Here is a 56,790-nt window from a genome sequence, read left to right as displayed (position 1 = left end):
CCGACGGTCGAGCGTTCCGGGCGGCCAGCCGGACGGCGTCAGCTGAGGGCGTGCTCCGAGAGGAACCGCCCGGCTCGTCGGTACTGCACGGCCAGTTGCACGAGCCCGAGCACCACCGTGAACGACGCGACGAGCTCGATCAGCTTGATGGGCAGACTGTCCGTGCTCACCGCTGTCGAGGCGGCGAACAGCATCACGGCGCCGAAGATCGGCAGGATCCCGAGCGTGGCTCGACGGTTCTGCGCGGCGACTGCGACGACGATGTCCGCGTGCTCGTCGTCGATCGGCTCCTTGCCGGCGATCTGACGCCGCACCGACCGCTGCTCCGCGCGGGAGAGCGGGCTGCTCACCGATCGCCAGCGAGTGACGTAGTGACCGGAGCGGAAGGCCCACACGAAACCGACGATGCCGACGACCAGCCCGAGCAGCAACAGCAGGAGCTGGACGAGCAGCTGCACGCCACCGTCGCCACTCGCGTGGTCGCTCCCGGTGCCCGGGGCCAGCACCAGCGCCAGGACCACCCCGACGGCCCACGAGGCCAGGACGAGTGCCCCCACCCACACGAACACGCGCGTCCGGCGGCGGCGGAGCCCGTCGTCGCTCTGGCCGTCGGCGAGCCGGGCGGCGGCTGCCCAACGCTCGGCTCCGGCCGGGTCGGTTACGGGGCTGGTCATCGTTCTGGTCCTGACGTCGAGAGTCTCTCGACTCTACGGGTCGCGGTCTATGCGGGTCGCGCGTGCGACTCCGGAAGCGACTGCCGTCGGATCCGCACGAGGGGATCGCCACCGAGCCGCATCGTTGTGATACTTGGACATGCTCGAGTTGGTGAGACCGCAGGCGGCGTTGTACGAGGCGTGGGCTGAAGCGCATGCCGAGTGGGGGCCGGGCGCGCACGAGGACGGGTTCGGGATCACCACCCACGACGACGTCGGTGACGAGGACGGGTTCCGCGCCTGGGTCGGCCGACTGCACGCCAGACCCGGTGCGCTCTGGTGGATCGTCGAGGACGGACGCGTCCTGGGCGGGATCGCACTCCGGGCACCGGGAGACGCCGCCGGAGTGCAGCGGTTCGGCCACGTCGGGTACGGGATCCGTCCGTCGGCGAGGGGCCGAGGCGTGGCGACCTGGGCGCTGGGCCAGGTGCTCGCGCACGCCTCGCGCGTCGGGATCGACCCGGTGATCGCCGTCTGCCGCGATGACAACGACGGCTCCGTCGGGGTGTTGGAGCACTACGACGCCGTCCTGTTGTCGACCGAGCGCCGCGGGGGCGTGCGGCTGCGGCGGTACGCGATCGCCAGGTCGCACCGGAGGCCCGGGTAGCGAGGGGCGGGCGGTGATCCCCGAGGAACACGTGTCGCCGACTCACGCGAACCCGCGCTCAGTGGATGCCCGGTCGATCCGGTCCTGGTGCCGCTGTCGACGTCCCCGTGACCAGCGGGACGGACCTGCGCCGGGCCTCCAGGTCGGCCTTCCGGATGCGCGCCGGACACGCGGGCGCGCTGGGAGACCGCACCGTCGGCGACGTCGCCGTCAGCGGTCGTCGTCCGTCGGTCTCGGACCGCTCGTCGTGCGCCGCACCACGAGTGACACCGGCACTCGGTGCACGCGCGGCTCCGGGTCTCGCCCCTGCACGCGTTCACCGAGCCACCGTGCCGCCTGGGCCCCGATCGCGAACGTCCCGTTGTCGACCGTGGTGAGCGAGATGTGCCGGATGCTGCCGAGGTAGGTGTCGTCGTACCCGACGAGTGACACGTCGTCCGGGACGACGAGGCCGAGGTCGTCGGCGGCGGACAACGCGCCGATGGCGACGAGGTCGTTGTAGGCCACGAGCGCGGTCGGACGGTCGGCCGTGCCCAGGACTCGTCGGGCCGCCGCGTACCCGCTCTCCTCGCTCATGCCGGCCGGCACCACGACGGCGTCGGCACCGTGGCGGGTCATGGTCGCGCGGAAACCCTGCTCGCGGAGCTCTCCGACGCGCCCCGGGCCGACGAGGTGACCGATCCGGGTGTGTCCGAGCGCGAGGAGGTGCTCGGTCGCGATCGATGCGCCGGCATGGTCGTCGTTCACGACCACGTCGGCGTGCAGGTCGTCAGGCTCGTACGTCCCGGCGAGGACCACCGGGACCTCCTGGACCGCCCGACGGAGGGCGGCGTCGTCCTCTGTGGTGCCGACCACGACGATGCCGTCCACCTGTTGTCGCAGGAGCATGTCCACGGGCGAACCGCCCACGCGCCGTGTGGTCGCCGAGTCGACCAGGATGGGTGCCAGTCCGACGGTGTCGAGTGTCGCGGTGAGGCCGGCGAGCAGGTCGACGAACCAGGGGTTCCGCAGGTCGTTCAGGAGCACTCCGACCGTGCCCGTCCGCTGCTCGCCGAGGCTCCTGGCTGCGCGGTTCGGTCGGTAGCCGAGTTCGTCGACTGCTCGTTGGACGGCCGCCCGACGGGCGTCGCTGACTCCTGGGTCGCCGCGGAGCGCGAGCGAGACCAGCGACTTCGAGACCCCGGCGCGCTCGGCGACGTCCCGGATGGTCGGAGCGTGGTGAGGTCTCGACATGAGAGCAGGCTAGTCCTATTCTGGACCGGTCCAGACTGTTCCAGTGCTGTCCAACGAAGCGAGCGCAGATGCCCCCGAAGATCTCCATGAACGTCACGACGACGTTCCACGGCAACGTCGTCCAGGACGTCCGCCTCGCGAAGGAGGCTGGCTACGGCGGCATCGAGCTGCAGAGCCCGAAGCTCTACCGGTACCTCGACGCCGGGTACGACGTCCAGACACTGCCGCCGCTGCTCGAGGGTCTCGAAGTGACAGGGCTCGGTGCCGTGCTCGACATCGAGCGTCAAGGTGCCGGTCGCGACGACTTCGTCGCGGAGGTCGAGCGCATGTGCGGTGTGGCCACCGCCGTCGGTGCGCCCATCGTGCAGCTGTGCACCGGGCCGGTCGATTCCGCGGTCGTCCGTGACCACCGCGCTGGCCGACTGGCCGATGACGACACCCGGTACCGGGCGACGCTCGGACTCGACGAGGACGCAGCGGTCCGCATCACCGGTGCGAACGTCCGTCTGGCGGCGGACATCGCCGCGGATCACGGGCTCGAGGTCTACCTGGAGCCCCTCGCCTGGGCGCACCTCAACCGATGCCGGCACGCGCTGGACATCATCGAGGAGGCCGGGCGCGACAACGTGGGGATCGCACTCGACACCTGGCACTTCTGGACGACCGGGGACACGCTGGCCGAGGTCCGAGCGCTGCCCGCGTCGGTCATCAAGGCCGTCCACCTGTCGGACGGGTTCGACCTGGACCGCGAGCGGACGGTTCCCGACCAGGCCGTCCACCGGAACGTCGTCATCGGGGGCGGTGCGATCCCGCTGCAGCAGTGGGTCGACGCGATCAAGGCGACCGGGTACGACGGATGGTGGGTCACCGAGATGTTCTCCGACCGGGCGAACGAACAGGATCCCGCCGTCGTCGCACGCACCATGCACGACCTGACCGCGATCCTGGTGGGCTGATCATGACGCAACGCTTCGCACTCGTCGGTGCCGGGTTCATCGGTGCCGTGCATGCCGCGTCCCTCGCAGCGCACCCCGACGTCGACTTCGTGGGGATCCACGACGTCGACCGTGACCGCGCTGCATCGCTGGCGGCACGGCACGGCACGTGGGCGCTCACCCAGGACGAGGCGTTCGACGCGGCGCAGGTCGACGCGGTCTTCGTCGCTTCCTCCACCGACACGCACGCGCAGCACCTGCGCGCTGCCGCCGACGCCGGGATCGCCGTGCTCTGCGAGAAACCCATCGCTGCCGGGTACGCCGACGCGGTCGCGGTGGTGGAGCACGTGCGTGCCAGCGGCGTGCCGGCGATGCTCGACTTCAACCGGCGGTGGGATCGCGACCACGCCGAGTTGCAACGCATCGTCGCCGCGGGGGAGATCGGTGCGGTCGAACTCGTCCAGCTCAGCTCCCGCGGCCCGTCCCTGCCGCCACTCGACTACCTGCGGGTCTCCGGCGGCCAGCTCCGCGACCAGACCGTGCACTTCTTCGACCTCGTGCGGTGGATCACCGGCGAGGACCCGGTGACGGTCGCGGTGGCGGGTTCGGCGCTCGTCGACCCGGCCATCCGCGAGTTCGGCGACGTGGACACGTCGGTCACGACCCTCACGATGCCCTCCGGCGCGCTCGTGCAGATCGACAGCGTGCGGCGCACCGGCTACGGCTACGACGAGCGCATCGAGGTCATGGGGTCGTCCGGACTCGTCGAGTCGCGGCGGAACCACCGCGGGAACGTCGCTCGCTACACCGACGGGCAGATCGTCGCGGACGGACTCCACGACGGCTGGTTCGAGCGCGTGCAGCCCACCTACGCCGCGACGCTCGCCGCCTTCGTCGCGTCGCTCGAGTCCGGATCCGAGCCGCCGGTCTCCCTGGAGGACGGGCTCAGGGCCCAGGCCATCGCCGAGGCAGCCACTCGTGCCCTGTCGTCGGCACGGACGGAGCACATCGACTACTGACCCCGGTCGGCCGAGTCGGACTCGCGCCGGTAGGATCGATGACCATGGTCGAACTGGACTTCACCGAGCAGCTCTCCGCCCTTCGCGAGACCTTCGGCAACATCCGCTCGGTGGTCGACGTCGACCGCCTGCAGCGTGAGATCGCCGACCTCAGCGAGCAGGCCGGGGCCCAGGACCTCTGGGACGACGTCGACCACGCGCAGCAGGTGACGAGCGCGCTCTCGCACCGCCAGTCGGAGCTGAAGAAGATCACCGACACCGAGCAGCGCATCGACGACCTCGAGGTGCTGGTCGAGATGGCGAACGAGGGCGACGACCAGGAGTCCGCCGACGAAGCCCTCGCCGAGCTCAAGGCGATCCAGAAGATGATCGGCGACTTCGAGGTGCAGACGCTCCTCGACGGCGAGTACGACGACCGTCCGGCGGTCATCACGATCCGCGCCGGTGCGGGCGGTGTCGACGCGGCGGACTTCGCCGAGATGCTCCTCCGCATGTACCTCCGGTACGCCGAGCAGCACAACTTCAAGACCGCCGTGATGGACACCTCGTACGCCGAGGAAGCGGGCATCAAGTCCGCGACGTTCGAGATCGACGCCCCGCACGCGTTCGGCACGCTCTCGGTCGAGGCCGGCACCCACCGCCTGGTGCGGATGTCGCCGTTCGGTGCCGCGGGCAAGCGCCAGACGTCCTTCGCCGCGGTCGAGGTCATCCCGCTCATGCCGGAGACCGCCGTCATCGACATCCCCGAGAACGACATCCGCGTCGACGTGTTCCGCTCGTCGGGTCCCGGCGGACAGTCCGTCAACACGACCGACTCGGCGGTGCGGCTGACGCACATCCCGACCGGCACCGTCGTCTCGATGCAGAACGAGAAGTCGCAGATCCAGAACCGTGCGGCCGCCATGCGCGTGCTGCAGTCGCGCCTGCTCCTCCTGAAGAAGGAAGAGGAGAACGCGAAGAAGAAGGAACTCGCCGGCAACATCACGGCGAGCTGGGGCGACCAGATCCGCTCCTACGTCCTGGCGCCGTACCAGATGGTCAAGGACCTCCGGACGGAGCACGAGGTGAACAACCCCTCAGCCGTGTTCGACGGCGATCTGGACGGCTTCATCAACGCGGGCATCCGCTGGCGCAAGCAATCCGCCGCCGAGTAGGGGTTCGTGAGCCGCGCGCCTCGCTTGCTTTCCAAGCGCGGCGACCTACCCTGATCCGGTCATGATCAAATTCGACCAGGTCACCAAGGTCTACTCGGGCAACCCGAGTCCGGCGCTCGACAACCTCACCCTCGAGATCCTCAAGGGCGAGTTCGTGTTCCTCGTGGGCGCGTCCGGTTCCGGCAAGTCCAGCTTCCTGCGCCTCGTGCTCAAGGAGGAGAAGCCCACCAGCGGGCAGATCCACGTGCTCGGGCAGCGCCTCGGGTCCCTGGCATCGCGGAAGGTCCCGTACTTCCGCCGCAACCTCGGCGTGGTCTTCCAGGACTTCCGTCTGCTGCCGAACAAGAACGTGTTCGACAACGTGGCGTTCTCGCTGCAGGTCATCGGCAAGAGCAAGGGCTTCATCAGTGAGGCCGTGACCGACGTGCTGAAGCTCGTCGGGCTCGCCGGCAAGGCCACCCGCATGCCGCACGAACTCTCCGGTGGTGAGCAGCAGCGCGTGGCCATCGCCCGCGCCGTCGTGAACAAGCCGGCGATCCTGCTGGCCGACGAGCCCACCGGAAACCTGGACCCCACCACGTCCGCCGGCATCATGGCGCTCCTCGAACGCATCAACCAGGGAGGCACCACCGTGCTGATGGCGACGCACGACGCCAGCATCGTGAACCAGATGCAGCGGCGGGTCATCGAGCTCTCGAACGGCACCGTCCTGCGCGACGAGCAGTCCGGCGGCTACCAGACCCAGGCCGTCCCGATCCAGCGAGGCACCGTGTCCAACACCACCGGCATCCAGACGATCCCGGGGCTCATCCGATGAGGCTCGGGCTCGTCATGTCCGAGGTCGGCTCGGGCCTGCGACGCAACGCGTCGATGGTCGTCTCCGTCGTCCTCGTGACCTTCATCTCCCTGACCTTCGTCGGCACGGCGATCCTGCTCCAGATGCAGATCAACCAGATGAAGGGGTACTGGTACGACCGGGCGCAGGTCGCCGTCTACCTGTGCACCGACACCGACACCACGGGCAACTGCACCGGCGCGAAGGCCACCGCGGACCAGCGCGAGCAGGTCCAGGCGCAGCTCGACTCGTCGACGCTCAAGCCGTACATCGAGAAGACCTACTACGAGAACCAGGACCAGGCCTTCACCCGGTTCAAGGAGCAGTTCAAGGACTCGGCCGCGACGGAGTTCGTCAAGCCGGAGTACCTGAACGAGACCTTCTGGGTGAACCTGAAGAACCCGTCGCAGGCCGACGTCCTGGTCGAGAGCCTGTCGAAGGTCGCCGGCGTGCAGAGCGTCGTCGACCAACGCGGGTACCTGCAGCCGATCTTCAACCTGCTCAACGCCTCGTCCTACACGGCGATCGGCATCGCGGCGCTCATGCTCGTGGCGGCGGTGCTGCTCATCGCGACGACGATCCGCCTGTCGGCGTTCAGTCGACGGCGAGAGCTCGGCATCATGCGGCTCGTGGGTGCGTCGAACCGGTTCATCCAGACACCGTTCGTGCTCGAGGGGGTGATCGCCGCCGCCATCGGAGCCGTCCTGGCCGGAGGCGCGATCACCGCCGTGGTCTGGTTCTTCGTCCGGAACTTCCTGGCGGAGCGCTTCACCGGAACGGCGTTCATCGGCATGGGCGATGCGGCCATCGTGGTCCCCGCGGTGATCGTGATCGGGGTGCTCCTCGCCGCGGCGTCGGCGTCGATCGCCATCCGCCGGTACCTGAAGGTCTGACGCAGCACCGCATCCGCGAGCGGGCGGCGCGCCGGGAAGGTGCGCCGCCTGCTTCGTGTTGAGTAGTCTGTAGGGCTGCGCGGAACCACCCACGCAGCGCACTGCACCGGTCACCATCGAGAGGAGTCGTCATGGCGAAGGAACGCGGGGAGAAGATCGTCGCAACGAATCGTCGCGCCCGGCACGACTACCTCATCGAGGACACGTACGAAGCGGGCATGGTCCTGTCCGGCACCGAGGTGAAGTCCCTGCGGATGGGTCGGGCGTCCCTGGTCGACGGGTACGCCTACATCGACGGTGGCGAAGCCTGGATCGACGCCGTGCACATCCCGGAGTACACCGAGGGCACGTGGAACAACCACTCGCCCCGACGGAAGCGCAAGCTGCTCCTGCACAAGCAACAGATCGTGAAGATCTCGCACAAGACGGCCCAGGGCGGGTACACCCTCGTGCCCCTGCAGATCTACTTCCACGACGGTCGGGCCAAGATCGAGATCGCCGTCGCGAAGGGCAAGCGCGAGTTCGACAAGCGCCAGGCGCTGCGCGAGAAGACCGACAAGCGTGAGGCCGAGCGGGCCATGCGCACCCGGAACCGCGTCGGCGAGTAGCGCTGACGCACCTCCTCGGCTAGACTGAGGGACTGCTCCGACAGGGGCATTGGCAACTCAACAGCGTGACAGCGGCTCGCACGTCCTGCCCGCATGGGGATGATCGGTTTCGACATTGCCTGTGTGCCGACGGGAAGCGGGCCGAGGACCCACGGTTATCTCGTAAACGATCCGTGGAAAACAACAAGTGCCAATTCCAAGCGCACTGACTTCGCTCTCGCTGCGTAAGCAGCCCAGCACATGAAGTCCGTCGGCCAGGTGACCGTCTTCTAACCTGATCCCGACGTCATCCAGAGGACTTGCTGCACGGTTGCGCCTCAGGGCCGTGCGGGACTTGCACTGAGACTGGGCCCGTCGTCCTAGAAGCCGGTAGCAAAGGACGGGGCCGAGCAGAACGAACTATCCGGATACGCCCGTAGAAGACGTCGAATTGCAGCGATGGACGGGGGTTCGATTCCCCCCATCTCCACCATTCGCCGGACGACGAACCGCTGTCACGCTGCGCCACCTGAACGCCCCGGCACCGTCCCCTGGACAGTGCCGGGGCGTTCGCTGTTCCGCCACGTCCGAGGACTACGCTCCGGAGCAGGCGCGCAGAACACGCTCGCGTCGAACCCGAACGAGAGGTCAGCACGTGGTGCAGGAGATCGCGATCCGTGTCCGTCTGCGGGAGCAGGAACGAGTGGTGCTCAGCGAGTACGAGCGGATCGTGGGCTCCGTCGCCACGGTCGCCGCCCTCGCCGCCTGGCTGCCGAACCCCGACACCCGCCTGGTCGTGCGCGGCCGCGGCGCGGAGCCGGTACGCCTCGAGACCGTCACCTACGGCTCGGTGGTCGAGATGCTCGTCGTGCTCGATCAGCGCTCCGCCGGGGTCCAACGTGCCGCCGCAGCCATCGCCGCGCTCATCGAGTCGGTCCGCCACGAGCACGTCGCCAACGATGTCTCCGGGATCGCCGGGGAACTCGATCGGCTCGACCGCGCCGCACCGCGCGGACGCTCCGCCGTGGAACGTGCCCTGCGCACGTTCCTCGAGGGTGCACGGTCGGACGTCCTCGCGCGCAAGGCGACCACCCGGGTGCGGACCGCGCAGGCCCTGCTCCGGCTCGCCGAGGCGGACGCGGTGCTGACGGTCGAACGGGTCGCCGACGCCCTGGCGCCGGTTCTCGAGGAGCACGCGGTCGACGTCGAGCTGGACACCGGGTCGGCCGTGGTCGTCGAGCCGATCGACGGGGTGGAGTCGCCGGAGACCGGTGCGTCCGGCGACGCCGACGCCGACGATGACGCCTCGCAGGCGGAGCCGGAGGCCGTGTCGGCCGTCCTGCCGCTGCCGACGGGCGCGAGCAGGGCGAAGTCGAAGAAGGACGACGAGAAGAAGAAGAAGTCGAAGAAGGACGACGACAAGAGGAAGTCCAAGAAGGACGACGACAAGAAGAAGAAGTCCAAGAAGGACGACGACAAGAAGAAGAAGTCCAAGAAGGACGACGACAAGAAGAAGAAGAAGTCCGAGAAGTAGCAGGAGCGGCACAGCCGATCTCCGACCGGGGGTCCGTACCCTGGTGCGGTGCCCCCGGTCCCACCCTCGTCGTCCTGGCACGGGCTCGGCCAGTTCCTCAGCCGTAGGGCGAGCGCGCTCGCAGCGGCTGCCGTGGCGCTCGTCACCGCCGTCGGGACGCTGCGGTACCACCAGTTCCACGCCGGTGAGCCGAACCACGTCGTCGCGGTGACCCTCGGGGTCGCCCTGATCGCAGCGGGCTCGGCCGGTGCTGTCGTGCTCCTGGGCCGTCCGGTCCCCGTCGCGGTGCCCCTCGGGCTGGCGCTGCTCGCGGTCGTGCTCGTCGTGGTCGCCCCGAGCGCCGCGTGGAGCGTCGTCCCGCTCGTGGTCCTGCTGCAGACGACCGCGCGGGTCGTGCCGGCCACGCTCGCCAGCGCTGCGGTGATCGTCGTCGCAGCGGTCTCGGTGCCCCGCTTGACCGGGAGCGACGACCCCGGGCTGCTCGTGGGGTGTCTGCTGGCCGGCTCGGTGTTCCTCACCGCGATCGTGGTGTCGCGGGTGGCACTGCACGAGCGGTCGCGAACCGTCCGGCAGCTCGTCGCCACCCGCGCGCGACTCGTTGCCTCTCCGAGCGGCGGGCCGGTGCAATCGAAGCACGCCAGCACGTCGCCGCTGAGCTGCACGACACGGTGGTGCAGTCGGTGGCGGGCGCGCTGTTCCTGACCGAAGCGGCGGAACGGTCCGGGGACGACGCCCTCGCGCAGCAGGCACGCCGTGCACTGCGCAGCGCGGTGGTGGACACCCGCGCGCTGGTTGACGGCCTCGGAGCAGATCACCCGGACGTCGGCGAGTCAGCGAACGGCGCGGCGGACGGGTCGACGGACTCGTTGACGGCCGCCCTCTCCACGGCCGCCGAGCGCGTGGGCGCCCGCTGGTCGGTGGTCGGGGAGCCGCAGACGGTGACGCCGATACGTGCAATGGCCCTGCTGCGGAGCGCGCAGGGGGCGCTCGGCAACGCCGAACGGCACGCCGGCGCTGCGTCGATCTCACTGGAGTTCCGGAACCAGGACGACTCGGTCGCAGTCGTCGTCCGCGACGACGGCCGTGGCTTCGACCCGAGCCGGCCGGTCACGCCCGGGCCGACCGGGGGACACGGCCTGACGATGATGCGCCGGCGACTCGAGGCCGTCGGGGGCACGCTCGACATCCGCTCCGGCCCGGACGGTACGGTGCTGCGGGCGACCGTCCCGTTGGAGGAACCATGACCCGCGTCCTGCTCGTCGACGACCACCCGGTGCTCCGGTCCGGTGTCGCCGCGATCCTCGGGACCTTCCCCGACATCGACGTCGTCGCCTCGACCGGGGATCCGGAAGCCGTGAGCGCCCTGGTCGCCGAGGCGGCTCCGGACGTCGTCGTGCTCGACCTGGGCCTGGGGACGCGGAACGGTGTCGACCTGATCCCCGGACTGGTGCGGACCACTCGCGTGCTCGTGTTCACGGCCACGGCGACCGACGTGTCGATCATGCGGGCGCTCGATGCCGGGGCGATGGGGTACCTGCTCAAGGACGCGACCGCCGAGGAACTCGCCGCCGCGGTCCGGGCCGCGGCCACCGGGACCGCCGTGTACACGCGGGCCGTGGCGGAACGCATGCTCGACCGTGGTCGCCGACCGGACGAGACCCTGACCCCTCGTGAGCTCGACGTGCTCGAACTGCTCGCCGACGGCTCGACGAACCGGCTGATCGCGGGGCGGCTCTTCATGAGCGAGTCGACGGTGAAGACGCACCTGGTGCGGGTGTTCGCGAAGCTCGGTGTCGACGGCCGAGCCGGGGCGGTGGCCGAGGCCACCCGACGGGGCATCATCGCCCTCGACGGCTTGGCGCACCCCGCGCGGTCGCCGGACGGCCCGACGCCGTGACGACGTGACGACGGCGGGGCGACCGATGGTCGTCCCGCCGTCGCCGTGACGGACTCAGCGTCGTCGGAGCACGCCCCGACGTCGCCGGGTCACTTCGTGATCGCGTCGAGCCCGGCCTGCGCGTACTCCTGGTCCGTGGCACCCGACGGGGTGCCTCCGACACCGATGCCGCCGATTGAGGCCTCGCCCGCCTTGACCGGCACGGCCCCGGCGAGGAACAGCGTGCCGGGCAGATCCTTCAGCCCGGCGCTGTCGCCCGTGGCGCGCTTCGCGAGTTCGGACGTCGGCGACCCGAAGGCCGCGGCGGTGTACGCCTTCTGCCGCGAGGCACTGATCGTGTGGGACGCGGCGTTCTCGCCGCGCACGAAGGCCTGCAGCTGACCGTTGCGGTCGACGACCGAGACGCTGACGAAGCCCGCGCCGTCCGCTTCTGCAGCGGCGAGGGCGGCCGAGGCCGCCCGCATGGCTTCGGCGGAGCTCAGCCGCTTGGACTCGACGACGGCATCGCCGGTGACGGCGACGGTGCGGGCGTCCGTGGCGGTGCGGACGTCGGCGGTGGCGCTGTTCGACGAGGTGACGGCTGCACCGGCCGTGATGCCGGTGACGGCGAGGGCTGCGGCGGCAGTGGCGACGAGGGTGCGGGGGAGACGCATGGGGGAGGACCTTCCGTTCGGTGTGGTGGGTCCAGCCTCACGCCGACGGGCGGTGCCACACATCGACCGTCCGGACCGCGGATCCGGACCGAACGGTCGACGGGGCGCCCGTGCCGCCGGACAGCGACGCAGACGCAGCCGCTTCCGCTAGAAGTCGAACAGGTTCGCCCGGATGCCTCCGGCGCCGTACTCCCGTCGCAGGAGTCCACGGCGCCGGAGCACGGGCACCAGGTCGCCGAACATCCGGTGGATCTGCGCCGGGTGCAGGTCGCCCGAGAAGATGATCCCGTCGTTGTCGGCGTCGCTGCCGAGCTCCTCGATGAAGTCCGCGAACTCGTCGGCGGTCCCCACGAACCCCGAGCGTGACGCGATCCGCCCCTGCCGTGCCTTGCGGGCGAGCAGCTCCCGCAGCGGTGCGTCCGGGGTGTCCCCGAGCAGCCCGCGGATCGTACCGGCCGAGACGTGCTCACCGAAGGTCCCCTCGGGCACCGGGGCGTCCAGGTCGAGCGCGAGCAGGTCGGTCTCGGAGTCGCTCGACCACGCGATCGCCGCCGCACGCAGGGCGTCGTCGGTGGGGTGCTCGGACGCCGCGACGATGCGGTCGGCCTCCTCCGGTGAGGACACGATGACGGGCTTGAGCACGAACAGGATCCGCAGGTCCGCGGTGGACCGCCCTGCCGCCTCGGCTGCCGCGATCACCCGGGCGCGGTAGTCCGTCACCGCGGCGGCGGACAGCGGCGCGAGCGCGAGCTGCACGTCCGAGTGGGTCCCGGCGAACGCGAGCCCTCGGCCCGAGCCACCGGGGGAGACCACCACGGGGTCCGACGCCAGCGGCAGGGCATTCAGCGGACCGTCGGCGGTGAAGTGGGTGCCCTCGTGGTGGAACGCGTCGAGGGCGTCGCCGTCCGCGAAGTGCCACGAGTCCGGTGCGCCGACGTACGCGTCGCCCCACGAGTGCCAGAGCCGACGGAGCAGGGTGATCCACTCCTCGGCGCGGTCGTACGCCTGGTCGTGCGGCAGCGGCGGCAGGCCGGCGTGGCGTGCGCTGCCGACGTCGGTGACGACGTTGATGCCCAGTCGGTCCGAGGACAGGTGCGCCAGGGTGGCGAACTGCCGTGCCGCCAGGTACGGCGGGGTGATGCCCGCGTTGACGGTCGGGGCGATGCCGATGTGCGACGTCGCTGCGAACAGGTACGGGGCGAGCAGCAGCGGGTCGTGCTTCGGGCCGCCGTACGCCTGCCGGATGCGCAGGTCGAGGGTCGCGGGGGAGCCGAGCGAGACGGCGTCCTCGGCGATGACCAGGTCCATGCCGGCCTGCTCGAGCGTCCGGACGGACTGCTGGTACAGGTCCGGCTTCGTCCAGTCGTGGCCCCAGTCCCAGTCGGACCGGCCCCAGGCCTGCGGGCCGAAGCCGCGGGAGAAGAAGTACCCGAAGTGCTGCAGCTCGGCCATTCAGCGCTCCTGCCGGTCGAGTGCCGGCCCACCGGCGGCCGTGCGCCGCGCGTCCGACGCTCCACGTGCCTCCAGGCCGCCGGCGGTGTCTGCGGACCGCACCGCGGCGAACCCGCGTTCCAGGTCGCGGAGCAGGTCCGCGACGTCCTCGATGCCGACCGACAGGCGGATCAGGCCGTCGCTGATGCCCTGCTCGGCGCGCTCCTCCGGCGTGCGGCCGGCGTGCGTGGTGGTGGCCGGGTGCAGGATCAGCGAGCGGACGTCGCCCAGGTGGGTCATCCGGCTGAACAGCTGCACGGCGTCGATGAACGCCCGCGCGGCGGCTTCGCCACCGGCGAGCGTGAAGGCGAAGACGGACCCGGCTCCGCGGGGCAGGTAGCGCTGGGCGAGGTCGTGGAACGGGCTGGAGGCCAGGCCTGCGTGGTCGACGCTCGTCACCTCCGGCTGCTGGTCCAGCCAGGACGCGACGGCCAGCGCGTTCGCGCAGTGGCGTTCCACCCGCAGCGACAGCGTCTCGATGCCCTGGCGGAGCAGGAACGCGTTGAACGGGGACGGCGCCGGACCGATGCGTGCGGCGACGACGTCGCGGGCGAACACGGCGAACGCCCGGTTGCCGTACCGCTCGGCGTAGCTCTCGCCGCCGAGGGACCGCTCGGGGCTGGTCAGGTGCGTCCAGCGCTCGGGGGCGGCGGTCCAGTCGAACCGGCCGCCGTCCACGACCACGCCGCCGAGTCCGGCTCCGTGGCCGGACAGGAACTTCGACGCCGAGTGCACGACGATGTCCGCGCCGTGCTCGACCGGGCGCACCAGGTACGGCGTGGCGAGGGTGTTGTCGACGATCAGCGGGACGCCGGCGCGGTGTGCGGTCTCGGCGACGCCGGTGATGTCGAGGACGTCGTTCTTCGGGTTCGGGATGGTCTCGGCGAAGAACGCCTTCGTGTTCGGTCGGACCGCAGCGGCCCAGGCATCGAGGTCGCGGGCGTCGGTGACGAAGTCGACCTCGATGCCGAGCCGGCCGAGGTTCTGCAGCAGCAGGCCGCGCGTGCCCTCGTAGATGCTCCGTGCGCTGACGACGTGGTCGCCGGCCTGCAGCAGGCCGAGGAACGCCACGGTCGCCGCCGCCTGACCGCTGCCGACCAGGATCGCCTGGACACCGCGTTCGAGCAGCGCCACGCGACGCTCGACGTCGGCGTTCGTGGGGTTGCCGAGGCGCGTGTAGGTGTAGCCGTCGTCGGTGTCGGCGAAGCGGTCACGGGCCTGGTCGAAGTCGTCGAACAGGAACCCGGAGGACATGTGGATCGCGGGGACCCGGGCGCCGTGCCCGGCATCGGGCACGAAGCCGCCGTGTACCTGCTCGGTCGCGAAGCCGTGGTCGTCGGTCGCCATGGGACACCTCCGGGGGTCGTCTGGCGGTAGCCTCGCAGCCCCTCGGCGCGGACAGGCGATTGCGGCCCCCGGTTACGCGAGCGCAGCCTCAGACGAGCGCGCGGACCCCGGTGACGACGGTGTCCCAGACCTGGAGCAGTGGCTCGCGCGCCAGCCACACCGCGACGGCGTTCACGGCGACGAACAGCACGAACCACAGGGACGCCGGCACCCGCATCTCGGCCGCGGCGATGTGGAAGTCGGTCTGCACCCGGGCGCCGGTGACGAGCCAGCGGCCGACCTGCACCACCGAGCGCAGGCCGTCGACGACGAAGAAGGCCCCGACGGCGGCGATCACCAGGACGGTCGCCTCGGACGGGCGGACGGCCACCCACAGGGCGAGCGCGTCGAAGCCGAGGACGACGAGGAGGCCGAACCAGTTCCGGACGAACGCCAACGCGACGAGCCCGATGACCGCGAGCACCACCACGGGCAGCCAGCGGGAGCCGTGCAGCACCCCGGTCACCAGGAGCACCCCCGCCCACAGGGGTGCGCTGTACCCGGCGTACAGGTTCAGGATCCGGACGAGCCACCGGATGCCGCCGGGCACCCGGCCGAGCTGGACCCAGGCCTCGCCGGACCCGTCCGGGTGCAGCTCGATCCGCTGGATCCGCCCGCCGAACGGCACGACGACGATCGCGTGCCCGACCTCGTGGGCGATGGTCGCGGCGATGCGGGCCACCCGGCCGACGAACGGCACGAACGGCAGGACGGCGCCGACGAGGAGCGCGACGAAGACGAGGGGCGGGGCTGCGGTGGTCAAGTGACCAGCATCGCAGCCCCGCCCAGGAAGACCCTGCGGGACCGGCGTCAGGGGAGCCCGGGCGTCGTCAGCACCACCGTGACCAGGACCACGGTGCCGGTGATCGCCAGGGCGGTGAGGAAGGCGAGGAACACCGTCAGGCGGTTCACGCGTCGGCGCCCGGCTATTCGACCGTCACCGACTTCGCCAGGTTCCGGGGCTTGTCGACATCGCACCCGAGCTGCAGGGCCAGTTCCCGCGCGAGCATCTGCAGCGGCACGACGGCCTCGAGCGGACCCCACGGCGCGGTCATCGCACCCCAGGCCAGGTCGCCGGTGCCACGGCGTCCGAGCGCGGGGATGTCCGCCGACTCGCCGCCGATCGTGATGACGAAGCCACCGCGGGCCCGGACCTCGGCGATCGCCGACTGGATCTTCGGCTCACCGTGGTCGATGACGACCACCGGGGTGCCGTCGTCCACCAGGGCGAGCGGCCCGTGCTTGAGTTCGCCGGCGGGGTACGCCTCGGCCCAGCGGTAGCTGAGCTCCTTGAGCTTCAGGGCCCCCTCGGCGGCGTACGGCAGCCCGGCACCGCGGCCGAGGAACAGGAAGCCCGTGGCCTCCTTGACGCTCGACACCAGCAGCGGCATCCGCTCGGCGGACACCCGCGCGGCGTGTTCGATCCGTGCGGGCAGGTCGAGCAGCTCGTCGACGAGCACCTGGGCGCGCGACGGTTCGATGCGGCCGGACGCCACCATCGCGGAGATCATCGCCGCGACGCCGACGACGACCTGCGCCGTGAACGTCTTCGTGGCCGCGACCCCGATCTCCGGGCCGGCGTGGCAGTCCAGCACGGCGTCGGCCCGTCGGGCGAGCGAGGAGTGCATGTTGTTGGTCAGCGCGAGCACCGGGTGGCGGTCCTCGAACCGGTCCAGGGCGCGGAGTACGTCGGCCGTCTCACCGGACTGGCTGATCGCGACGACCAGGGTGCCCGGACCGAGCACGGCCTGGTCGGCCTCGCTCGCGACGACGATGTCGGTCGGCACACCACCGATCCCGCGCAGGGCGGTCGCGATCACCTGGCCCGCGTTCAGCGAGGTGCCGCAGGCGACGATCGCCAGCCGGTGGAAGCCTGCCAGGCCGAGGCCCACCCACATGCTGCCGTCGGCGGTGCGGCGGGTCACCCGGTCCAGGATCGTCGCGACGACGTCGGCCTGCTCGCCGATCTCCTTCGCCATGTGGTCGGTGTGGTCGCCGAGGTCGAGCGCGGCGGCGGCGAACGGGGACGGCGTCGGGAACGGCACGGGAACCGTGATGCCGTCGGACGACCAGGTCCAGGCCTCACCGAGCTCGACGACGTCGCCGTCGCGCAGCGCCACGAACGTCTCGCACCACTCGGCGATCGCGCCGATGTCGCTCGCCACGAAGTCGCCGCGGCCGGAGCGGGCGACGACGAGCGGCGAACGGTCCGCCGCCACGACCATGCGGCCGTCCCGGGCGTCCAGGACCACGATCGCCCACGAGCCCTCGAGCTGCGCCGTCGCGATCTGCACCGCGAGCATCAGGTCCGGGTCGACCGCCAACGCCCGCTCGACCAGGTGCGCGATGACCTCGGAGTCGACGTCGGACCGGAAGCGGTGGCCCTGCGCCTCGAGCGTCTGGCGCAGCCGGTCCGCGTTCTCGACGATGCCGTTGTGCACGATCGAGATCCGGCCGGTGCAGTCGGCGTGCGGGTGCGCGTTCGCCTCGCGCACGGCACCGTGCGTGGCCCAGCGGGTGTGGCCGATGCCGACGCCGGTGAGCGCGTCACCGGAGCGTGCAGCGACGAGCGTGCGCAGGTCGCCGACGCGGGAGACCGAGCGGATCGTCTCGGTGCGGCCGACGGCCGTCCGGACGGCGATGCCGGCGGAGTCGTACCCGCGGTACTCGAGTCGTTCGAGTCCGTCGAGCAGGTAGGGGGTCGCGTCGTCAGACACGCGGGCCGCGATGATGCCGCACATCGGCTGTCCCTTCGGGGGAACGAGGGTGGGTGGAACGGGGAGGTGGGACTGGTGCGGCACCGACCGCCGTCGGGTCTGCCGCGCGTCCGGGGCCTCCCGGCCCGGGAACCGACGCCCGTCCTCGGATCAGGCGAGGACGGACGTCGGTGTCGTTGGGCCGAGGGGTTCGGGTACCGGACGGGGTACCGCGGGCTGGCCCCCGGGGGAGGGGCACGGCGGTCGGTGCAGGAGAAGCCTCACCCGCCGCCGACCACACGGCAACACCCGTCGGACGCTCTTGCGGTTCCCCGCGTGCGGGGGCACACCGCGCTGCGGTCGCGTGCGGACTCCCGCAACCGCCGTCGCACCACGCGAGCGACGACGGACGGGAGGCCCGGTACCAGCTGGTACCGGGCCTCCCGCGCGGTCTTCGCTCTGAGCGACGCGCCAGCGGCGCGCGGACCCAGCGCCGGGCGAGCCTGCGAGCCCGGTTGGATGTGCGTCTCCTACGTGAGGAGCGCGACCAGGTGCGATCGCGACCGCGCGCCGACCTTGCGGTAGATCTGCGTGAGCCGCAGCTCCACCGTGCGCTGCGACATGAACAGCGACGAGGCGATCTCGCGGTTGCGGTACCCCTCGGTGACCTTCTGCACCACCGCACGCTCCTCGGCGGTCAGTGACGTGAGCACCGCCGACGCGTCGGGGGCGCTGCGCGGCGTCCCCGGGAACGCCGGCGAGAGCACGGGTCCGGACCGGATCGACGACGAGCCCGTGCCGAACTGCGGCATCGCCGCAGCCGGCGCCGGCGTCACCAGCGGTCGACGCAGGCCCGCCGCCTCGTACGCCGCTGCGGCCGCCGCACCGAGGCGCGGACGCTCCGCCGGGTTGCCGACCGCGGCCAGCGCCGCGAACGTGCGAGCGCGCTCGTACTGCGAGTCGTGCGGCTGGAACAGCTCCAGCGCACGGCGACGAGCCGTCTCGCGGGTGGTGTCGTCGGCGACGAGCGCGAGGCTCCGCGCCAGCACGAGGGCACCCCAGCGCCCGGGACGGGCATGGTGGTCAGCCGCCAGGCGGGCCGTGATCGTCCGCGCGTCGTCGGTCCGTCCGAGACGCACGTACGCCTCGACCAGGTCGCCGAGGTGCCGGAGCACCGCGGGGTTCCGGAGCGACCGACCGATGGCGTCGGCGGCCTCGAGCGCGGTGGCTGCCTCGTCGAGGCGGCCGTCGAGCAGCAGGACCTTGCCGCGGAGCGCGTGCAGCTTCGCCGTCGCACCCCAGAGCCGACTCGTCGATCGGTGCTCGAGGCACCGGTCCACGACGTCGAGCGCCTCGGCGGAACGGCCCTCGGCGAAGTGCCGCCACGCGACGGCGATCGCCCGGGAGGGCTCACGCAACCGCTCGGCGACGGACGAACCGGACTCCCACACGTCGATCGCGCGGAGCGCCTGCCGGAAGTTGCCGGAGCGCACCTCGTTCTCGGACGTCAGGTAGCGGGCCGCCTCGGTCCACACCGCCGCGGTCTCCTGCCCCCGGGCGAGCACGAGTGCGAACACCCGTCGCGCGCTCCGGTAGCGCTCGCCGATGCTCAGCGCGTGGGCGAGGAGCAGCAGAGCCGGGTCCGACATCGCCACGAGCTCCGAGGTCGCGAGCCCGTCGTGCAGCTCGGTGTCGGGCGGCAGCACGCCGTCCACGGCGGCGATGAGCTCCCGCGCGGTCGTCGCGATCTCGAGGGTGTGCGCGGACGCCGAACCCTCGAGCGGTTCGATCCGGTGCAGCAGGTCCTTGGCCTGGTCGAGCTCCCACGCCTCGGCACGGAAGCACGCCACCATGGCCATCAGCCCGGCGACCGCGTCCACCTCGGCCGGGTCGGTCGCGTCGACGGGGACGAGCAGCTCGTCCGCGTGCACGGCGTCACCGCTGAGGTACTCGGCCGAGTACTGCAGCCGGAGCCGGCGGACCTCGTTCGGCGTCGTCCGGAACGGACGGAGCGCCGCGAGGTACCGCGCAGCGAAGCCGAGCAGGCGCTTGCCGAGCATGGCCTCCGCGACCCCGAGGAGCGCGACGTGCTCGTCCTCGGTCCCGCCACCGATGTGCAGGGCACGCTCGGTCAGCGCGATCGCGGCGTGCACGTTGCCGTCCACGACGTACGACCGTGCGGCCTGGAGCAGTGCGACCACGTCGGGGACGCCGTCGACGAAGCTCCGGTGCCACGCGGCCGACCGCGGGTCGGTCTCCGCGCTCGCCGTGGCCAGCTCGGCGTGTGCCGCACGACGGTCACGGGCGGGCATCCGCCAGTAGAGCGCGGAACGGACCAGCGGGTGCCGGACGGTGACGCTCTGCCCGCGGACGGTCGCGAGACCGGCCCCGACCAGGTCGTCCAGCTCGTCGCGGTCCCACGCCGTGGTCTTCGCGACGGGCACCAGGGCGAGCTTCGCGAGGACGTCCAGATCGCGTCCCCCGGCGGGCCCGAGTGCGAGCGCCGCGATGGCCTCGGTCGTCGGAGTGGGTCGGAGCGGGAGCACGATCGGCTCCGCGCCGGTGAGCTGCTCCCGGGTGAGCACCGCGAGCTGTTCACGGAGCGCGCCGGGGTTGCCACCGGTCTCCTCGGCGAGGACGGCGAGGACACCGTCGTTCGCCTCGGCCGGTGCCATGGCCCGGGCGAGGACCAGGGCCTCGTCCGACGGCAGCGGTTCGATGCGCAGGATCGGCAGGGCCGCGAGCGGACCGTCCGACGGCACCGAGCGGACCGTCGCCACGACGCGCAGGGCGGTGCCCGCGAGTCGTCCGGCGAGGAACGCGATGAGTTCCTGGCTCTCCGTGTCCATCCGGTCGAGGTCGTCGATGAGGACGAGCGTCGGCGGGAGGGTCAGTGCGTGCACGGCGTCGAGGAAGTCGTGCGCCGCCGCCAGTCCGGCCGTCACGGCCGCTGCGGTCCCGCCGGCCTGCAGCAGGTGGGCGATGTGTGCGGTCGCTCGGGGGTCGTCGAGCGCGGTGAACAGGGAGGTCACCCCGGCCAGTGGCCAGCGGGATTCACTCCCGTTGACACCGACCCGGACGACGGGGAGGGAAACGCGGTTCGAGACCGCGTCGAGGACGCTGCTGCGTCCGGAACCAGGGTCGCCGACCACGACCATCGCGGACTCCCGTGGGAGCACTGCGAGGGTCGCGATCCGGTCGACCTCGAGACGTCGACCGGTGAGTGCCATGACTCACCGGCCTCCGGATCCGGAGGCGGATGCTGCGAGGAGGGCGTCGGCGAACACGGGGGGCGCTGCGACGGGGCGCACGGAGGCGGACCGGACTGCTGCACGGCGGGTGACCGTGGCGGAGTGCGGACGAGCGGCGGCGACTGAGCGCGCGCCGGAACTGTCGTGGATTGGATGCGGTCGACGAGTGTGGGTGCACTCGGTTCCGCTCGGGAACGATGATGTCATCGTCTGTATCACCCCTCGGGTTAGGGTCTTCGGACGAACACGACCGGTCTGTTCCGCCGTCCGGATCTAGGGAATCCGAGAGCATCACGTGACCTGCCGTCTGGAGCACGATAACTCAGGTACCGGCTCGCCGAGCGGACTCCGGTGAGCAGATGTCCAGAACGGTGCCCCCAGTACGGGGGGCCACGAGGGGGGCGTGGCAACCGCCCTCTGCACCCCGATCCGGGTCCGCCGGACGGAACCGGGGTACAGGTCTGTCCGGACCTCGTTCGTCGTCGCAGGTGTAGCACGGACGGGATGTCCAACGCCGAACCGACCGACGCCCGCCTCGATGACCGCACCCGGTGGCGGGCCTTCGCCGTCTGCGTGGCGGTCGCGGCCCTGACGATCCTCGACCTGTCCAAGGTGAACGTCGGGCTGCCCTCGATCGAGCAGTCCCTCGGGGCCACCAGCTCGTCGCTCCAGCTCATCGTGGCGGGGTACGCGCTGGCGTTCGGCCTCGCCCTCGTGCCCGCCGGTCGGCTCGGCGACCTGAAGAGCCGGCGCGTCATGTTCATCGTGGGCCTCAGCGCGTTCACCGGATCGAGCCTGCTGTGCGCCGTCGCCCCGAACATCGAGGTGCTGATCGTCACCCGGATCCTGCAGGGCTTCGCCGCCGGGATCCAGATGCCCCAGGTCATCGGACTGGTGCAGCAGCTGTTCCGCGGACCGGAGCGGGGCCGCGCGTTCGGGCTGTTCGGGGCGATGATCGGCATCTCCACCGCGCTCGGGCCGACCATCGGCGGTGGCCTCATCGCGATCGGCGGCGAGGAGTCCGGCTGGCGGCTGCTGTTCTGGATGAACGTGCCCCTCGGGATCGCCGCACTGCTCTTCGCCGTCCGCCTGCTGCCGAAGGGTGCCCAGGGGAAGGCGCAGGACCGCGAACTGGACGTCGTCGGCATCCTGCTGCTCGGTGCCGCCATCATCACCCTGATGCTGCCGTTCGTGCTGACCAGTGGCGGCGGTGGTTCCGCGAGCCGCTGGTTCTGGCTCGTCGGCTTCGCGGTGTTCCTCGTGCTGTTCGTGCTCTGGGAGCAGCGGTTCAAGCGGCAGGGCAAGTCGCCCGTGGTGCACTTCGAGCTGTTCCGGCTGTCGTCGTACCGCAACGGGTTGTCGATCGTGGCCGTCTACTTCGCGGCCCTGCCGGCGTCGTTCCTCATGGTCACGCTGTACCTGCAGGAGGGCCTCGGGCTGTCGCCGTTGTTCGCCGGCATGGTGAGCATCCCCTTCGCCGCGACGAGTGCCGTGGGCTCCTACATCGGCGGACGGATCGTGGACCGGGTCGGGCGGGCGCTGGTGGTCGCCGGGCTCGGGATGGTCGTCGTCGGCTTCCTGCTGCTCATGGTCGCCGCCGTCGCCACCCCGCCGGAGGTCACCCCGTGGGCGATGGCCGGCGCGTTCCTGGTGGGCGGACTCGGTGGCGGGTTCGTGGTGTCGCCGAACCAGACCCTGACCCTGGCCGAGATCCCCGTCGAGCAGTCCGGGGTGGCGGGGTCGATGCAACAGCTCGGCCAGCGCGTCGGCACGGCGATCGGCACCGCGGTCGCGACCAGCATCTTCTACGGCATCGTGCGGAGCGAGGCGGCGGGGTCGGGATCCGGCGGGTCGGGCGGGCGTCTCGACGCGTACCACGACGCGTTCCGCAGCGGCACGACGTTCACGGTGTCGCTGATGGCACTGGCGCTCGTGCTGGCCGGTGCGGACCTGGTGGCGCGTCGGCGGGCGGCGCGGCGGTCCGACGGGGAGTCCGAGCGCCCTGGCTCGGCTGCGGGGTCCGCCGAGCAGAGCGAGGCGTCGGGGTCCGCCGAGCGGGGTGGTCGGCGCGCCGACCGGTCCTAGGAGTCGCGGCGGATGACCTCGACCACGGCATCGTGCACCAGGCCGTTCGAGGCGAGGGCGCTGCCGTGCCACGCCCCGGGGTCGCCGTCGAGCGAGGTGAAGCGGCCGCCGGCCTCTTCGACGATGGGGACGAGGGCCGCGATGTCCCACGGCTTCAGGTCCGGTTCGCCGGCGACGTCGAGGACGCCCTCGGCCACCATCATGTACGACCACATGTCGCCGTAGGCCCGGGTGCGCCAGACCCGGCGCGACAGGTCGACGAGCGGCTCGAGGCGGTCGTCGTCGTCCCACTGCTGGATGCTGTTGTAGCTCAGGCTCGCGTCGGCGAGCTCGGACACCCCGGAGACCCGGAGTGGTCCGTCCAGCGAGAACGCTCCGGAGCCCTCGGCCGCCCACCAGCGCTTGCCGAGGGCGGGCGCACTGACGACGCCGAGCACCGGGCGGCCGTCGACCGCGAGCGCGATGAGGGTCGCCCACACCGGGACGCCGCGCAGGTAGTTGGCGGTGCCGTCGATCGGGTCGACCACCCACTGGCGGTGCCCTTCGCTGACGGCCTCGGCCCCGGTGTCCGCCGTCGTCTCCTCGCCGAGGAACGCGTCGTCCGGTCGCTCGGCGGCGAGCCGCTCGCGCAGGGCCCGTTCGACGGCCTGGTCGGCGTCGGTGACGTGCGTGCTGTCGGCCTTCTTCGTCACGTGCAGGTCGGCGGCACGGAAGCGCTCGAGGCTGATCGCGTCGGCGGTGTCGGCGAGGGAGCGGGCGAAGTCCAGGTCGGCGCTGAGGTCCACGTCGCCCAACCTACCGTCGCTACGCGGCGACGACCTCTTCTTCCTCGAGCCGGGTGACCTCGCGCTCGCGGGCGATGCGGGTCCGGCGGGCGACGAGTCCGTGCACGACGACGCAGAGCAGGAGCGCGGCGGCCAGCCAGAGGGCGAGCACGAGCGACGACCGGCCGAGGGAGGCGTCCGGGAAGTACTGCAGGTCCTGTGCGGCCTGCAGCCATGCGGCACCGCTCCAGAAGGTGTGCAGGGCGGCGAAGAACCCGGGCTGGAACGCCGGCTGGAAGATCCCGCCGGACGAGGTGAAGTTCAGCATCACGAACAGCATCGTGAGGATCGGGGTGGTCCACCGGCCGAGCACGGGGTGCAGCCCGACGCCGAGCGCGACGATGATCGCGTCGTAGAGCCAGGCGAACAGGAACACCTGCCAGTGGTGGGTGGTGATGACGCCGTAGATCGGTCCGGCGACGATCACGCCGATGCCGGCGACGACCCCTGCGGTGGCGAGCCCGATGACCGCGGTCCACACGGCGCGGAGCTTCGTCGCGACCGAGGCCACGGCGATCGCGGACGCGTACCCGCCGACGCTCAGGGCCACGAGCAGGAAGAACAGCCCCTGGCCGGTGGTGTCCTGGTCGCCCGTGGGTACGACGTCGACGACCCGGAACGGCACGTGCTGGTCGTAGGCGATCGGCAGGAACACCTTCTGCGCGGCGCTCGCGGTCGTCTCCGACGCGGCGGTCGAGACGTAGAGCGTGGCACCCGTCGCCGTCGGCGCGTACACGGCGGCGAGGTCGCGGTCGCGCACCTGCTGCTCGGCCGCCTTCGTCGAGGCGACGACGTGGGCCACGAGGGCCCCGTCGGACTGGTCGGTCACTGTCTGGGCGAACACCTGGGTGGCCGCACCCTGGCCGACGATGCCGACGGGCAGTTCCTGCGGCGCCGGGGCGTGGAAGGCACCGAGGTAGGCCAGGCCCATGCCGGCGGCCAGGAACAGCGGCACGAGGATGTGCGAGGCGAACGTCAGCAGCACACGACCGAGGCCGGCGGGGCGCAGGACGCTGTCGGACCGCTGCGGCTTCGGGGCTCGTGGGGACTTGTGGGTGGGGGAGTGGTGCGCGTGCGACGTCGTCGTCGTGCTCGGGGACGGGGCGTCGACAGCGGGGGTCGGCGCAAAGTTGTACTTTGCAACTTCAGACACGACCGCAACTGTACAACCCCGGTGCGCGCTTGTCGACGCCGGCCCGGTGTCGAGGCGTCGTCCGGCGCGAGGTTGCACACTCAGTGCGAGGCGCGCGAGCCCGCACGGAGTGCACAACCTCGCACCGTTCGTGTGCTCCTCGCACGGTGCGAGGTCTGCACGGTGCGAGGGGTGCGGAGACCGCGCGCCGGTGCGAGAGGGCGTTGGAACCGGGGAACCGGAGTGGTCACGACTCACCGCGCGCCGGCGCTCGTGTGGTCACGAACTGTCGGGTACCGCGTCGCCAGTCGACAGTTCGTGACCGCTCGACGCACACACGGCGGGGTGTCGTGACCAGCCGCCGACCAGCCGCCGACCAGCGCCGACCAGCGCCGGCCAGCGCCAGCCGCACCGCCGCGCGCTACTCGGAACCGGGGTCGGACGCACCCATCCCGGTCAGCAGCGCCCGGAACGAGTCGAGCCGCTCGACGCCGGTGGGCCCCAGCTCCCCGTCCTGCACCCGGTCGACGATCTCCCAGTCGTGCGCCTGCGCCAGCGGGATGCCGTCCCGCGCGGGCAGAACCGGCACGGCGTGCGACGCGAACGCCCGGAACACGTTCGCGGGGTCGACGTGCCCCAGGCCGAACGACCGCACACCCGGCGTGTCGATGATCCACCCGCCGTCGCGGACCCGCAGCGCGATCGACGACGACGACGTGTGCCGCCCGCGACCGGTCACGGAGTTCACGACGCCGATCGCGCGCGTCGACCCGGTCAGGGCGTTCACCAGGGTCGACTTGCCCACACCGGAGTGCCCGACGGTCACGGTCACCTTGTCGTCGAGCAGCTCGTGCAGCGCCTCGAACGGGACGTCGTCCGATCGGCTCGTCACGATCCGAAGGTCGAGGCACGCGAAGTGCGCCAGGAACGCAGCGGGGTCGGCGAGGTCGGTCTTCGTGATGCAGAGGATCGGGTCGAGACCGGCGTCGAACGCGGCCACCAGGTACCGGTCGATCAGGCGGGTGCGCGGCTCGGGGTCGGCGGCGGCCACCACGATGAGCATCTGGTCGGCGTTCGCCACGATGACGCGCTCGACCTCGTCGGAGTCGTCGGCACTCCGTCGCAGCAGTGTGGTGCGCTCGGCGACCTTCACGATGCGTGCCAGCGAGCCCGGGTCGCCGGAGACGTCCCCGACGAGCGACACGTGGTCGCCCGTGACGACGGACTTCTTGCCGAGCTCTCGGGCCTTCGTCGCGGTGATGACGTGGTCGTCGATCAGCACGCCGAACCGCCCGCGGTCGACGTTGGTCACCCAGCCGACCGGGGCGTCGTCGTACGTCGGACGGGTCTTCGTGCGCGGTCGGTTGCCCTTCGGGTTGGGGCGCACCCGCACGCTCGACTCGTCGTACTGCCCGTACGGCTCGTCCGCGTCGGAGTCGTCACCGTCGGTGTCGTCCCACCAGCTCATGCGTCAGTCCCCACTCACCGGTGCAGCGGCTCCCGAGGACGCCACGAGCGCCGCCCACAGCTCCGGGAACTGCGGCAGCGTCTTCGCGGTCGACCCGATGTCGTCGACGGCGACGCCGTCGACGACGAGGCCCACGATCGCCCCCGCGGTCGCCATCCGGTGGTCGTCGTACGCGCCCCAGGCGCTGCCGTGGAGCGGCGCCGGCTCGATCCGCAGGCCGTCGTCGAGTTCGTGCACCGCGCCTCCAGACCGGTTGAGGTCCGCCGCCAGCGCGGCCAGGCGGTCCGTCTCGTGCCCCCGCAGGTGACCGATGCCGGTGATCTCGCTCGGGCCGTCCGCCAGCGCGGCCAGCGCGACGAGCGCCGGGGCGAGTTCGCCGCCGCGGCTCAGGTCGAGTTCGAGACCCGGCAAGGAGGCCCCACCCCGGATCCCGACGCCGCCGTCGACGACCAGGTCGTCACCGTCACGAGCCACGCTCGCCCCCCACAGCGGCAGGAGGGTCTCGAGGTCGGCACCGACCTGCGTCGTCTCGGCGGGCCAGGTGCGGATGCGCACCGTGCCGCCGGCGACGAGCGCGGCGACGGCGAACGGCGCCGCGTTCGACAGGTCGGGCTCGATCGTGACGTCACGCGCGCCGATCGGGCCCGGGTGCACGACCCACTCGCCGACCGATGGCTCGTCGACGCGGACGCCGCGGGCACGGAGCGCCGCGACGGTCATCTCGATGTGCGGCATGCTCGGCAGGCGTTCGCCCACGTGGGTGAGGTGCAGGCCCTCGTCGAAGCGGGGTGCTGACAGCAGCAGCCCGGAGACGAACTGCGAGGACGCCGAGGCGTCGACCGTCAGGGCCCCACCGCGGACCGAGCCGGTGCCGGTGAACGAGAACGGCATCGAACCGCCGCCGTCGTCCGTGACGTCCACACCGAGGTCCACCAGTCCCTGCACGATGGCGTGCATGGGCCGCTTGCGGGCGTAGGGGTCGCCGTCGACCGTGACGGGCCCGACGGCCAGGGCGGCGAGCGGCGGCAGGAAGCGCATCACGGTGCCGGCCAGCCCGCAGTCCAGGCGGACGTCGCCGTGCATCGGGGCGGGCGTGATCCGGAGGTCCGGGCCGTAGGGGTTCGGAGCGGTGCCGGCCGCCGGCTCGAGCTCCTCGATGCCGACGCCGAGCGCACGGAGGCCCGCGATCATCAGCGCCGAGTCACGGGAGTGCAGCGGGAGCCGGATCGTCGAGGGGCCGTCCGCGAGGGCCGCGAGCACGAGCTCCCGGTTCGTCAGCGACTTCGACCCGGGCAGCGCGACGTCGCCGCGCAGCGGACCCCCTGCGACCGGGGCGATCCAGGGGTCGGCGGGCTGGGCCCCGCTGTGGGAATGCGTCGTGTCTGCCATCGGTTCACCAGGGTACTGAACGCACCGGGAGGATCAGTGGCGACAGCAACACTCGCACGAGAGCGGACCGGCACGGCAACCGTGCTGACCGCGGTGCCGACGACGCTCGGCGCGCTCGGCCTAGACTTGGCGGCGATGACGACCGACGAACCGCAGGCAGCTCCGCACCACCTGGTCGACGAGACCGAGGTGCAGCTCGACGCCGTCGAAGAGGAGCACGAAGCCCTCGACGACGCCGCAGACGAGCCGGTGGACGCGAAGACCGTCTCCGAGGGGGAGCTGCGGTCCCTGTTCGAGGACCAGGCGCTGCCCTTCATGGACCAGCTCTACGGTGCGGCCATGCGGATGACCCGCAACCCGGCCGACGCGTCGGACCTGGTGCAGGAGACGTTCGTCAAGGCCTTCGCCGCGTTCCGCCAGTTCAAGCAGGGCACGAACCTGAAGGCCTGGCTGTACCGGATCCTCACGAACACGTTCATCAACACGTACCGCAAGAACCAGCGGAACCCGTACCAGGGCACCATCGACGAGCTCGAGGACTGGCAGCTCGGCGGCGCGGAGAGCGTCACCCAGTCGATCTCCGCCCGGTCCGCCGAGGCCGACGCGATCGACCACCTGCCGTCCTCGGCCGTGAAGGACGCACTGCAGGCCATCCCGGAGGACTTCCGGATGGCCGTGTACTTCGCCGATGTCGAAGGCTTCTCGTACCAGGAGATCGCCGACATCATGAAGACCCCAGTGGGGACGGTCATGAGCCGCCTCCACCGTGGCCGCCGGCTCCTCCGTGGGCTCCTGGCGGACCACGCCCGTGAGACCGGCATCGTCCCGGACGCAGCGTCGACGGCGACGATGCGTGGACGGGGACGAGGCGCGGCACAGACGACGAAGGCAACCGCGGCCACGGGTCGCACCGGACGGAAGGACGCACGATGAGCGGCTGCGACTGCTCGAAGGCGAAGGCCGAGCTCGAGGAGTTCCTGCACGACGAGCTCCGCCACGAGGACGCCGCGGACATCCGCGAGCACATGGACGGGTGCGAGGACTGCCAGACCGAGCACCGCGTCGGCGTCGTGCTCATGGAGACCGTCCGTCGCGCCTGCAAGGAGACCGCTCCCGACCAGCTGCGCAGCGAGATCCTCGCGCGCATCCGGGTGGAGCAGGCGACGCACTGACGGCACGGTTTCGTCGAACGGCCGGGCGTCAGCGTCCTGCCTGGAACGACCGTGTGATCGCGGCAGCGTCGAGGACGCGCTCGTGCACCCGGACCGTGTCCACGTCGCCGGTGTAGACGTAGTCGCCGGCGTTCGGCCAACCGGCCAGTGTCTGGCGTGCTGCCCGCCAGTGACCCGAGTACTGCCGCAGGGTGACGGCGTCGGACCGGGTGCCCTGCAGCTCGCCGTCGACCCAGAGCGCCATCGAGCGCGCCTGGAAGGTGGCGACCGCGTGGTGCCAGGCTCCGTCGGTGACCGTGGAGGCCGACCCGAGCGTGAACTTGAACTGCGACCCGGAGCCCTCGACGCCGAAGCGCAGGACTCCGTCGGCGCCGATGTAGAGGTGCCGGTCACGGTACTGGGACGCCGCCGAGCGGTCCGAGCCGAAGCCGAACACCCGCCCACCGTCGGTGTCCTTGGTGCGGAACCAGACCTCGATCGTGAAGGCGTTCGGTGCGTCGACCGCGGTGTCGGTGACCGCCCACCCCTCGGCCCCGTCCTCGGTCCAGAACGTCGCGTAGGGGTTCGTCGCGCAGTCCGCGTCGACCCGGGCGGCAGCGGCGGGCGTGAAGGCCCCGTCGGCGCCGGACCCGCTCGAGTCGACGACCCGTGGGCCGCTCTTCTCGGCGAAGTCCCACGCCAGTGACGTACCGGGTACGGGCTGGTGGAAGCACCCGAAGCCGCCGGTGCCGAGCGCCGAGGCGGTCCCCGTCGAGCCGCTGAACCCGGCGCCCGCGCCCGCTCCGGCGAGCAGGGTGAGGGTGATGGCCGCTGCCGTGAACGCCGCGACGGGCACGGTGGACGACGACACGGCGGTGATGGTGACCGTGCCGGGCTCCGCGACGACGGGCGAGTGGAGGTCCCGGCGCGGCGTGCCGCAGGTCCGGCAGGGGCGACCGGCGGTGATGTCCCGGTCGGCCCGCCCGGCGAGGACGAGCACGGCGGCGACGACGCCGGCCAGCAGCAGGGACGTCCAGTCGCCCCCGCGGATCCAGACGCCCGGCAGCCCGATCCACGGGAACCGCAGCACCCCGACACCGAGGACCGCCGCGGGTTCGACGGCCGTGCGGTCGGCCGTCGGGTTCGCGTCCCCGCGCAGACGCAGTGCACCGTCCGGTTCGATGCGCTCGAGCCGGTGCAGCCGGAGACGATCCCGGTGGTCCGGGTCCTCGACGAGCAGCACCCGTCCGGCTTCGAGGTCGTCCGGATCGACGGGCATCGCGGCGACGACGTCCCCGGTCCGGATGCCGGGGGCCATCGAGTCGGAGACGACCGTCGTGACGTGCCACCCGAACGCCGCGGGGAGCGACGCCCACAGTGCGAGCAGCAGCACCGACCAGCGGACCGTCCGCGCCGCGACCGCGAGGAGCAGCCGGGGCAGGTCGCCGACGCAGCGGACGTGACGGCGGGTGGCGACGTTCGGCATCGGCTGCTCCTCGGGTCGGGCGGGTCGGGCGGGACGGGCGGGTCGGGTGGGACGGATCGGGACGGGGATCAGTCGGTCTGCGCTTCCCACACGAACGAGGTGCCGGCCTCGGACGACTGCACGGTGTTCGGGGCACCCTCGCTCAGGTCGTAGCTGACGCGGTAGGTCGTGCTCGCCGTACCCGTCGCCGGCTTCCACGCGTCGACGCCGGTGCCGAAGGACTCGGACTCCATGAGGCCGGCGAGCGTGCCGTCGTGCACGGTCGTCGTCGTGGTGAACGTGCTGCAGTCGTCGGGGGTGCCGAGGCTGCCGCGCTCGACCGTCAGGCCGACGTGCTCGGCGAGCGCGTCGTCGTCGGCCGCGTCGGCGGTGAAGAGCTTCACGGTCGAGGCGTTGGTGGTGTTCGCCGTCACGGTGATGCAGTTCGATCCGGCGGACCCGGGCACCAGGTCGTCGACGTCGAACATCGCGACGCCCTGGTCGTCGTCGGTGAGGGAGACGGCACCGGTGCGCCAGCTGTTCGCGGCGTTGTCGGTGCTGCTCGAGAAGGCGGCGTACGAGGCCGTGGCGATGAGTGCGCCACTGGCGACGACGGCGAGCGGGAAGGCGATCCAGGCGGCGGTGCGGCCGTGGCGGGAGGTGATGTGCATGGCTGTCCTGTCGGTCGGTTCACCCGGCGGGTGATATGACAGCAGCGTATATGAATATCAGTTGTTATGGAAGCCCGTCGCAACACGACCGACGGCCCGGGTAGGTTGGCCGACATGACCCTCTCCGTCGAGTCGACCACCACCTGGTCCGACACGGACGTCGCCGACGTCGCCGCCCTCGTCCGCCTGCTCGGTCACGACGTCGACGACGCGTCGATGCGCGCCCGCCTCGACCGGCTCACTCCCGAAGCCGGGCACCGCACCTGGGTGGTCCGGGGGGACGACGGACGGGTCGTCGCCGTCGCCGGCGCGCAGGTCACGTGGGCGTACGCCAGCGACGAGCCGACGGCGCAGCTGCTGCTGCTGGTCGTCGACGACACGGCCAGGAGGCTCGGCACCGGTTCGGCGCTCATCGGCACGTTCGAAGCATGGGCGGTCGAGCAGGGCGCGCGTCGCCTCAGTGCCGTCAGTGCGGCCGCGACGGACAGCGCGCACCGCTTCTACCAGAAGCGCGGGTATCACGACGCCGGGGTGCGGTACACGAAGATCGCGTAGCGCCGCCGCTTCCCGGCGAACATCGAAGCGCCCCGTGCCGGAGTCCCTCGGACTCCCGCACGGGGCGCTTCCTCGTGGCTAGGCCGACGCGCTCAACGCGGTGCTGATGACCTCGGCGGCCTCTTGTGCGGAGCGCTTCGAGGAACCCGTGGCCGGTGCGGCACTCGCCGAGCGGGCCGCCACGGACAACGGGCGGCCGCCCAGGTGCGGCGACAGGTTCATGCAGACGAACGGCCAGGCGCCCTGGTTCTCCGGCTCTTCCTGCGCCCACACGACGTCGGCGTCCGGGTAGCCCGCCAGCACCTCGAGCAGGCGGTCGAGGGGGAGCGGGGCGAGCTGCTCGAGCCGGACGAGTGCGACGTCGGTGATGCCGCGCTTGTCGACCTCGGCACGCAGGTCGTGGTGCACCTTGCCGGAGTGCAGCACGACGCGGCGCACGGCACCCTTGTCGGTGATCCGCGCGTCGTCGAGCACGGGCTCGAACGTTCCGGTCGTGAAGTCCTCGACCGCGCTCGTCGCCTGACGGAGCCGGAGCATCGCCTTCGGGGAGAACACGACGAGCGGCTTCTGCGGCCGGGCCCACGCCTGACGGCGGAGCAGGTGGAAGTACGACGCCGGGGTCGACGGGCGCGCGACGATCATGTTGTCCTCGGCGCACAGCTGCAGGTAGCGCTCGATGCGTGCCGACGAGTGGTCCGGCCCCTGGCCCTCGTACCCGTGCGGCAGCAGGAGGACGAGGCCGGAGCGCTGACCCCACTTCTGCTCGGCGGACGAGATGAACTCGTCGATGACGATCTGGGCGCCGTTCGCGAAGTCGCCGAACTGTGCCTCCCAGAGCACGAGGGACTCGGGGCGCTCCACCGAGTAGCCGTACTCGAACGCCATCGCCGCGTACTCGCTCAGCAGCGAGTCGTACACGTAGAACCGGGCCTGGTCCTCGGTGAGGTTCGACAGCGGCAGCCATTCCTGGCCGTTCACCCGGTCGTGGAACACCGACTGGCGCTGGACGAACGTGCCGCGTCGGGCGTCCTGCCCGGCGAGGCGGACGGGCTTGCCCTCGACCAGGATCGACCCGATCGCCATGAGCTCGGCCATCGCCCAGTCGATGCCACCGTTGCGCGTCATCTCGGTGCGCTTGGTCAGCAGCTGCTGCAGCTTCGGGTGGATGGAGAACCCGGCGGGCGGGTTGCTGTGTGCGTCACCGATCGCCCGGACGAGCTCTTCGGACACGGCGGTCTCGTGCACCTCGACCTCGGAGTCGTCGCGCTGCGCGGCCGGGCGTTCGAGCCCCTGCACCGCGCCGTCGTCGTCGACCTCGATCACCGGGATGGTGCCGGTCTGCGCCTCGTGCGTCTCGGCGAAGGCGCGTTCCAGGCGGTCCTGGAAGTCGCGGTGCGCCTCGTCGTACTCCTCTTGCGTGATGTCACCGCGGCCGACGAGGGCCTCGGTGTACAGCGTGCGGACGGAGCGCTTCGCCTCGATGAGGTTGTACATCAGGGGCTGCGTCATCGAGGGGTCGTCGCCCTCGTTGTGCCCACGACGGCGGTAGCAGATCAGGTCGATCACGACGTCGCGGTGGAACTCCTCGCGGTACGCGAAGGCGAGTTCGGCGACGCGGGCGACGGCCTCGGGGTCGTCACCGTTCACGTGGAAGATCGGTGCCTGGATCGTCTTCGCGACGTCGGTGGAGTACACCGAGCTGCGCGCAGACTCGGGCGGGGTGGTGAACCCGACCTGGTTGTTGATGACGAGGTGGACCGTGCCGCCGGTGCGGTAGCCACGGAGCTGCGACATCTGCAGCGTCTCGACGACCACACCCTGACCGGCCATCGCCGCGTCGCCGTGCACGAGCACGGGGAGCACACCGAAGCTGCCGGGGGCCTCGCGGTCCTGCTTGGCGCGGACGATGCCCTCGAGCACGCCGTCGACGGCTTCGAGGTGGGACGGGTTCGCGGCGATCGTCACCGGGATGCTCGAGCCGTCGGACGTGCGGAACACGCCCTCGGTGCCGACGTGGTACTTCACGTCGCCGGAGCCCTGACCGGACACCGTGCCCGGCAGCGAGGACCCCTCGAACTCACGGAAGATCTGCCCGTAGGTCTTGCCGGCGATGTTCGTCAGCACGTTCAGGCGGCCACGGTGGGCCATGCCGATCGCGACCTCGGCCAGTCCGGCTCCGGCGGCGTGCTGGATCAGGGTGTCGAGGAAGGCGATGGTGGACTCGCCGCCCTCGAGCGAGAAGCGCTTCTGGCCGACGTACTTGGTCTGCAGGAAGGTCTCGAACGCCTCGGCCTCGTTGAGCTTGCCGAGGACCCGGAGCTGCTCTTCCTTCGAGGGCTTCGAGTACGGCACCTCGATGCGCTCCTGCACCCAGCGACGCTGTTCCGGGTCCTGGATGTGCATGTACTCGATGCCGACCGTGCGGCAGTAAGCGTCGCGCAGGATCCCGAGGACGTCGCGCAGTGGTGCCGAGGTGGTGCCGGCGAGCCCACCGGTGACGAACTCGCGGTCGAGGTCCCAGAAGGTCAGCCCGTGGCTCTCGATCTCGAGGTCGGGGTGCGTGCGCTGGCGGTACTCGAGCGGGTCGATGTCGGCCATCAGGTGTCCACGGACGCGGTAGCTGTTGATGAGCTCCTGCACGCGCGCGGTCTTGTTCACCCGGTGTGCCAGGTCGACGTTGATGTCGTTCGCCCACTGGATCGGCTTGTAGGGGATCCGGAGCGCCGCGAAGATGCCGTCGTAGAAGCCGTGCTCGCCGATGAGGCGCTCGTGCACGTGCTTGAGGTACTCGCCCGAACCGGCGCCCTGGATGACGCGGTGGTCGTAGGTGCTCGTCAGGGTGATGGTCTTGCCGATGCCGAGCTCGATCAGGGTCTTCGACGCCGAACCCTGGAACTGCGCCGGGTACTCGAGGGCGCCGGCGCCGATGATCGAGCCCTGCCCCTTCGTCAGACGCGGGACCGAGTGCACGGTGCCGATGCCGCCCGGGTTGGTGAGCGAGATCGTCGTGCCCTGGAAGTCCGCCGGGGTGAGCTTGTTGTCGCGGGCACGCTTGACGAGGTCTTCGTAGGCGGAGAGGAACTGCCCGAACGTCAGGGTCTCCGCACGCTTGATGCTCGGCACCAGGAGCGAGCGGGTGCCGTCCTTCTTCGGGACGTCGATCGCGATGCCGAGGTTCACGTGCGCCGGGGCGACGACGAACGGCTTGCCGTCGCGCTCCTCGTAGAAGACGTTCTGGCTCGGGAAGTCCTTGATCGCCTGCACCATCGCCCACCCGATCAGGTGCGTGAAGGAGATCTTGCCGCCGCGGGCGCGTCGCAGGTGGTTGTTGATGACGATCCGGTTGTCGATCATCAGCTTCGCCGGGATGGTCCGGACGCTCGTGGCGGTCGGGACCGTCAGCGAGGCGTCCATGTTCGACGCCAGCGTCTTCGCCATGCCCCGGAGCGGGGTCGCCACGTCCTCGTGGGTCTCCTCGTGGTCGTCGGCGGCGTCGTTCGCCTCGGCCGGGATCGGCTGCGGTGCCGGCTGGCGCGAGGTGGTCTTCGCCTGGATCGGGCCCGACTTCGCCTCGCCCGGGGTGTCCCCGGTGGCCGGCTGCTGCGTCGAGGACTGCTGCTGGGTCGGCGCCTGCTGTGCCGGTGCCTGCGGTGCGGGGGCCCCCGCCGGAGCCGGAGCGTCAGCGACCTGCGTGCGGTGGTAGCTCTCGAGGACCGGCCACCAGGACTTGTCGACCGACTCCTTGTCCGCGACGAACTGCTCGTAGAGCTCGTCGACGAGCCACTCGTTCGCCCCGAATTCGCCCGCGGTCTCGTCCGTTCCGGTCAGATGGCTCGACACAGCCGATCGCCCACTCTCCGTCGATAGATGCTCGTGTGTGTCGTGCGGAGCAACCCTGCGCCGCACAGGTGCCAAGCCTAGCCGCTCCGACATGTCCGTTCCGTGTCAGCCGCGGCGCGAGTCGGCAGCCCCCGAGCACCCGGTCGGGGCCCTGACGGGAGCCGTACAGTGGAGCGCATGAGGTTCTACGAGACGCGGCCGACGCACGACCTGACCTACTCCGACGTCTTCCTCGTCCCGAGCCGTTCCGGCGTGACGAGCCGCTTCGACGTCGACCTCGCGGCGAACGACGGTAGCGGTGCCACGATCCCGATCGTCAGCGCCAACATGAACTCCGTCACCGGCCCCCGGCTCGCCGCCACCCTGGCCCGCCGCGGTGGTCTGGGAGTGCTGCCGCAGGACATGCACCTGCAGGACCTCGACGCCGCGATCCGCTGGGTGAAGGACCAGCCGGTCGACTTCGACACCGCCTACGACATGGGCGCGCAGACCACCGTCGCCGAGGCCCTCGAGCAGCTCCTGCCGGTGGCCGGCCGTGGTGTGGTCATCCGCGACGCCGACGGGGAGTACCTGGGCTGCGTGCCCGCGACCCGCCTCGGCACCGCCGGCCCCGACGCCGTCCTCGGCGACCTGCTGCACGGCGCCTCGACCGCGATCGACGCCGAGGACGCCGGTACGCCCCGCCACGTGTACGACGTGCTCGCGGCCGCCGAGGTCGACTTCGCGCCGGTGGTGCGGCACGGCCGGGTCGTCGGCACCACGAGCCAGACGAGCGCGATCCGCTCCGACATCTACACGCCCGCCGTCGACGGTTCCGGCCGGCTCCGGGTCGCCGCCGCGCTCGGCATCAACGGCGACGTCGCAGCCAAGGCGAAGGCGCTGGCCGCCGCGGGCGTGGACGTCCTGGTCCTCGACACCGCGCACGGACACCAGGACGGCATGCTCCACGCACTCCGCACGGTCGCGTCCCTGCAGCTCGGCATCCCGCTCGTCGCCGGCAACGTCGTCACCGCCGACGCCGTCGCGCACCTGGTCGGGGCGGGAGCGGACATCATCAAGGTCGGCGTCGGCCCTGGTGCCATGTGCACCACCCGCATGATGACGGCCGTCGGTCGTCCACAGTTCTCCGCCGTGCTCGAGACCGCGGCGGCGGCCCGCTCGCTCGGCGCGCACGTCTGGGCGGACGGCGGGGTGCGCTACCCGCGCGACGTCGCCCTCGCGCTGGCAGCGGGGGCGTCCGCCGTGATGATCGGCTCGTGGTTCGCCGGCACGCTCGAGGCCCCCGGCGTCCTGCGTCGCGACGCCGCGGGCAAGGCGTACAAGGAGAGCTGGGGCATGGCCTCGGCCAAGGCCGTGCGCGAGCGGTTCGAGCGGCTCGACCCGTACGAGCGGGCCCGCAAGGCGCTCTTCGCCGAGGGGATCTCGTCGTCGACGATCTACCTCGACCCGGAGCGCCCGAGCGTCGAGGACCTGCTCGACATGATCACCACCGGCGTCCGCAGCTCCGCCACCTACGCGGGCGCGTCGTCCCTCGCCGAGTTCTCCGAGCGAGCGCTGGTCGGCATCCAGTCCGCCGCCGGGTACGAGGAGGGCAAGCCCCTGCCCGTCAGCTGGTAGCGCGGACGGGGCGCGCGTCGCCCTGGTCGCGACCACGAACGGACGGGAGGCCCGTGGCGGTGTCGCCACGGGCCTCCCGTCCGTCTGCCGGTGCGTCTACCGGCGTCGGGTCGCGTCCTCGACCTCGCCCACCAGTTCTTCGAGGATGTCCTCGAGGAACAGCACGCCGATCGTGCGGCCGTCCGCGTCGAAGGCGCGGGCCACGTGGCGCCCGGCGGCCCGCATGGTCGCGAGCGCGTCCTCGAGGTCCATCTCGGTGTAGAGCGAGATGAGCTGGCGGATGCGCTTCGGCGGCACCGGGTCGTCGAACTCGTCCGGCCGCAGGTCGATGACGTCCTTCACGTGCACGTAGCCCGTGGGGGAGCCGTCCTCGCCGACGAGCACGTAGCGGGAGAACCCGCGCTGCGCCACGGCGTGCTCGACGTCGGCCGGGGTGGCGTCGTCGGGCAGGGTGACGAGCTCGGCCATCGGCACGGCGACGTCGCGGACCTTCTTCTCGGTGAACTCGAACGCCAGGGCGAGCTTGCCGTCGTCGGTCAGGGTGCCCTCGCGGCGGGACTGCTCCACGATGGTCTGCACCTCTTCCACCGTGAAGGCGCTCACCGCTTCGTCCTTGGGCTCGACGCGGAACAGCCGCAGCACGGCGTTCGCGACCTCGTTCAGGCCGACGATGACCCAGTGCAGGCCGTGACCGATGTACCAGAGCGTCGGCACCAGCAACAGCGCGGCGCGGTCCGGCATCGAGAACGAGATGTTCTTCGGCACCATCTCGCCGAACACCACGTGCAGGAACGACACGAGCAGCAGCGTGAACACGAAGGCCACGGTGCCGATCACCTCGGCGCTCCAGCCGGTCAGGTGCAGCGGGACCTCGAGCAGGTGGTGGATCGCCGGCTCGGACACGTTCAGGATGAGCAGCGAGCAGACCGTGATGCCGAGCTGGGTCGTCGCGAGCATGCGGGTGGCGTGCTCCATCGCCCACAGCGTCATCTGCGCGGCCTTCGAGCCCTCTTCGGCGCGGGGCTCGATCTGCGAGCGGCGTGCCGAGATGACCGCGAACTCCGCCGCGACGAAGTACGCGTTGCCCATCAACAGGACGACGAGCCAGAAGATGCCCCACCAATCGGAGCTCATCGGGTGCTGCCCTTCGTCGTGGTGGTCGGGGTGCTCTTGGTGGACGGGATGATGATCGCGGTCGCCGCCGTGTCGGTCGACGGGCGCGTCGGGGTCCAGCGGATGCGGTCGATCCGACGGCCGTCCAGCCGCTCGACCCGGAACACCCCGCCGTCCAGGGGCACCTCGTCGCCGACGACGGGCAGACGGCCCAGCGTCGACATGACGAACCCGCCGACGGTCTCGTACGGGCCCTCCTCGGGCACCTTCACGCCTGCACGGTCCTCGAGCTCGTCGGGACGCAGCAGACCGGGGAAGGTCAGCCAGTCACGGGAGCGGACCACGTCGATGCGGGCGCGGTCGTGCTCGTCGGAGACCTCGCCGACGATCTCCTCGATCAGGTCCTCGAGCGTGACGACCCCGGCGGTGCCGCCGTACTCGTCGACGACGATGACCATCTGGTAGCCGCGGCCGCGGACCTCGGCGAGCAGGGTGTCGCCGGGCATGGTCTCCGGCACGCGTTCGGCGTCGGTCATGAGGGCCCCGACGGGGACCTCCGGACGCTTCTCGCGCGGCACGGCGACGGCCTGCTTGACGTGCACGATGCCGACGACGTCGTCCGCATCCTCCTCGATGACGGGGAAGCGGCTGAAGCCGGTCTTGCGGGCGAGGGCGATGACGTCCTCGGCGGACTCGGACACGCGGATGGTGGACAGCCTCGGGCGCGGGGTCATCACGTCGCTGGCGCTCAGCTCGGAGAACGAGATGGTGCGCTCGAGGAGCGTCGCGGTGTCCTGTTCGAGCGAGCCCTCGGAGGCCGAGCGGCGCAGCAGCGAGGTGAGTTCCTCGGCGCTGCGGGCACCGGAGAGTTCCTCCTGCGGCTCGATGCCCAGCGACCGGAGCACGGCGTTCGCGGTGCCGTTCAGCAGCGCGACGGCGGGCTTGAAGACCGTCGTGAACGCGATCTGCAGCGGGACCACGAGCCTGGCGGTCTGCAGGGGCAGCGCGAGCGCGAAGTTCTTCGGCACCAGTTCGCCGAGGATCATCGACAGCAGGGTCGCGATGACGAGCGCCACGATCGAGCCGACGGTCTCGACGATGCCCTCTGGCAGGTTCATCGCCAGGAACGGCGCCTCGAGCAGCTTCGCGATCGAGGGTTCGAGCAGGTAACCGGTCAGCAGCGTGGTCAGCGTGATGCCGAGCTGTGCGCTGGACAGGTGCGTCGAGGTGACCTTCAGCGCGCCGATGACCGGTGCTAGGCCGGCTTCACCGCGGTCGCGCCGCGCTTCGACGTCGGCGCGGTCGAGGTTGACCAGCGCGAACTCGGACGCGACGAAGACACCCGTGCCGAGGGTCAGCAGGATGCCGCCGATCAGCATGACGATGTCGATCGGACTCATGATTCACCCCCGTTCGCGCACAGGGATGACGTGCAGCTCACCGAGTGAGCGGCGGATGAGTGAGGCGAAGAACTATTCGGGGGATCGTCCACAGTGCTGCCAATCGTACTGCCTGCGCGGTCGCTGAACCGTGAATCCGTACAGAACCGACCGCGCCTAGGCCGTGATCCGCGCGCGGTGGTACTGCTGCGGCTCGTAGTCGACCGGCACGCGGAGTTCGACGGCGGCACGGAGCGCGAACGACGGGTCGCGGAGCATCTCGCGACCGATCATCACGACGTCGGCCAGGCCGGTCGCGACGATCTGCTCGGCCTGGAACGCCTCGGAGATCATGCCAACGGCGATCGTCGGGATGCCGGCGTCGCGCTTGATCGCCGCCGCGTGCGGCACCTGGTAGCCGGGGCCGACCGGGATCGGCGCGCTCGCGACGTTGCCGCCGGTGGACACGTCGGCCAGGTCGGCACCGTGCTCAGCGGCCCAGCGGGCGACCACGGTGGTCTCGTCGAGCGTGAGCCCGCCGTCGACCCAGTCGGTGGCCGAGAAGCGGACGACGATCGGGAAGCCCTCGCCGACCTCGGCGCGCACGGCGTCGACGACCTCGAGCAGCGCGCGGGCACGGTTCTCGAGCGAGCCGCCGTACTGGTCGGTGCGCTGGTTGCTCAGCGGCGAGAGGAACTGGTGCAGCAGGTAGCCGTGGGCCGCGTGGATCTCGACCAGGTCGAACCCGGCCTCCACCGCGCGGCGGGCGGACTGCGCGAAGGCGAGGGCGACGACGCGGATGTCCTCGACCGCGAGCTCGCGCGGGACGTCGTAGCCGTCGAAGGCCACGGCCGACGGAGCGACCGTGGTCCAGCCGCCCTGGTCGGCGGGGACGGTGCCGTGTGTGGTGTCCCAGGGGCGGTAGGTCGACGCCTTGCGGCCGGCGTGTGCCAGCTGGATGCCCGCCGCGGCGCCCTGCTCGTGCAGGAAGTCGACGATCGGCTTGAACGCGTCGCGCTGCTGGTCGTTCCACAGCCCGAGGTCCTGCGGGGTGATCCGTCCCTCGGGCACGACACCCGTCGCCTCGACCACGACCGCGCCGGCGCCGCCCTTGGCGAACCCGCCCAGGTGCACGAGGTGCCACGGCGTCGGGACGCCGTCCTGCTGGTCCACCGAGTACTGGCACATCGGGGAGACCCAGATGCGGTTGCGGACGGTCAGGTCACGGACGGTGATCGGGTCGAACAGGGCGTGCGTCACGCGGGCTCCTCAGAGGACGGGTGCCGGCGCCTCGGCCAGTTCCGTCAGGAACGACCGCAGCGACGCCGGCGACGTGTAGTGGTGGCCGACCGCCCCGATTGCTTCCGCACCGGTGGCGTTCTCGGCCCTGTTGTCCACGAACACCATCTGACCCGGGTCGATTCCCAAGCGCGCACAGGTGTCGCGGTAGATGGATGCCGCGGGCTTCAGGACGTGCTCCTCTGCGCTCACCACGACGGTCTCGAACAGCGAGCCCATCGGGGAGCGGCGGTACGGGTCGCCGAAGTCGAAGCCCGCGTTCGAGAGCAGGGCCAAACGGGTGCCGGCGTCGTGCAGCTCCTCGACGATCTCGAGGGTCTCCGGCTCGACCTCGAACCACCCGGTGAAGTCGATCGCCCAGAACCGGTGGATCTCCGAGATGCTCCAGGTCCGTCCGGTCCGTTCCGCGATCGCACGCCAGTACGCCACGACGGACAGGTCGCCGCGGTCCAGGTCGTGCCGGAGCTCCTGGTACACCGGGAACAGCTCGTCCGCGGGGACCCCGGTGGCGGCCACGAGGGCGTCCCGAGAAGCGTGCGGCGTCCGGCTGATCACCTCGCCGTAGTCGAAGACCACCACGCGACCAGGCAGGAACAGGCTCATGTGCTCCACCGTAACGTGGGGCCGGTGAACGACTTCGTGCCCGTCCGACCGTCCGATGCCGCCGCGTGGGTCACCGCGCCGACGGGGGAGTCCACCAAGTACCGCCGCGGGGTGCTCGGCGTCGCGACCGGCTCCGACCAGTACCCCGGCGCCGCGGTGCTCGGGGTCGACGCCGCCGTGCACACCGGCGTCGGCATGGTCCGGTACGTCGGACCGTCACGCGCCACCGACCACGTGCTCACCCGGCGCCCCGAGGTCGTGTCCGGCGTCGGCCGTGTGCAGGCCTGGCTCGTCGGCTCCGGTGTCTCGGCGCCGTCGCTCGGTGACCTGGACGAGACGACGGCGTCGGGCTTCTCGCACGCCTCCGACGACGGCGTCCCGGTCGTCGTCGACGCCGGGGCGATCCCGCTCGTCGACCTCGGGCCGCTCGCCGTGCTCACCCCGCACGCCGGTGAGCTCGCTTCGTTCCTGGGGGTCGATCGCGCCGATATCGAGCAGGACCCGGCCGCCGCGGCGCTCCGTGCGGCCGAGCGGACCGGCAGCGTCGTGCTGCTCAAGGGGGAGCGGACCCACGTGGTCACGCCGGACGGGTCGGTGCGGCTCGTGGCTGCGTCCGCGACGCCGTGGCTCGCGGCGGCCGGTGCCGGGGACGTGCTGGGCGGCGTGCTCGGAGCGCTCGTCGCCGCGCGGCAGGGCTCCGTCGAGACGGCCGGGTCGTCGCTCACCCCGTCGGACCTCGCCCACCTGGCCGTGTCGGCCGCCGTGGTGCACGGACTCGCGGCGCGGCGGGCGTCCGGCGGCGGACCGTTCCCGATGACGACGCTCATCGCCGAGCTGCCGGGGGTCGTGCGGGACCTGGTCGTCGACGGGGACGCGCGCGGCTAGTCGTCGATGTGGAACGACAGCGTCGAGGTCGTACGACATCGGCTTCGTCGTTCGTTGCGGGCGCGGGGTGACGACAGTGTCGGTGTCGTACGACATCGGTGGTGTCGCTTGTTGTCGACGCGAGCGTGGGACGGACGGGAGGCCCGTGGCGGCGTCGCCACGGGCCTCCCGTCCGATTGCGGTCACGTCACGGGCGTGACGCGCGTCGCGGACGTCAGCTCGCGGGGGTCGCGTGCACCAGGAACTCGACGGAACCGGCGTCGTCGACCTTGACGAACCCCAGGCTCGGGGCCTGCACGCCGTAGTCCGAGAAGGTGATCGGGACCGAACCGGAGATGTCCACGCCGTCGCCGTTCAGGCCGACCTGCAGCTTCGCGGTGACGTCCTTCGTGACGCCGTGCAGGGTGAGCTTCCCCGGAGCCGTCACGGTCGTCGTGTCGGAGCCGCTCGGGACCGCGTCGGCGATCGGCGTGGTGAGTTCGAAGGTGGCCTCGGGGAAGGCCGCGGCGTCCATCGCGGAGTCGCGGAAGTAGGCATCGCGCTGGTCGGAGTCGGTGGTGATGTCGGCGACCTGCACCGTGATCTTCGCGGCGGTGATGCTCGTGCCGTCGACGGTCGCGGTGCCGGCGACGCTGTCGGTGCGGCCGGTGACGGTGACGTCGGAGCCGTTCAAGACCTCGTGGACGCGGTACCCGGCCTCGGAATCGCCGCCGACCGTCCACTCGCCGGACAGGTCCGTGCCGTCGAGGGTGGAGGCCTCGCGGGTGGCGGCGACGGACGGCGCGGCCGAGGCCTTCGCGTTCTCGGTGCTCGTGTAGACGTTCGTGAAGACCACCGCGCCGACGACGCCGAGGACGACCACGGCGGCGATGACGGAGATCCAGATGACGGCCTTGCGGCGCTTGCGCGGGGTGTCGGAGGTCACGAGCTGAACGGTGACACGTCATGCTCGGGAGAGCCTGAGATCGTGGCAGCGATCGCCCCCGGTCCGGCCGCTACGCTCGTCCGGTGCAGAGGACCTCGACCCGGTGGCTCGAACTCGCCGGCTTCGTCCTGGCGTTCGTCGCCGTGCACGGGTTCCTGTGGTGGCTGACCCTCGTGTCGGCGAACCTGCCGCTCGGTGACGTGACCATCACCTACAGCCGCTGGATCGAGACCGGGCGGACCGCGGACTTCTGGGTCGGCGTCGACGGCGCCTGGGTGTACCCGATCCTGGCGATCGTGCCGATGGCGGCCGCGGCGCTCGGGGGAGTCGAGTCCATCGGCACCGGCTGGCTGCTGCTGATGGTGGTGCTCGACGCCGTGGCGTGCGCGTTCCTGTGGCGGTTCCGGGCCCGCGTCGGGTCGTCCGACCGCTTCGGCGTGCACGGCGTGCGGGTCGTCTGGTGGTGGCTGCTGTTCCTGCTCGCGCTCGGGCCGATCGCGCTCGGTCGGATCGACACCGTCGCGACGGTGTTCGCGCTGGTGGGCGTGGCGTTCGTGGCCTCGAGGCCGGCCGTCGCGTCCGCGCTCTTCACCGCCGGCGCGTGGACGAAGGTGTGGCCCGCGGCGCTCGTCGCGGTGCTGCTGCTCCTGCGTCGCGGACACCGCCGGGGTGTGCTCGCCGGGGCCCTGGTGCTGAGCGCGCTGATCGTGCTCGTCGACGTGCTGTGGGGCGGTGCGCCGTACCTGCTGTCCTTCGTCGGTGAGCAGACCGGCCGTGGGCTGCAGATCGAGTCACCGCTCGCGACGCCCTTCATGTGGGCCGCTGCGTTCGGCGTCCCGGGCGCGGCGGTGTTCTACGACCAGGAGATCCTGACCTTCGAGGTGTCCGGTGCCGGCACGTCCGCCGCCGCCGCGGTGTCGACGCCGCTGATGGCCGTCGTCGTGGTGGCCGGGGTCGTGCTCGCGCTCTGGGCCGCCCGCCGCGGTGCCCGTCGCGCCGAGATCGCACCGGTCCTCGCGCTCCTGTTCGTGGCCGCGCTCGTCGCGACGAACAAGGTGGGGTCGCCGCAGTACATCGGCTGGTTCGCGGTGCCGATCGTGTGGGGACTCGCGGCAGGGACCCCGAGTGCGCTTCGGTTCGTGCCCGTCGCGGTGCTCGCGCTGCCGATGGCCCTGCTCACGCAGGTGGTCTACCCGGGCTACTACGACCAGTTGCTCGGCGTGCAGCCGTGGATCCTCGTGGTGCTCACGGTGCGGAACGTGCTCGAGGTGGCGATCCTGGTGTGGAGCGTCGTCGTGCTGGTGCGGATGGGGCGTCGCGCGGGGTCCGGACGGGTGTCGGCGCGCTCGTCGCCGTCCGTGCACGACCAGCCCGAGCCGGGCAGGATGGACGCATGATCGTCGCCTTCTCCGTCGCTCCGTCCGGTGGTCCCGCTGCAACGACCGACGGGTCCGTGCACGACGCCGTCGCGGCCGCCGTGCGCGTGGTGCGCGAGAGCGGACTGCCGAACCGCACCTCGTCGATGTTCACCGAGATCGAGGGGGAGTGGGACGAGGTCATGGACGTCGTCAAGCGCGCCACCGAGGCCGTCGGCGCGTACGGCACGCGGGTGTCGCTCGTGCTCAAGGCCGACATCCGCCCCGGGCACACCGGCGAGATCGACGGCAAGCTCGAACGGCTCGAGGCCGCACTCGGCGAGTAGCCCGCGGCGGCACGGACGACACGCCGGAGCGGTCCCTCGGATGTCGGTGGTCGGGTGTCTCATGGTCTGCATCGAGCCACATCGGGTGGCCTCTGAGACGACGAGGAGCGCGTGATGATGCACGACGGCTGGTGCCCCGACTGCGACCTGCGAACGGTCGTCATCGACACGGACGAACACGGCGACAACGCCTGGGCGACCTGCGCGGAGTGCGGCACCGGATGGGTGCACCGCGACGAGCTGCCCGAGCAGACCCCGGCACGGACCCGCACGCCGGAGCGCCAGGCGGCCTGACCTCCGGCGGGCTTTCGCTGGTCCGTTGGAGCGGTCTACACTCGACGGACCAGGACATCACGGCCGCCCCGTCCGGTGGGGTGCTGCACCGTCGTCCCGCTCCGCCCGCACGAGAACAGGCCCCATGTCACAGCTCACGCCTGCGCGTCGCACCCTCGCGCTCATCTCGCTCGCCCTCGGCGGCTTCGCCATCGGCTCGACCGAGTTCGTCGCGATGGGCCTGCTGCCGAACATCGCGCAGGCCCTGCTCCCCGAGCAGTACGGCATCGACCCCGACGCCGGGATCGCCCACGCCGGCTGGCTCGTCAGCGCGTACGCCCTCGGGGTCGTCGTCGGTGCGCCGACCATCGCGGCGATGTCCGCCCGGTTCCCGCGCAAGGGCCTGATCCTCGTGCTGCTCGTCGGGTTCGTCGTCGCGACGATCGCGAGCGCGCTGCTGCCCTCGTTCGGTCTGGTGCTCGTCGCCCGCTTCGTCGCGGGTCTGCCGCACGGCGCCTACTTCGGCATCGCGTCGATCGTCGCCGGCGACATGATGGGCCCGGGCAAGCGCGGCAAGGGCATCGCGATGGTGCTGCTCGGCCTGTCGGTCGCGAACGTCGTCGGGGTCCCGGCGATCACGTGGGTCGGACAGGTGGCCGGGTGGCGGGTCGCCTACGGCGTCGTCGCCGCGCTGTTCGCCCTGACGTTCCTGGCCGTCGCGGCCTTCGTGCCGAAGAGCGCCCGCGACGAGCACGCCACGATCGGCCGTGAGCTCCGGGCGTTCCGCGTGCCGCAGGTGTGGATCGTGATGGGCCTTGGCGCCGTCGGGTTCGGCGGGTTCTTCGCGGTGTACTCGTACATCTCGCCGCTCGTGCAGAACGTCACCGGGATGCCCGAGTCGTTCGTGCCGATCGTGCTCGTCGTCGTGGGCATCGGCATGGTCGTCGGCGGGGTGCTCGGCGGACACCTGGCCGACCACAGTGTGAAGCGCACGATCTACGTCGGCATGTTCGCGCTCATCGGCGCCCTGCTCGTCACCGTCCTGACGGCGCAGTGGCTCTGGGGCATGCTGCTCGGCGCGTTCCTGCTCGGGGCGACCTCGTCGGCGATCCCGCCGGCGGTGCAGTCGCGCCTGATGGACGTCGCCGGGGATGCCCGCACGATCGCGGCGGCGCTGAACCACTCGGCGTTCAACATCGGCAACTCGATCGGTGCGGCCCTGGGCGGCGCGGTCATCGCCGCCGGCTTCGGGTTCCTCGCACCGGGCTGGCTCGGCATCGGCCTGGCGCTGCTCGGCGTCCTGGTGACGATGGTCAGCTACGCGGTCGAGCGGCGGAGCACCCGCCGTGCCGCGGTCCGCTCCTCGTCACCGTCCACCGGTCCGATCACCGCACCGGTCCCGACGGCCTGACACGCGGGGTGCGCGCACGCACCCACCGGACGGGAGGCCCGTGGCGACGCCGCCACGGGCCTCCCGTCCGTCGTGTGGTGCGGCCACCGCACATGGTGAGCAGCAATGGTCGGGTCCCGTGACGGGACCCGACCATTGCTGCTCACGAAGCGCAACGCGCCACGCGCGCTAGAGCCCCAGGGGGCTGCCGTCCTGCACGATGATGCCGTCGGTGATCGCACGCTTCCGGAGCGCCACCTTCGTGCCCACGTCGAAGCCGGCGACGCGGTACTTCTCGCGGATGCGCTTGAGGTAGCTCTTCGCCGTCTCCTCGGAGATGCCGAGCTGGTAGGCGACGCTCTTGACGGGCTCACCACCGCCGTACAGGGCCATCACGCGACGCTCCTGGGCGCTGAGCTTCGGCACACCGCCGACGTCGCCGCTGTTGATGGCGAGGTCGAGCTCGGCCGAGACGTACTGCTCGCCGCGCTGGGCGGAGCGGATCGCCTCGACGATCATGTCGGCGTCCTCGCTCTTGACGAGGTACCCGAGGGCGCCGGCGCCGAGGGCCTCGCGCACGACGTTCGGCTCCGAGTACGTGCTCATCACGACGGTCTTGACGCCCGCGGTCTTGAGCGTCGAGATCTTCAGCGACACCGGGATGGAGTCCTTGAGGTCCAGGTCCAGCAGCACCACGTCGACCGGGAACGCCGGGCTCGTCAGGAGCTCGGGCCAGGTCGTGACGGCGGCCACCAGGGTGATGTCGTCGGCCGCGTTCCGGATCCACTCCGTGAGCGCGCCGAGGAGCATCCTGTGGTCGTCGACCAGTGCGAGTCGGATCGGTTCCTCTGGAGTCGCCATGCTGGCGTCCTTTCTCGGTGCGGATTGCTCGGCCGATCCTAGGAGGATCCGGGCCGGAAGTCGGTCAGGCGTGCGGGTGTCCGGCGGCTACATCGACGGATGTCGGTTCACGACGCAGTGCGCGACGATGTGCAGCGCGCCGTCACGGACGGTCTCGGTGTACGGGCCGATGCGCTGCAGGGCACTCCAGGCCGTCGGGCCGAGGCTGCGCCGGGGCACCCCGCGGGACTCGATGACGACGGGCACGTCCATCGTGTCGTCGCTGACCGGATGGCCGTCGGAACCGATCGGGCCGAGCGTGACGGAGACGACGGGCATGCCGGGCTGGGCGGTGCGGCCGTCGCCGACCATCTGCCAGATGGCCTGCAGCAGCCCGTCGCGCTGGGTGGGGGAGAGGTGCCCCGCCAGGGCCGTCGGGTCGGCGACGCTCACCGAGCGACCGAGGTGGTCGGACTCGGTGATCGCGTGGTACAGCCAGGTCTCGCGGCGGCCCTCGATCAGGTGCAGGCGGAGCTCGGTGGCGAGTGACGCGGCGACCGAGCTCGAGGCGTCGGACAACGGCAGCGGGTCGGTGCCGTTGGCGACGGCGTCGAGCAGCTTCTCCGCGGCCAGGTCGAGCCGGGCGAGCTCGTCCGAGGCGAGCATGCCGACGGCGAACTGCGGTGCCTGCACGTTGCTCTGCACGAGCACCCGGTCGAGCTCGCGCTGCACGAGCTGCCGGAACCGCTGCACGACGTACAGCGCGAGCGCCGGCGGCACGACGACGAGCGACAGCAGGGACACGATGCCGGGCATGGTGTCGTTGGTGATCGGCGTCGACGCGACGGCCATCACGATGAACGCGATGCCGAGCACACCGATGGCGACGGCGACCTCGCGGGCGGGTCGGAGCGTGGCGATCGGCAGCAGCGCGAAGCCCGCGGCCATCGACGCCGTGGCGGTGTGGGCGATGTCGTGCTCGGGCCAGATGCCGATGAAGTCGAGCGTGACGACGCAGGCCAGCACGACGCAGATCAACGCGAAGGCCGGACCCGTCAGTCGTTCGCCGTAGGTCAGGACACTGAGTCCGACCCCGACGGCGGCGACGACGTAGAGCCCCCAGGCGACGGCGGGCAACCACGGGTCGGAGTACTCGTTCCAGCGCACCAGGAAGAACGCGATGCCGGCGACGGCCTCGATCGCGGTGAGGACCGCGGCGCCGAGGCCGAGGTAGCCGGCACCGAGCGAGGCGCCGGGCTTCGCGGCCTGCCGCAGGGACCGGGCACCGGTGGACGTCGACGGGAGCCCTCGGGCCTGGCGACGTTCGCTCGTCCGGTACCGCTCGCGCGCCTCGCGGCGGGTGCGGGGTGCTGGCGGCGCGGTCTCGCCGGGCAGACGGCGGCCGATCGTGTCCTCGGGGACCCGGGTCATCGCGGTGCCTCCAGGACGACGGTGGTGCCGGAGCCCGGCGCGGAGAAGAGCTTCGCGTCGCCGCCGACCTCGCGCAGGCGGTTCACGACGCTCTCCTTGAAGCCGAGTCGCTCGGCACTGACGGTGGTGAGGTCGAAGCCGACGCCGGAGTCGGTGACCATCGCGCGGACGACCTCGTTGTCGTGGACGATCGTGACGTGGGCCTCGCCGACGCCGGCGTGCCGACGGACGTTCTCGAGGCACTCGCCGAGCGCGAGCAGGAACGCGTCGAGCACGTTCGACGGCAGCAGGACCTGCCCGGTGCCGTGCCAGCTGACCTCGAGCCCCATCCGGCCGAAGCGCTGCTTGACCGACTCGAGGGTCTGTCCGAGCGGTGACTCCTCTTCGCGGGTGAGCGAGTAGTCACCGGACTGCGAGGGCTGCGGGGTCGCACCGAGGCGCAGGTGCCGCAGCAGTCGGGCGTCCTCGGCGGCCTGCTCGCGCATCGCCTGCTCGGAGACGCCGACGCCGGAGTGCGCCAGCAGCGTCAGGGTCGCGAGCACGGTGTCGTGCAGCAGGCGGGCACCCTGGCGGCGCTGCGCCTCGGTCTCGCTGGCCTGCCGTTCGGCGCGGTGGGCGGTGCCGATGCTGTAGATGCGGCGGGCGACGCGGGGGATGCTGCGCGAGATCCAGATCGCCACGACGGCCATCAGGATCCACCCGAGCAGTGCGCCGCTGACCGGGGTCGACAGGAGCGAGCCCGACCCCCAGACCATGAGCACCACCACGGCGCCGCCCCCGGCGATGGTGATGCCGAGACCGACCGGGTGCCCGCGCTGCGCCATCAGCGGTGCCGAGAGCCCGCCGGCGGCCAGGGGCATGACGGCGCTGGCGACGAGGGGCCTGGCCGAGTCCTCGACGCCGGTGAAGAGCAGCACCATCGTGGCGAGCCCGGCGACGACGATGGCGGCGGTCCACCACACCTCGCCGCCGCGGCCGAAGCACACGAGGGCGGTGATCATCGCGGCGATGCAGAGGAGTGCGCCGATGAGGGGCGGCGTGGGCACGGCGGCAGCGGAGAGGATGCCCACGACGCTGACGAGCGCGCAGACGATGCCCACGACACGGGTCGCCGACCGCAGCAAGCGGTCGCGTTCCTGTGCGATGAAGTCCATCGATGTCCTGGTTGGTGACGATCTGGGTGGTGCGGGAAACCGAGCGTCGGTCAGTGCCGGGCTCCACGCCATCATTCCACGCGCGCCACCCGTTGGGGGGTCTTCGGCGCGCCGCGGTGGCGGCAGGCCCCGCTCAGGACTCCAGCAACCGCCGCAGGTGCGCCCCGACCTGCTCGTGCTCGATGAGGAACCCGTCGTGTCCGAACTCGCTCTCGATCACCGCTGCGGTGTCCCCGTCGAGCGCGTCCGGCACGCCCGCCGCGATCCGGTGCTGGTCCTCGACGGGGAACAGCCGGTCGCTCGAGATCCCCACCACCAGGGTCCGTGCGGTCACCAGCCCGAGGGCGGCCGACACCCCGCCGCGACCGGCACCGACGTCGTGCGAGTCCATCGCGTACGTCAGCGTGACGTAGCTCGAGGCGTCGAACCGCCGTGTGAACTTGTTGCCGTGGAAGTCGAGGTAGCTCTCCACCGAGAACCGGCCGTCGTCGCCGAGCGGGGAGACGTCGCTCTGCCAGGACCGCGCAAAGCGGCTGTTCAGCTCGTCCGAGGCGCGGTACGTCATGAGCGCCATCCGCCGGGCCAGCGACAGGCCTCGGTGCGGTCCCTCGCCGGCCTCGGCCTCGAAGTAGTCGCCGCCGGCGAACGCCGGGTCCATCTGGATCGCCGCCCGCTGCAGCGAGTTCGCCGCGATCTGGTCGGCGGTGGTCTGCGCCGTCGACGCGAGGACCGCCAGCCGCTGCACGCGCGCCGGGTGCGAGACCGCGAACTCGAGGGCGTGCATGCCGCCCATCGACCCGCCGACGACGGCCGCGAAGGTCTCGATGCCGAGCCGGTCGGCGAGCTGCGCCTGCACCTCGACCTGGTCGCGCACCGTCACGAACGGGAACCGTGCGCCCCACTCCGCGCCCGAAGGCGACACCGACGACGGCCCGGTGGTGCCCTGGCAGCCGCCGAGCATGTTCGGCGCGATCACGAACCACCGGTCGGTGTCGATCGCCCGCCCGGGCCCGACGACGTCGCCCCACCAGCCGGCGGTGCGGTGTCCCGGGCCGGGGTCACCCGCGACGTGCGAGTCACCGGTCAGCGCGTGCAGGATGAGCACCGCGTTGTCGCGGGCGGCGTTGAGCGTGCCCCACGTCTCGTACGCCACGCGCACGGACGGCAGGCGGCCGCCGCGCACCCACTGCTCGCCGAGGGACTCGAAGTGGCGTGCACCCGGGTGGTCACCGGGACGCCAGGCACCGGTCACGGGCGGCTTGCCGAGGGTGCCGAGTTCGGTGCCGGGCACCAGGGTGGACGGCACGGAGTCCTCGGGGGTCGTCTGCCAGTCCATCGTGCGTCCAGTCTGCCGGGAGGCGCGGGTCACCGCCGCCGTGTTACGTCACGCCCGGCGGGTGGCCGGGTGTCCGGGCCGCGGGCGCGCCGGGCGGGTCGGGCGCGTTGGAACGACGCAGAACGACAGGGTCGATGTCGTACGACGTCGACCCTGTCGTTCTGCGTCGGCAGGCAGGCAGGGAGCCAGGCAGTCAGGCAGGCAGGCCGCGCGGGACCTACGCGCGCTGGCTCTCCTGCGCGATCACCCGGGCCGCGGCGAGGCCGGCCTCGAGGTCGGCCTTCAGGTCGGCGATGTTCTCGATGCCGACCGACAGGCGCACCAGGCCGGGCGTGACCCCGGTGGTGAGCTGCTGCTCGGGGGTGAGCTGCGAGTGCGTGGTCGACGCCGGGTGGATGACGAGCGAACGGACGTCGCCGATGTTCGCCAGGTGCGAGAAGAGCCGCAGGTTGTCGACGAACGCCTTGCCCGCGGTGACCCCGCCCTTGAGCTCGAACGACAGCACGGCGCCGACGCCCTTCGGCGCGTACCGGTTCGCGGCGGCGTACCAGGGCGACGTCGGCAGACCGGCGTAGGCGACGGTGGCGACGTCGGGGTGCTGGTCGAGCCACTCCGCGATCTCCTGCGCGTTGGACACGTGCCGCTCGATGCGGAGCGACAGGGTCTCGATGCCCTGCAGCAGCGCGAACGCCGTGTCCGCCGAGTTCGACGCACCGAGGTCGCGGAGCAGCTGCACCCGGGCCTTCACGATGTACGCGAGCTCGTTGCCGACCGCCTCGGCGAAGACCGCACCGTGGTACGACGGGTCGGGCGTGTTGAACTCCGGGAACCGGTCGGCGTGCTGCGACCAGGCGAACTTCCCGCCGTCGACGATGATCCCGCCGATGACCGTGCCGTGGCCACCGAGGAACTTCGTGGCCGAGTGCACCACGATGTCGGCGCCGTGCTCGAACGGACGGATCAGGTACGGCGTCGCGATCGTGTTGTCGACGATCAGGGGGACGCCGGACTCGTGGGCGACGTCGCTGACGCCCGTGATGTCGAGGACGTTGATCTTCGGATTGCCGATGGTCTCCGCGAAGAACAGCTTCGTGTTCGGGCGGACCGCGCGGCGCCACTCCTCGAGGTCGTCCTGGTCCTCGACGAACGTCGTCTCGATGCCGAGCTTCGCCAGCGTGTACTTGAACAGGTTGTACGTGCCGCCGTAGATCGACGACGACGACACGATGTGGTCACCCGCCCCCGCGATGTTGAGCACCGCGTAGGTCTCGGCAGCCTGGCCGGACGCGACGAGCAGGGCCCCGGACCCGCCCTCGAGTGCGGCGATCCGCTGCTCGACGACGTCGTTCGTCGGGTTCATGATCCGGGAGTAGATGTTGCCCGGCTTGGCGAGCGCGAACAGGTCGCGTGCTTCGTCCGAGTTCGCGAAGACGTACGAGGTCGTCTTGTAGATCGGCGTCGCTCGGGCGCCCGTGGTCGGGTCCGGCTGTGCGCCGGCGTGGACCTGGGTGGTCTCGAACTGCCACTGCGCGGCGTCGTGCTCGGTCATCTTGGTGCTCCTGTCCGGTGCGGCTGGTCGTCGGGTCGCCCTGCGCTCGGCCCGGAGGCTCGGCGCTGCTGTGCGTCGGGTGTCACGGTACGCAGGTGGCCGGGCCCGCACCACCGCACCCGCCTCGGGACGTAACGCACCCGCCGGCCCCGCCCCGCGCCTCCAGGCCAGGATGGTGCCCGGGGCTGACGGCGGCGACCACGGGGGATCGGTCGCGGCCTGCCGCGACGTCGCGCGCTGCCGACTGAGCGCAGCGAAGACGACTGCTTGCGCGGAGATGTCACGCGTCGCGGCGGAACAGCCAGTCGACCTTCGGTTCGAGCAGCCACCGCATCCCGCGCCGCACGAAGGGCTGCGCCAGGAACAGGCTCACGACGCAGGCGATGACGACCATGAGGAGCACGAACGGCCAGGCCGAGTGCTCGCCGGCCAGCACGCCGGACTCCCGGATCGGGTAGAGGACGAACGTGTGGAGCAGGTAGACGTACATCGTCGCGGCGCCGAACTGCGTGATCCAGACGCTCCGACGGGGGATGAGCACCAGGAACGACGCCGTCAGCAGGGTCGCGAGCAGCATCAGGCCGAAGCGCACCGCACCCGCCCACCAGGCGTCCTCGCCGAGCCCCGAGTAGGAGTCGTCGTAGAAGAACCAGTGGTGCAGGTCGAACTCCTTGAACTGCGGGATCCAGACCGCGCAGGACACCGCCCACGCGGCGAACACCGCGACGGCGGCGATCCGCACCCGGACGACCGTGCGACGGGACGCCTCGTACCAGCGGTCGAAGACGCCCCACTGCTTGACCTGCCACCCGAGCAGGAAGAACGGCAGCAGGCTGATCGCGCGGGACAGCGAGAGCGTGGAGTCGACGTTGTCGAAGTAGCCGACGCCGATGCTGAACACGACCGCCCAGAACAGCGGCCACCGCAGCTGCGCCAGGTACGGCAGGATCAGCTTGAAGATGCCCAGGGCCAGCAGGAACCACAGGGTCCACGTCGGCTTCGTCGGGTTGAAGTCCTTACCGCCCTCGACGATGCCCTGCACCACGGTCCAGATCGTCTGCATGATGATGTACGGCACGACTATGTCCGTGATCGTCCGGCGCATCCGCTTCGCCGTCGGGGTGTCCGCCGACGAGAAGTACCCGCTGATCACGCCGAACGCCGGCATGTGGAACGCGTAGATGAACGTGTAGAGGGCCAGCGCGTGCTCGCTCGCCGGCGTCTGCCGCTGGATCGCGTGCCCGATGACCACGAGCGTGACCGCGACGAACCGCGCGGTGTCCCACATCGGGATCCGGCGCGGAGCTCGACCGGGCTCGAGCTGCGTCGCCGGGGCCGAGGGGGCGGGAGGGGCGGCATCCGTCGTCATCGCCGGTCACGTTACCGGATCGTGATCTGGACGGCCCGGTGCGGTGCCGGAACCGTCCCGCTCGGTACGGTGGTCGGACCGGGCCACCACGCGCCCGGTCACCGACGCAGGAGGCAGATCACATGGCAGCACGGCGCGCAGTCGTCACCGGAGCGAGCTCGGGCATCGGGGCGGCCACGGTCCGGCTGTTCCGGTCACGGGGCTGGGACGTGCTCGCCGTGGCCCGCCGCGCCGCGAAGCTCGAGGCGCTCGCCGCGGAGACCGGGGCCGACACCCTGGTCGCCGACATCACGGACGCCGACGACGTGGCGGCGCTCGCCGCGCGGGTCGCGGACCTCGGCGGTGCCGACGTGCTCGTGAACAACGCCGGTGGGGCGTTCGGGTCGGCGAGTGTCGAGGAGTCCGACGTCGACGACTGGCGCGCCATGTTCGAGGTCAACGTGATCGGCACGAAGCGCGTCGTCTCCGCGCTGCTGCCGCACCTGCGCGACCGGGCTCGCGTGTCCGGGGGAGCGGACATCGTCACGGTGACCAGCACCGCCGGGTTCGTCGCGTACGAGAACGGTGGCGGCTACAACGCCGCGAAGTTCGCCGAGCACGCCCTGGTGGGCGCACTCCGGCTCGAGCTGAACGGCGAGCCGATCCGCGTCGTCGAGATCGCGCCGGGCATGGTGAAGACCGACGAGTTCGCGCTCACCCGGTTCCGCGGGGACGAGCAGAAGGCCGCCGCGGTGTACGACGACGTGCCGGAGCCGCTCGTGGCCGACGACGTCGCCGAGGCGATCGTGCACGCGGTGGAGCTGCCGGCGCACGTGAACCTCGACCTCGTGACGATCAGGCCGGTGGCGCAGTCGGCGCAGCACAAGCTCGCACGCGGCCCGCTGACGCCCCGCTGAGCGGACCCCACGCCGGACCCACGCCGGACCCACGCCGGACCCACGCCGGACCCGCGCCGGACCCACGCCGGACCCGCGCAGCGCCCGGGCGGCGGCCGCGGGTCGCGGGCGTGGGCTCCCTGCCGGTACCGTGGTCGGATGCCGATCAGCAGCGAACCCGAGCCCGCGGCTCCGTCCACCGTGACCGTGACGAGCGGGCCCGAGGTACTCGGCTGGCTCGAGTTCGGTGACGCCGCACGCCTGCTCGCCAAGGACGTCCTGTCCAGCGGCTTCGAGCCCGAGGTCGTCGTCGCCGTCGCCCGCGGCGGACTGATCATCGCCGGTGCCGTGGCGTACGCCCTCGGCACCAAGGAGTGCGGCTCGATCAACGTCGAGTTCTACACCGACGTCGAGCAGCGGCTGGAGGAGCCCGTCGTGCTCGCCCCCGCCCTCGACGCCCCGAGCCTGGCGGGCAAGCGGGTCCTCGTCGTCGACGACGTGTCGGACTCCGGCCGCACCCTGCGCCTGGTGGTCGACATCATCCGGAACGCCGGTGCCGACGTCCGGAGCGCCTGCCTGTACTCGAAGCCCGGCACCGTCCTCGAGCCCGACCACGTGTGGCGTCGGGTCGACGGCTGGATCACGTTCCCGTGGAGCGCCCTCGCCCCCGTGACGGCCGAGTCGTGAGCATCCACCTGGTCGGCGGCGGTCTGTTCGCCGCCTCGGACGCCGCAGCGCCGTTCCTCGCCGAGGCCACCGCCCGTTCGGCAGCGGTCGGCCGGAGCGTCCCGCGCATCGCCCTGCTCTCCGTGGCGGGCCCGGACGGCGGCAGCCCGTCGTCGACCGCCGACATCGCCGAGGTCCTCGGCGGCCCGCGCACGGCCGAGGTGCTCGTCACCGAGGTCGCGGCCGGTCAGGTCTTCGACACCACGGTCCTGAGCGACGTCGACGCCCTGGTGGTCGGTGGCGGCGTCACCCCCGGCTACCTGGCGGCGATCGCCCCGCTCGTCGACCAGCTCCGGCTGCTCGTCTCCGACGGTCTGCCCTACCTCGGCTACTCGGCCGGTGCGATGATCGCCGCCGACCGTGCCCTGGTGGGCGGCTGGCGCATCGGCGGCGTCGAGATCTGCCCCGAGGCGGCGTCCGAGGGGCTGGACGAGGTCGAGCTCCGCGAGGGCCTCGGCCTGGTCGACCTGACCATCGACGTGCACGCGGTGCAGGCCGGCACCCTCGCGCGGCTCATCGCCAGCGCCGAGGCCGAGTTCGTCACCGCCGGACTCGCGATCGACGAGGACACCACGCTCGTCGTCGGCGAGGGCGCGCTCGAGGTCCGGGGAACCGGCAGCGTCTGGCGCGTGATGGCAGGCGAGGAGTCGGTGGCCGTCGCCACCATGGGCGCGTAGCCGACGTGGAACCACGGCCGCTCGCCGACCTGGTCGACCCCGGCTGGGCGACGGCGCTCGCACCCGTCGAAGCCGACGTGCACCGCATCGGCGCATGGCTGCGGGACGAAACCGCTGCGGGCCGTCACTACCTGCCCGCCGGCGGCGACGTCCTCCGCGCGTTCACGACCCCGTTCGACGCCG

52 protein-coding genes and 1 other RNA gene (2 of these 53 only partly in view) are annotated in these 56,790 nt (G+C 71.5%); 27 read left to right on the top strand and 26 right to left on the bottom strand.

All coding sequences use genetic code 11. From position 1 onward, the window contains the following. Positions 1-46: the 3' portion of a hypothetical protein gene (locus tag BR70_RS0109360; protein WP_155896836.1), read on the top strand. The gene continues 452 nt to the left of window position 1, outside the view; 46 of the gene's 498 nt are visible here — the last part of the coding sequence; its start codon lies off the left edge, out of view; the stop codon is at positions 44-46. Here BR70_RS0109360 and BR70_RS0109355 read toward each other — a convergent pair. Further along, positions 39-674 carry a hypothetical protein gene (locus tag BR70_RS0109355; RefSeq protein ID WP_027465858.1) on the bottom strand — a complete coding sequence of 212 codons (636 nt, stop codon included), beginning with the start codon at positions 672-674 and terminating at the stop codon, positions 39-41. The two genes, BR70_RS0109360 and BR70_RS0109355, sit on opposite strands and share 8 nt — an antisense overlap. A 151-nt stretch (positions 675-825) precedes the next feature. Between BR70_RS0109355 and BR70_RS0109350 the strand changes: the two genes are divergently transcribed. Next, entirely contained in the window at positions 826-1,320 is a 495-nt protein-coding gene (locus BR70_RS0109350) for a GNAT family N-acetyltransferase (RefSeq protein ID WP_197019631.1), read from the top strand. A gap of 210 nt (positions 1,321-1,530) precedes the next feature. Here the strand turns inward: BR70_RS0109350 and BR70_RS0109345 are convergent, their stop codons facing one another. Next, positions 1,531-2,553 carry a LacI family DNA-binding transcriptional regulator gene (locus tag BR70_RS0109345; RefSeq protein WP_027465856.1) on the bottom strand — a complete coding sequence of 341 codons (1,023 nt, stop codon included), beginning with the start codon at positions 2,551-2,553 and terminating at the stop codon, positions 1,531-1,533. A 68-nt stretch (positions 2,554-2,621) separates the two neighbouring features. On the opposite strand from BR70_RS0109345, the gene BR70_RS0109340 reads away from it, so the two are divergent. The 11 genes from BR70_RS0109340 to BR70_RS20285 all read left to right on the top strand — a co-directional run bounded on the left by BR70_RS0109340 (position 2,622) and on the right by BR70_RS20285 (position 11,407). Then, positions 2,622-3,509, top strand: a complete 888-nt coding sequence (locus BR70_RS0109340; RefSeq protein ID WP_027465855.1) for a sugar phosphate isomerase/epimerase family protein — start codon at positions 2,622-2,624, stop codon at positions 3,507-3,509. Between the two features lie 2 nt (positions 3,510-3,511). Continuing rightward, positions 3,512-4,507, top strand: coding sequence for a Gfo/Idh/MocA family oxidoreductase (locus BR70_RS0109335; protein WP_027465854.1), 996 nt, complete (start codon positions 3,512-3,514; stop codon positions 4,505-4,507). A 44-nt stretch (positions 4,508-4,551) separates the two neighbouring features. Further along, on the top strand, positions 4,552-5,661 hold the full coding sequence (prfB, locus tag BR70_RS0109330; protein ID WP_027465853.1) for a peptide chain release factor 2: 1,110 nt from the start codon (positions 4,552-4,554) through the stop codon (positions 5,659-5,661). 61 nt (positions 5,662-5,722) lie between these two features. Continuing rightward, on the top strand, positions 5,723-6,478 hold the full coding sequence (gene ftsE, locus BR70_RS20290) for a cell division ATP-binding protein FtsE (RefSeq protein ID WP_017888215.1): 756 nt from the start codon (positions 5,723-5,725) through the stop codon (positions 6,476-6,478). Beyond that, a complete protein-coding gene (gene ftsX, locus BR70_RS0109320) occupies positions 6,475-7,389 on the top strand; it encodes a permease-like cell division protein FtsX (RefSeq protein WP_027465852.1) in 915 nt (304 codons plus the stop codon). Before ftsE ends, ftsX begins: the two co-directional genes overlap by 4 nt. Before the next feature lie 131 nt (positions 7,390-7,520). Continuing rightward, complete coding sequence (gene smpB, locus BR70_RS0109315) at positions 7,521-7,997, top strand: SsrA-binding protein SmpB (RefSeq protein ID WP_027465851.1); 477 nt, start codon at positions 7,521-7,523, stop codon at positions 7,995-7,997. Positions 7,998-8,092: 95 nt separating this feature from the next. Further along, positions 8,093-8,469, top strand: a transfer-messenger RNA (tmRNA) gene (ssrA, locus tag BR70_RS22825). 162 nt (positions 8,470-8,631) lie between these two features. Continuing rightward, positions 8,632-9,510: a hypothetical protein gene (locus tag BR70_RS0109310; protein ID WP_027465850.1), complete on the top strand. Its 879-nt coding sequence runs from the start codon at positions 8,632-8,634 to the stop codon at positions 9,508-9,510. 48 nt (positions 9,511-9,558) lie between these two features. Then, positions 9,559-10,212 carry a hypothetical protein gene (locus BR70_RS23600; RefSeq protein ID WP_197019630.1) on the top strand — a complete coding sequence of 218 codons (654 nt, stop codon included), beginning with the start codon at positions 9,559-9,561 and terminating at the stop codon, positions 10,210-10,212. After that, a complete protein-coding gene (locus BR70_RS23595; RefSeq protein ID WP_231495677.1) occupies positions 10,191-10,754 on the top strand; it encodes a sensor histidine kinase in 564 nt (187 codons plus the stop codon). The genes BR70_RS23600 and BR70_RS23595 overlap by 22 nt, the downstream gene beginning before the upstream one ends. Next, positions 10,751-11,407: a response regulator transcription factor gene (locus BR70_RS20285; protein WP_051596758.1), complete on the top strand. Its 657-nt coding sequence runs from the start codon at positions 10,751-10,753 to the stop codon at positions 11,405-11,407. Before BR70_RS23595 ends, BR70_RS20285 begins: the two co-directional genes overlap by 4 nt. Positions 11,408-11,496: 89 nt before the next feature. On the opposite strand, the gene BR70_RS0109290 is transcribed toward BR70_RS20285, so the two are convergent. The 6 genes from BR70_RS0109290 to BR70_RS0109260 form a co-directional block, all read right to left on the bottom strand. After that, positions 11,497-12,060: a GlcG/HbpS family heme-binding protein gene (locus BR70_RS0109290; protein ID WP_027465847.1), complete on the bottom strand. Its 564-nt coding sequence runs from the start codon at positions 12,058-12,060 to the stop codon at positions 11,497-11,499. 147 nt (positions 12,061-12,207) lie between these two features. Continuing rightward, on the bottom strand, positions 12,208-13,512 hold the full coding sequence (locus BR70_RS0109285) for an LLM class flavin-dependent oxidoreductase (protein ID WP_027465846.1): 1,305 nt from the start codon (positions 13,510-13,512) through the stop codon (positions 12,208-12,210). Then, positions 13,513-14,898 (bottom strand): O-acetylhomoserine aminocarboxypropyltransferase/cysteine synthase family protein, encoded by a 1,386-nt coding sequence (locus BR70_RS0109280; protein ID WP_027465845.1) that lies wholly within the window; start codon positions 14,896-14,898, stop codon positions 13,513-13,515. It abuts the gene before it with no gap. An 88-nt stretch (positions 14,899-14,986) separates the two neighbouring features. Next, a complete protein-coding gene (locus tag BR70_RS22285) occupies positions 14,987-15,700 on the bottom strand; it encodes a M50 family metallopeptidase (RefSeq protein WP_051596757.1) in 714 nt (237 codons plus the stop codon). A gap of 163 nt (positions 15,701-15,863) precedes the next feature. Then, a complete protein-coding gene (glmS, locus tag BR70_RS0109265) occupies positions 15,864-17,678 on the bottom strand; it encodes a glutamine--fructose-6-phosphate transaminase (isomerizing) (protein WP_027465844.1) in 1,815 nt (604 codons plus the stop codon). Between the two features lie 485 nt (positions 17,679-18,163). After that, positions 18,164-20,863 carry a helix-turn-helix transcriptional regulator gene (locus BR70_RS0109260; RefSeq protein WP_027465843.1) on the bottom strand — a complete coding sequence of 900 codons (2,700 nt, stop codon included), beginning with the start codon at positions 20,861-20,863 and terminating at the stop codon, positions 18,164-18,166. 525 nt (positions 20,864-21,388) lie between these two features. Here BR70_RS0109260 and BR70_RS20275 point away from each other — a divergent pair. After that, positions 21,389-22,969 (top strand): MFS transporter, encoded by a 1,581-nt coding sequence (locus BR70_RS20275; RefSeq protein WP_051596756.1) that lies wholly within the window; start codon positions 21,389-21,391, stop codon positions 22,967-22,969. Here the strand turns inward: BR70_RS20275 and hisN are convergent. The 4 genes from hisN to aroA all read right to left on the bottom strand — a co-directional run bounded on the left by hisN (position 22,966) and on the right by aroA (position 27,782). Further along, positions 22,966-23,754 (bottom strand): histidinol-phosphatase, encoded by a 789-nt coding sequence (gene hisN / locus BR70_RS0109250; RefSeq protein WP_027465842.1) that lies wholly within the window; start codon positions 23,752-23,754, stop codon positions 22,966-22,968. The genes BR70_RS20275 and hisN overlap by 4 nt on opposite strands. Before the next feature lie 19 nt (positions 23,755-23,773). Next, on the bottom strand, positions 23,774-24,946 hold the full coding sequence (locus tag BR70_RS20270) for an ABC-2 transporter permease (RefSeq protein ID WP_146245672.1): 1,173 nt from the start codon (positions 24,944-24,946) through the stop codon (positions 23,774-23,776). Positions 24,947-25,346: 400 nt separating this feature from the next. Continuing rightward, positions 25,347-26,393, bottom strand: a complete 1,047-nt coding sequence (gene rsgA, locus BR70_RS0109240) for a ribosome small subunit-dependent GTPase A (RefSeq protein WP_027465841.1) — start codon at positions 26,391-26,393, stop codon at positions 25,347-25,349. A 3-nt stretch (positions 26,394-26,396) separates the two neighbouring features. Beyond that, positions 26,397-27,782 (bottom strand): 3-phosphoshikimate 1-carboxyvinyltransferase, encoded by a 1,386-nt coding sequence (gene aroA, locus BR70_RS0109235; RefSeq protein ID WP_027465840.1) that lies wholly within the window; start codon positions 27,780-27,782, stop codon positions 26,397-26,399. A gap of 81 nt (positions 27,783-27,863) precedes the next feature. On the opposite strand from aroA, the gene BR70_RS0109230 reads away from it, so the two are divergent. Both BR70_RS0109230 and BR70_RS0109225 read left to right on the top strand, forming a co-directional pair. After that, positions 27,864-28,715: a sigma-70 family RNA polymerase sigma factor gene (locus tag BR70_RS0109230; RefSeq protein WP_027465839.1), complete on the top strand. Its 852-nt coding sequence runs from the start codon at positions 27,864-27,866 to the stop codon at positions 28,713-28,715. Further along, entirely contained in the window at positions 28,712-28,954 is a 243-nt protein-coding gene (locus BR70_RS0109225; protein ID WP_027465838.1) for a zf-HC2 domain-containing protein, read from the top strand. Before BR70_RS0109230 ends, BR70_RS0109225 begins: the two co-directional genes overlap by 4 nt. Positions 28,955-28,982: 28 nt before the next feature. Here the strand turns inward: BR70_RS0109225 and BR70_RS0109220 are convergent, their stop codons facing one another. Together BR70_RS0109220 and BR70_RS0109215 are read right to left on the bottom strand one after the other, a co-directional pair. Next, entirely contained in the window at positions 28,983-30,419 is a 1,437-nt protein-coding gene (locus BR70_RS0109220; RefSeq protein WP_027465837.1) for a LamG-like jellyroll fold domain-containing protein, read from the bottom strand. 68 nt (positions 30,420-30,487) lie between these two features. Continuing rightward, positions 30,488-31,069, bottom strand: a complete 582-nt coding sequence (locus tag BR70_RS0109215; RefSeq protein WP_027465836.1) for a hypothetical protein — start codon at positions 31,067-31,069, stop codon at positions 30,488-30,490. 114 nt (positions 31,070-31,183) lie between these two features. Between BR70_RS0109215 and BR70_RS0109210 the strand changes: the two genes are divergently transcribed. Further along, positions 31,184-31,624 carry a GNAT family N-acetyltransferase gene (locus BR70_RS0109210; protein WP_027465835.1) on the top strand — a complete coding sequence of 147 codons (441 nt, stop codon included), beginning with the start codon at positions 31,184-31,186 and terminating at the stop codon, positions 31,622-31,624. 78 nt (positions 31,625-31,702) lie between these two features. Here the strand turns inward: BR70_RS0109210 and BR70_RS0109205 are convergent, their stop codons facing one another. Next, positions 31,703-35,464, bottom strand: coding sequence for a multifunctional oxoglutarate decarboxylase/oxoglutarate dehydrogenase thiamine pyrophosphate-binding subunit/dihydrolipoyllysine-residue succinyltransferase subunit (locus BR70_RS0109205; RefSeq protein WP_027465834.1), 3,762 nt, complete (start codon positions 35,462-35,464; stop codon positions 31,703-31,705). 177 nt (positions 35,465-35,641) lie between these two features. Between BR70_RS0109205 and BR70_RS0109200 the strand changes: the two genes are divergently transcribed. Continuing rightward, positions 35,642-37,081, top strand: coding sequence for a GMP reductase (locus BR70_RS0109200; protein WP_027465833.1), 1,440 nt, complete (start codon positions 35,642-35,644; stop codon positions 37,079-37,081). Positions 37,082-37,177: 96 nt separating this feature from the next. Here BR70_RS0109200 and BR70_RS0109195 read toward each other — a convergent pair whose 3' ends face one another. The 4 genes from BR70_RS0109195 to BR70_RS0109180 all read right to left on the bottom strand — a co-directional run bounded on the left by BR70_RS0109195 (position 37,178) and on the right by BR70_RS0109180 (position 41,475). Next, positions 37,178-38,215, bottom strand: coding sequence for a hemolysin family protein (locus BR70_RS0109195; RefSeq protein WP_027465832.1), 1,038 nt, complete (start codon positions 38,213-38,215; stop codon positions 37,178-37,180). Then, entirely contained in the window at positions 38,212-39,594 is a 1,383-nt protein-coding gene (locus BR70_RS0109190) for a hemolysin family protein (protein ID WP_027465831.1), read from the bottom strand. The genes BR70_RS0109195 and BR70_RS0109190 overlap by 4 nt, the downstream gene beginning before the upstream one ends. 156 nt (positions 39,595-39,750) lie before the next feature. Next, a complete protein-coding gene (locus BR70_RS0109185; protein ID WP_027465830.1) occupies positions 39,751-40,833 on the bottom strand; it encodes an NADH:flavin oxidoreductase/NADH oxidase in 1,083 nt (360 codons plus the stop codon). A gap of 9 nt (positions 40,834-40,842) precedes the next feature. Next, positions 40,843-41,475 (bottom strand): HAD family hydrolase, encoded by a 633-nt coding sequence (locus tag BR70_RS0109180; protein WP_027465829.1) that lies wholly within the window; start codon positions 41,473-41,475, stop codon positions 40,843-40,845. Positions 41,476-41,499: 24 nt separating this feature from the next. Between BR70_RS0109180 and BR70_RS0109175 the strand changes: the two genes are divergently transcribed. Then, complete coding sequence (locus BR70_RS0109175; protein WP_035808349.1) at positions 41,500-42,360, top strand: ADP-dependent NAD(P)H-hydrate dehydratase; 861 nt, start codon at positions 41,500-41,502, stop codon at positions 42,358-42,360. Between the two features lie 214 nt (positions 42,361-42,574). Here the strand turns inward: BR70_RS0109175 and BR70_RS0109170 are convergent, their stop codons facing one another. Further along, on the bottom strand, positions 42,575-43,285 hold the full coding sequence (locus tag BR70_RS0109170; RefSeq protein WP_027465827.1) for a YceI family protein: 711 nt from the start codon (positions 43,283-43,285) through the stop codon (positions 42,575-42,577). A gap of 83 nt (positions 43,286-43,368) precedes the next feature. Between BR70_RS0109170 and BR70_RS20265 the strand changes: the two genes are divergently transcribed. The 4 genes from BR70_RS20265 to BR70_RS0109150 all read left to right on the top strand — a co-directional run bounded on the left by BR70_RS20265 (position 43,369) and on the right by BR70_RS0109150 (position 46,671). Beyond that, positions 43,369-44,682 carry a glycosyltransferase 87 family protein gene (locus BR70_RS20265; protein WP_051596755.1) on the top strand — a complete coding sequence of 438 codons (1,314 nt, stop codon included), beginning with the start codon at positions 43,369-43,371 and terminating at the stop codon, positions 44,680-44,682. Then, positions 44,679-44,987, top strand: a complete 309-nt coding sequence (locus tag BR70_RS0109160; RefSeq protein ID WP_027465826.1) for a thiamine-binding protein — start codon at positions 44,679-44,681, stop codon at positions 44,985-44,987. The genes BR70_RS20265 and BR70_RS0109160 overlap by 4 nt, the downstream gene beginning before the upstream one ends. 114 nt (positions 44,988-45,101) lie before the next feature. Beyond that, the gene (locus BR70_RS0109155) at positions 45,102-45,281 is read left to right on the top strand and encodes a hypothetical protein (RefSeq protein WP_027465825.1); all 180 of its coding nucleotides are present in this window, start codon (positions 45,102-45,104) and stop codon (positions 45,279-45,281) included. Positions 45,282-45,405: 124 nt separating this feature from the next. After that, positions 45,406-46,671 carry an MFS transporter gene (locus BR70_RS0109150; RefSeq protein ID WP_027465824.1) on the top strand — a complete coding sequence of 422 codons (1,266 nt, stop codon included), beginning with the start codon at positions 45,406-45,408 and terminating at the stop codon, positions 46,669-46,671. 168 nt (positions 46,672-46,839) lie between these two features. Here BR70_RS0109150 and BR70_RS0109145 read toward each other — a convergent pair whose 3' ends face one another. The 6 genes from BR70_RS0109145 to BR70_RS0109120 form a co-directional block, all read right to left on the bottom strand. Beyond that, on the bottom strand, positions 46,840-47,511 hold the full coding sequence (locus BR70_RS0109145; RefSeq protein WP_017888182.1) for a response regulator transcription factor: 672 nt from the start codon (positions 47,509-47,511) through the stop codon (positions 46,840-46,842). Positions 47,512-47,598: 87 nt separating this feature from the next. Continuing rightward, a complete protein-coding gene (locus BR70_RS20260; RefSeq protein WP_051596754.1) occupies positions 47,599-48,921 on the bottom strand; it encodes a hypothetical protein in 1,323 nt (440 codons plus the stop codon). Next, a complete protein-coding gene (locus tag BR70_RS0109135; RefSeq protein WP_027465823.1) occupies positions 48,918-50,075 on the bottom strand; it encodes an ATP-binding protein in 1,158 nt (385 codons plus the stop codon). The genes BR70_RS20260 and BR70_RS0109135 overlap by 4 nt, the downstream gene beginning before the upstream one ends. A 133-nt stretch (positions 50,076-50,208) precedes the next feature. Then, positions 50,209-51,411 carry a homoserine O-acetyltransferase MetX gene (gene metX, locus BR70_RS0109130; RefSeq protein WP_027465822.1) on the bottom strand — a complete coding sequence of 401 codons (1,203 nt, stop codon included), beginning with the start codon at positions 51,409-51,411 and terminating at the stop codon, positions 50,209-50,211. A 217-nt stretch (positions 51,412-51,628) separates the two neighbouring features. Then, positions 51,629-52,960: a bifunctional o-acetylhomoserine/o-acetylserine sulfhydrylase gene (locus BR70_RS0109125; RefSeq protein ID WP_027465821.1), complete on the bottom strand. Its 1,332-nt coding sequence runs from the start codon at positions 52,958-52,960 to the stop codon at positions 51,629-51,631. 280 nt (positions 52,961-53,240) lie between these two features. Beyond that, complete coding sequence (locus BR70_RS0109120; RefSeq protein ID WP_027465820.1) at positions 53,241-54,329, bottom strand: acyltransferase family protein; 1,089 nt, start codon at positions 54,327-54,329, stop codon at positions 53,241-53,243. 122 nt (positions 54,330-54,451) lie between these two features. Between BR70_RS0109120 and BR70_RS0109115 the strand changes: the two genes are divergently transcribed. From BR70_RS0109115 to BR70_RS0109100, 4 genes are all read left to right on the top strand, one after another. Continuing rightward, complete coding sequence (locus tag BR70_RS0109115) at positions 54,452-55,225, top strand: SDR family oxidoreductase (protein ID WP_027465819.1); 774 nt, start codon at positions 54,452-54,454, stop codon at positions 55,223-55,225. A 138-nt stretch (positions 55,226-55,363) separates the two neighbouring features. After that, entirely contained in the window at positions 55,364-55,891 is a 528-nt protein-coding gene (locus tag BR70_RS0109110; RefSeq protein WP_051596753.1) for a phosphoribosyltransferase, read from the top strand. Beyond that, positions 55,888-56,607 carry a Type 1 glutamine amidotransferase-like domain-containing protein gene (locus BR70_RS0109105; RefSeq protein WP_035808345.1) on the top strand — a complete coding sequence of 240 codons (720 nt, stop codon included), beginning with the start codon at positions 55,888-55,890 and terminating at the stop codon, positions 56,605-56,607. Before BR70_RS0109110 ends, BR70_RS0109105 begins: the two co-directional genes overlap by 4 nt. A gap of 5 nt (positions 56,608-56,612) precedes the next feature. Then, positions 56,613-56,790, top strand: the 5' end (the start) of a protein-coding gene (locus tag BR70_RS0109100) for a uracil-DNA glycosylase (RefSeq protein ID WP_027465816.1). Its footprint extends 506 nt past the window's final position; 178 of the gene's 684 nt are visible here — the first part of the coding sequence; its start codon is at positions 56,613-56,615; the stop codon falls past the right edge of the window.

Source organism: Curtobacterium sp. UNCCL17 (assembly GCF_000686685.1).
GTDB lineage: Bacteria > Actinomycetota > Actinomycetes > Actinomycetales > Microbacteriaceae > Curtobacterium > Curtobacterium flaccumfaciens.
The sequence above is the reverse complement of the archived record's forward strand: the minus strand, read 5'-3'. Positions and strand labels throughout refer to the sequence as shown.

Bases quoted from the DNA above. Each gene is read 5' to 3' on its own strand.
- BR70_RS0109355 (WP_027465858.1), bottom strand. From the start codon at position 674: ATGACCAGCCCCGTAACCGACCCGGCCGGAGCCGAGCGTTGGGCAGCC.
- BR70_RS0109345 (WP_027465856.1), bottom strand. From the start codon at position 2,553: ATGTCGAGACCTCACCACGCTCCGACCATCCGGGACGTCGCCGAGCGC.
- BR70_RS0109340 (WP_027465855.1), top strand. From the start codon at position 2,622: ATGCCCCCGAAGATCTCCATGAACGTCACGACGACGTTCCACGGCAAC.
- BR70_RS0109335 (WP_027465854.1), top strand. From the start codon at position 3,512: ATGACGCAACGCTTCGCACTCGTCGGTGCCGGGTTCATCGGTGCCGTG.
- prfB (WP_027465853.1), top strand. From the start codon at position 4,552: ATGGTCGAACTGGACTTCACCGAGCAGCTCTCCGCCCTTCGCGAGACC.
- ftsE (WP_017888215.1), top strand. From the start codon at position 5,723: ATGATCAAATTCGACCAGGTCACCAAGGTCTACTCGGGCAACCCGAGT.
- ftsX (WP_027465852.1), top strand. From the start codon at position 6,475: ATGAGGCTCGGGCTCGTCATGTCCGAGGTCGGCTCGGGCCTGCGACGC.
- smpB (WP_027465851.1), top strand. From the start codon at position 7,521: ATGGCGAAGGAACGCGGGGAGAAGATCGTCGCAACGAATCGTCGCGCC.
- BR70_RS20285 (WP_051596758.1), top strand. From the start codon at position 10,751: ATGACCCGCGTCCTGCTCGTCGACGACCACCCGGTGCTCCGGTCCGGT.
- BR70_RS0109290 (WP_027465847.1), bottom strand. From the start codon at position 12,060: ATGCGTCTCCCCCGCACCCTCGTCGCCACTGCCGCCGCAGCCCTCGCC.
- BR70_RS0109285 (WP_027465846.1), bottom strand. From the start codon at position 13,512: ATGGCCGAGCTGCAGCACTTCGGGTACTTCTTCTCCCGCGGCTTCGGC.
- BR70_RS0109280 (WP_027465845.1), bottom strand. From the start codon at position 14,898: ATGGCGACCGACGACCACGGCTTCGCGACCGAGCAGGTACACGGCGGC.
- glmS (WP_027465844.1), bottom strand. From the start codon at position 17,678: ATGTGCGGCATCATCGCGGCCCGCGTGTCTGACGACGCGACCCCCTAC.
- BR70_RS0109260 (WP_027465843.1), bottom strand. From the start codon at position 20,863: ATGGCACTCACCGGTCGACGTCTCGAGGTCGACCGGATCGCGACCCTC.
- BR70_RS20275 (WP_051596756.1), top strand. From the start codon at position 21,389: ATGTCCAACGCCGAACCGACCGACGCCCGCCTCGATGACCGCACCCGG.
- rsgA (WP_027465841.1), bottom strand. From the start codon at position 26,393: ATGAGCTGGTGGGACGACACCGACGGTGACGACTCCGACGCGGACGAG.
- aroA (WP_027465840.1), bottom strand. From the start codon at position 27,782: ATGGCAGACACGACGCATTCCCACAGCGGGGCCCAGCCCGCCGACCCC.
- BR70_RS0109225 (WP_027465838.1), top strand. From the start codon at position 28,712: ATGAGCGGCTGCGACTGCTCGAAGGCGAAGGCCGAGCTCGAGGAGTTC.
- BR70_RS0109220 (WP_027465837.1), bottom strand. From the start codon at position 30,419: ATGCCGAACGTCGCCACCCGCCGTCACGTCCGCTGCGTCGGCGACCTG.
- BR70_RS0109215 (WP_027465836.1), bottom strand. From the start codon at position 31,069: ATGCACATCACCTCCCGCCACGGCCGCACCGCCGCCTGGATCGCCTTC.
- BR70_RS0109210 (WP_027465835.1), top strand. From the start codon at position 31,184: ATGACCCTCTCCGTCGAGTCGACCACCACCTGGTCCGACACGGACGTC.
- BR70_RS0109200 (WP_027465833.1), top strand. From the start codon at position 35,642: ATGAGGTTCTACGAGACGCGGCCGACGCACGACCTGACCTACTCCGAC.
- BR70_RS0109195 (WP_027465832.1), bottom strand. From the start codon at position 38,215: ATGAGCTCCGATTGGTGGGGCATCTTCTGGCTCGTCGTCCTGTTGATG.
- BR70_RS0109190 (WP_027465831.1), bottom strand. From the start codon at position 39,594: ATGAGTCCGATCGACATCGTCATGCTGATCGGCGGCATCCTGCTGACC.
- BR70_RS0109180 (WP_027465829.1), bottom strand. From the start codon at position 41,475: ATGAGCCTGTTCCTGCCTGGTCGCGTGGTGGTCTTCGACTACGGCGAG.
- BR70_RS0109160 (WP_027465826.1), top strand. From the start codon at position 44,679: ATGATCGTCGCCTTCTCCGTCGCTCCGTCCGGTGGTCCCGCTGCAACG.
- BR70_RS0109155 (WP_027465825.1), top strand. From the start codon at position 45,102: ATGATGCACGACGGCTGGTGCCCCGACTGCGACCTGCGAACGGTCGTC.
- BR70_RS0109150 (WP_027465824.1), top strand. From the start codon at position 45,406: ATGTCACAGCTCACGCCTGCGCGTCGCACCCTCGCGCTCATCTCGCTC.
- BR70_RS0109145 (WP_017888182.1), bottom strand. From the start codon at position 47,511: ATGGCGACTCCAGAGGAACCGATCCGACTCGCACTGGTCGACGACCAC.
- BR70_RS20260 (WP_051596754.1), bottom strand. From the start codon at position 48,921: ATGACCCGGGTCCCCGAGGACACGATCGGCCGCCGTCTGCCCGGCGAG.
- BR70_RS0109135 (WP_027465823.1), bottom strand. From the start codon at position 50,075: ATGGACTTCATCGCACAGGAACGCGACCGCTTGCTGCGGTCGGCGACC.
- metX (WP_027465822.1), bottom strand. From the start codon at position 51,411: ATGGACTGGCAGACGACCCCCGAGGACTCCGTGCCGTCCACCCTGGTG.
- BR70_RS0109125 (WP_027465821.1), bottom strand. From the start codon at position 52,960: ATGACCGAGCACGACGCCGCGCAGTGGCAGTTCGAGACCACCCAGGTC.
- BR70_RS0109120 (WP_027465820.1), bottom strand. From the start codon at position 54,329: ATGACGACGGATGCCGCCCCTCCCGCCCCCTCGGCCCCGGCGACGCAG.
- BR70_RS0109115 (WP_027465819.1), top strand. From the start codon at position 54,452: ATGGCAGCACGGCGCGCAGTCGTCACCGGAGCGAGCTCGGGCATCGGG.
- BR70_RS0109110 (WP_051596753.1), top strand. From the start codon at position 55,364: ATGCCGATCAGCAGCGAACCCGAGCCCGCGGCTCCGTCCACCGTGACC.